42 protein-coding genes, 1 tRNA gene and 2 pseudogenes (2 of these 45 only partly in view) are annotated in these 57671 nt (G+C 70.9%); 14 read left to right on the top strand and 31 right to left on the bottom strand.

Translation table 11 applies throughout. From position 1 onward, the window contains the following. On the top strand, positions 1–413 hold the final stretch of the coding sequence (locus IEY56_RS06230) for a glycerol-3-phosphate dehydrogenase/oxidase (RefSeq protein ID WP_189036059.1). Its footprint begins 1204 nt before the window's first position; the window shows 413 of its 1617 coding nt (coding positions 1205–1617); its start codon lies off the left edge, out of view; it ends in the stop codon at positions 411–413. Positions 414–525: 112 nt separating this feature from the next. Here the strand turns inward: IEY56_RS06230 and IEY56_RS29195 are convergent. Both IEY56_RS29195 and IEY56_RS06220 read right to left on the bottom strand, forming a co-directional pair. Then, a pseudogene (locus tag IEY56_RS29195) lies at positions 526–1266 on the bottom strand (MerR family transcriptional regulator); the annotation flags it as partial. A gap of 168 nt (positions 1267–1434) precedes the next feature. Next, positions 1435–3102 carry a glycoside hydrolase family 13 protein gene (locus IEY56_RS06220; RefSeq protein ID WP_229711653.1) on the bottom strand — a complete coding sequence of 556 codons (1668 nt, stop codon included), beginning with the start codon at positions 3100–3102 and terminating at the stop codon, positions 1435–1437. A gap of 203 nt (positions 3103–3305) precedes the next feature. Between IEY56_RS06220 and IEY56_RS06215 the strand changes: the two genes are divergently transcribed. Both IEY56_RS06215 and IEY56_RS06210 read left to right on the top strand, forming a co-directional pair. Next, positions 3306–4352 carry a LacI family DNA-binding transcriptional regulator gene (locus tag IEY56_RS06215; protein ID WP_229711652.1) on the top strand — a complete coding sequence of 349 codons (1047 nt, stop codon included), beginning with the start codon at positions 3306–3308 and terminating at the stop codon, positions 4350–4352. A gap of 259 nt (positions 4353–4611) precedes the next feature. Further along, positions 4612–5787: pseudogene (locus IEY56_RS06210) on the top strand (PAC2 family protein); the annotation flags it as partial. Between the two features lie 644 nt (positions 5788–6431). On the opposite strand, the gene mshC reads toward IEY56_RS06210, so the two are convergent. The 4 genes from mshC to IEY56_RS06190 all read right to left on the bottom strand — a co-directional run bounded on the left by mshC (position 6432) and on the right by IEY56_RS06190 (position 10295). Continuing rightward, positions 6432–7661: a cysteine--1-D-myo-inosityl 2-amino-2-deoxy-alpha-D-glucopyranoside ligase gene (gene mshC, locus IEY56_RS06205; RefSeq protein ID WP_189036058.1), complete on the bottom strand. Its 1230-nt coding sequence runs from the start codon at positions 7659–7661 to the stop codon at positions 6432–6434. A gap of 178 nt (positions 7662–7839) precedes the next feature. After that, complete coding sequence (locus IEY56_RS06200; RefSeq protein WP_189036057.1) at positions 7840–8865, bottom strand: SCO1664 family protein; 1026 nt, start codon at positions 8863–8865, stop codon at positions 7840–7842. Continuing rightward, entirely contained in the window at positions 8862–9452 is a 591-nt protein-coding gene (locus IEY56_RS06195) for a DUF3090 domain-containing protein (RefSeq protein WP_189036056.1), read from the bottom strand. Before IEY56_RS06195 ends, IEY56_RS06200 begins: the two co-directional genes overlap by 4 nt. 69 nt (positions 9453–9521) lie before the next feature. Further along, the gene (locus IEY56_RS06190) at positions 9522–10295 is read right to left on the bottom strand and encodes a histidine phosphatase family protein (protein ID WP_189036055.1); all 774 of its coding nucleotides are present in this window, start codon (positions 10293–10295) and stop codon (positions 9522–9524) included. A 100-nt stretch (positions 10296–10395) separates the two neighbouring features. Here IEY56_RS06190 and corA point away from each other — a divergent pair, with 100 nt between their 5' ends. Further along, positions 10396–11379, top strand: a complete 984-nt coding sequence (corA, locus tag IEY56_RS06185; RefSeq protein WP_229711651.1) for a magnesium/cobalt transporter CorA — start codon at positions 10396–10398, stop codon at positions 11377–11379. A 223-nt stretch (positions 11380–11602) separates the two neighbouring features. On the opposite strand, the gene IEY56_RS06180 is transcribed toward corA, so the two are convergent. After that, positions 11603–12661: an LLM class F420-dependent oxidoreductase gene (locus tag IEY56_RS06180; protein ID WP_189036054.1), complete on the bottom strand. Its 1059-nt coding sequence runs from the start codon at positions 12659–12661 to the stop codon at positions 11603–11605. 74 nt (positions 12662–12735) lie between these two features. Here IEY56_RS06180 and IEY56_RS06175 point away from each other — a divergent pair, with 74 nt between their 5' ends. Then, positions 12736–13722, top strand: a complete 987-nt coding sequence (locus tag IEY56_RS06175; protein WP_189036053.1) for an aldo/keto reductase — start codon at positions 12736–12738, stop codon at positions 13720–13722. Next, positions 13653–15926: a helix-hairpin-helix domain-containing protein gene (locus IEY56_RS06170; protein WP_189036242.1), complete on the top strand. Its 2274-nt coding sequence runs from the start codon at positions 13653–13655 to the stop codon at positions 15924–15926. Before IEY56_RS06175 ends, IEY56_RS06170 begins: the two co-directional genes overlap by 70 nt. A 147-nt stretch (positions 15927–16073) precedes the next feature. On the opposite strand, the gene IEY56_RS06165 is transcribed toward IEY56_RS06170, so the two are convergent. Beyond that, positions 16074–16742, bottom strand: coding sequence for a hypothetical protein (locus IEY56_RS06165; RefSeq protein WP_189036052.1), 669 nt, complete (start codon positions 16740–16742; stop codon positions 16074–16076). Positions 16743–16789: 47 nt separating this feature from the next. On the opposite strand from IEY56_RS06165, the gene IEY56_RS06160 reads away from it, so the two are divergent. Continuing rightward, entirely contained in the window at positions 16790–16978 is a 189-nt protein-coding gene (locus IEY56_RS06160) for a DUF5703 family protein (protein ID WP_045865481.1), read from the top strand. Positions 16979–17060: 82 nt separating this feature from the next. Here IEY56_RS06160 and IEY56_RS06155 read toward each other — a convergent pair whose 3' ends face one another. The 3 genes from IEY56_RS06155 to IEY56_RS06145 all read right to left on the bottom strand — a co-directional run bounded on the left by IEY56_RS06155 (position 17061) and on the right by IEY56_RS06145 (position 19662). Next, a complete protein-coding gene (locus tag IEY56_RS06155) occupies positions 17061–17762 on the bottom strand; it encodes a chaplin (RefSeq protein WP_189036051.1) in 702 nt (233 codons plus the stop codon). Positions 17763–17914: 152 nt separating this feature from the next. Next, positions 17915–18127 carry a chaplin gene (locus IEY56_RS06150; RefSeq protein WP_189036050.1) on the bottom strand — a complete coding sequence of 71 codons (213 nt, stop codon included), beginning with the start codon at positions 18125–18127 and terminating at the stop codon, positions 17915–17917. Between the two features lie 200 nt (positions 18128–18327). Next, a complete protein-coding gene (locus tag IEY56_RS06145; RefSeq protein WP_189036049.1) occupies positions 18328–19662 on the bottom strand; it encodes a M20/M25/M40 family metallo-hydrolase in 1335 nt (444 codons plus the stop codon). 144 nt (positions 19663–19806) lie between these two features. Between IEY56_RS06145 and IEY56_RS06140 the strand changes: the two genes are divergently transcribed. Then, positions 19807–19891, top strand: a tRNA-Leu gene (locus IEY56_RS06140). Between the two features lie 207 nt (positions 19892–20098). Here the strand turns inward: IEY56_RS06140 and asnB are convergent. The 11 genes from asnB to IEY56_RS06085 all read right to left on the bottom strand — a co-directional run bounded on the left by asnB (position 20099) and on the right by IEY56_RS06085 (position 41116). Next, on the bottom strand, positions 20099–21943 hold the full coding sequence (gene asnB / locus IEY56_RS06135; RefSeq protein ID WP_189036048.1) for an asparagine synthase (glutamine-hydrolyzing): 1845 nt from the start codon (positions 21941–21943) through the stop codon (positions 20099–20101). A gap of 223 nt (positions 21944–22166) precedes the next feature. Next, positions 22167–23642, bottom strand: a complete 1476-nt coding sequence (locus tag IEY56_RS06130; RefSeq protein ID WP_189036047.1) for an ABC transporter ATP-binding protein — start codon at positions 23640–23642, stop codon at positions 22167–22169. Then, positions 23639–24406, bottom strand: coding sequence for an energy-coupling factor transporter transmembrane component T family protein (locus tag IEY56_RS06125; RefSeq protein ID WP_229711649.1), 768 nt, complete (start codon positions 24404–24406; stop codon positions 23639–23641). Before IEY56_RS06125 ends, IEY56_RS06130 begins: the two co-directional genes overlap by 4 nt. Further along, complete coding sequence (locus IEY56_RS06120; RefSeq protein WP_229711648.1) at positions 24403–25017, bottom strand: MptD family putative ECF transporter S component; 615 nt, start codon at positions 25015–25017, stop codon at positions 24403–24405. Before IEY56_RS06120 ends, IEY56_RS06125 begins: the two co-directional genes overlap by 4 nt. A gap of 42 nt (positions 25018–25059) precedes the next feature. Continuing rightward, on the bottom strand, positions 25060–25860 hold the full coding sequence (locus tag IEY56_RS06115) for a thioesterase II family protein (protein ID WP_189036046.1): 801 nt from the start codon (positions 25858–25860) through the stop codon (positions 25060–25062). A 6-nt stretch (positions 25861–25866) separates the two neighbouring features. Beyond that, a complete protein-coding gene (locus tag IEY56_RS06110; protein WP_189036045.1) occupies positions 25867–27582 on the bottom strand; it encodes an ABC transporter ATP-binding protein in 1716 nt (571 codons plus the stop codon). After that, positions 27579–29408, bottom strand: a complete 1830-nt coding sequence (locus IEY56_RS06105; protein ID WP_189036044.1) for an ABC transporter ATP-binding protein — start codon at positions 29406–29408, stop codon at positions 27579–27581. The genes IEY56_RS06110 and IEY56_RS06105 overlap by 4 nt, the downstream gene beginning before the upstream one ends. A gap of 93 nt (positions 29409–29501) precedes the next feature. Continuing rightward, the gene (locus IEY56_RS06100; protein WP_189036043.1) at positions 29502–30584 is read right to left on the bottom strand and encodes a Gfo/Idh/MocA family oxidoreductase; all 1083 of its coding nucleotides are present in this window, start codon (positions 30582–30584) and stop codon (positions 29502–29504) included. Continuing rightward, a complete protein-coding gene (locus IEY56_RS06095) occupies positions 30581–34639 on the bottom strand; it encodes a non-ribosomal peptide synthetase (protein ID WP_189036042.1) in 4059 nt (1352 codons plus the stop codon). Before IEY56_RS06095 ends, IEY56_RS06100 begins: the two co-directional genes overlap by 4 nt. Then, a complete protein-coding gene (locus IEY56_RS06090; protein WP_189036041.1) occupies positions 34636–39231 on the bottom strand; it encodes a non-ribosomal peptide synthetase in 4596 nt (1531 codons plus the stop codon). The genes IEY56_RS06095 and IEY56_RS06090 overlap by 4 nt, the downstream gene beginning before the upstream one ends. 115 nt (positions 39232–39346) lie before the next feature. Then, positions 39347–41116, bottom strand: coding sequence for a non-ribosomal peptide synthetase (locus IEY56_RS06085; RefSeq protein WP_189036040.1), 1770 nt, complete (start codon positions 41114–41116; stop codon positions 39347–39349). 311 nt (positions 41117–41427) lie between these two features. On the opposite strand from IEY56_RS06085, the gene IEY56_RS06080 reads away from it, so the two are divergent. Beyond that, positions 41428–42162 carry a tryptophan 2,3-dioxygenase family protein gene (locus IEY56_RS06080; protein WP_308424119.1) on the top strand — a complete coding sequence of 245 codons (735 nt, stop codon included), beginning with the start codon at positions 41428–41430 and terminating at the stop codon, positions 42160–42162. Here IEY56_RS06080 and IEY56_RS06075 read toward each other — a convergent pair. The 6 genes from IEY56_RS06075 to IEY56_RS06050 form a co-directional block, all read right to left on the bottom strand. Continuing rightward, on the bottom strand, positions 42159–42659 hold the full coding sequence (locus IEY56_RS06075) for a winged helix-turn-helix domain-containing protein (protein ID WP_189036039.1): 501 nt from the start codon (positions 42657–42659) through the stop codon (positions 42159–42161). The genes IEY56_RS06080 and IEY56_RS06075 overlap by 4 nt on opposite strands. Before the next feature lie 49 nt (positions 42660–42708). Then, a complete protein-coding gene (locus IEY56_RS06070) occupies positions 42709–42927 on the bottom strand; it encodes an MbtH family protein (RefSeq protein WP_308424118.1) in 219 nt (72 codons plus the stop codon). A gap of 462 nt (positions 42928–43389) precedes the next feature. After that, positions 43390–44958 carry a tryptophan halogenase family protein gene (locus IEY56_RS06065; protein WP_189036038.1) on the bottom strand — a complete coding sequence of 523 codons (1569 nt, stop codon included), beginning with the start codon at positions 44956–44958 and terminating at the stop codon, positions 43390–43392. A 55-nt stretch (positions 44959–45013) separates the two neighbouring features. Continuing rightward, positions 45014–46270, bottom strand: coding sequence for a pyridoxal phosphate-dependent aminotransferase (locus tag IEY56_RS06060; RefSeq protein WP_189036037.1), 1257 nt, complete (start codon positions 46268–46270; stop codon positions 45014–45016). Positions 46271–46319: 49 nt separating this feature from the next. Then, complete coding sequence (locus tag IEY56_RS06055; protein WP_189036036.1) at positions 46320–47066, bottom strand: SDR family NAD(P)-dependent oxidoreductase; 747 nt, start codon at positions 47064–47066, stop codon at positions 46320–46322. Then, positions 47063–47830, bottom strand: a complete 768-nt coding sequence (locus tag IEY56_RS06050; RefSeq protein ID WP_189036035.1) for a thioesterase II family protein — start codon at positions 47828–47830, stop codon at positions 47063–47065. The genes IEY56_RS06055 and IEY56_RS06050 overlap by 4 nt, the downstream gene beginning before the upstream one ends. Positions 47831–47949: 119 nt before the next feature. Between IEY56_RS06050 and IEY56_RS06045 the strand changes: the two genes are divergently transcribed. After that, positions 47950–49575, top strand: coding sequence for a (2,3-dihydroxybenzoyl)adenylate synthase (locus IEY56_RS06045; protein ID WP_189036034.1), 1626 nt, complete (start codon positions 47950–47952; stop codon positions 49573–49575). Positions 49576–50023: 448 nt separating this feature from the next. Here IEY56_RS06045 and IEY56_RS06040 read toward each other — a convergent pair whose 3' ends face one another. From IEY56_RS06040 to IEY56_RS06030, 3 genes are all read right to left on the bottom strand, one after another. Beyond that, the gene (locus tag IEY56_RS06040) at positions 50024–51592 is read right to left on the bottom strand and encodes a flavin-containing monooxygenase (protein ID WP_189036033.1); all 1569 of its coding nucleotides are present in this window, start codon (positions 51590–51592) and stop codon (positions 50024–50026) included. Between the two features lie 14 nt (positions 51593–51606). Then, positions 51607–52818: a cytochrome P450 gene (locus tag IEY56_RS06035; protein ID WP_189036032.1), complete on the bottom strand. Its 1212-nt coding sequence runs from the start codon at positions 52816–52818 to the stop codon at positions 51607–51609. Positions 52819–52992: 174 nt separating this feature from the next. Then, on the bottom strand, positions 52993–54384 hold the full coding sequence (locus IEY56_RS06030; protein WP_373292038.1) for an MFS transporter: 1392 nt from the start codon (positions 54382–54384) through the stop codon (positions 52993–52995). A gap of 256 nt (positions 54385–54640) precedes the next feature. On the opposite strand from IEY56_RS06030, the gene IEY56_RS06025 reads away from it, so the two are divergent. The 4 genes from IEY56_RS06025 to IEY56_RS06010 form a co-directional block, all read left to right on the top strand. Continuing rightward, a complete protein-coding gene (locus IEY56_RS06025; RefSeq protein ID WP_229711647.1) occupies positions 54641–55300 on the top strand; it encodes a TetR/AcrR family transcriptional regulator in 660 nt (219 codons plus the stop codon). A gap of 141 nt (positions 55301–55441) precedes the next feature. Beyond that, on the top strand, positions 55442–55984 hold the full coding sequence (locus IEY56_RS06020) for a winged helix-turn-helix transcriptional regulator (RefSeq protein ID WP_229711646.1): 543 nt from the start codon (positions 55442–55444) through the stop codon (positions 55982–55984). A 240-nt stretch (positions 55985–56224) separates the two neighbouring features. Further along, entirely contained in the window at positions 56225–57523 is a 1299-nt protein-coding gene (locus IEY56_RS06015) for a cation:proton antiporter (protein WP_189036029.1), read from the top strand. Beyond that, positions 57520–57671 carry the start of a flavin reductase family protein gene (locus IEY56_RS06010; protein WP_189036028.1) on the top strand. Its footprint extends 373 nt past the window's final position, so the window shows 152 of its 525 coding nt (coding positions 1–152); it begins with the start codon at positions 57520–57522; its stop codon lies beyond the right edge, outside the window. Before IEY56_RS06015 ends, IEY56_RS06010 begins: the two co-directional genes overlap by 4 nt.

Raw genomic sequence — 57671 nt, 5'->3', positions numbered from 1 at the left:
AGCTGCCCGGCGGTTCGCTCGCGCAGGACATGGAGCCCGTGCGGGAGCTGGTCAGGCGCACGCCGCTGCCCGGCATCAGCAACCCCAACGCCGTCGCCCACCGGCTGCTGGTCGACCGTGAGCGCGAACCCGGCCCGCGCATGGACCCGATGACGGCGCGTCATCTGGCCACTCATTACGGCTCGCTGGCATTCGACATCGCGCGTCTGGTCAACGAGGACCCGGCGCTGGGCGAGCGCATTCATCCGGACGGGCCGGAGATCTGGGCGCAGGTCGTCCACGCTCGCGACCACGAGTGGGCCGAGACCGTCGACGACGTGCTGCGGCGCCGCACGACCCTCACGATCCGGGGCCTGGACACCGACGAGGTGCGCGAGCGGGTCGGCATGCTGCTGGCGCAGCGTCCCGCCTGACGCGCCCGACGGCCTCTCGGCGCCGTGCGGCCGCCGCTCTCCCGGCGGCGGCACGGCGCCGAGTCCCCCGCGGTACCCGCCCCCGGGAGGGCGGAGACGGCAGGCTTCTCAGCCGGACGCGCCGTGCCTCGTCCGGGTAGACCAGCAGCTCCCGCGTCCGCTCTGCCGGCCACGGCAGGCGGCGGCCAGCCTCCTCGCTGTTCTCCTCCCACGCGCGCTGCGACGCGGTCTTCGTCTGCTCTCCGGCCCTGCCGGCGGCGTGGAACCGGTCGGCGAGCGCGTCCCAGCGGCGGGCCGGCTCCTGCACCTCCGGGTCGTCGGCGGGGGCGCCGTCCCGCATGCGCCGCAACAACTCCTCGACGGGGCCGGCTCATTCGGTCTCGGCCGTCTCGGCTCCTTACCGGCCGAGTTCGGCCCTCCTCGCGGCCGGCTGGTCCCGCTGCTCCTCGGTGAATGAGGTCTCGTACACGGAGATCATCTCCAGAGTCGTCATGAACAGGTCCGGACCGGGCATCGCGTCCTCGTCCAACTGGCGCAGCAGGTGGCCCAGTTGCTGCTCCAGCTCGACGAGGCGCGCGGCCTGCGAGCGCACCGCGCGCAGCTGTGCGCCGAGCAGGTCGCGCATGGCCGAGAGGTCGTCGCCGTCCCCGCCCAGCACGCCGGCGATCTCCTCCAGGGACAGCGCGAGGGAGCGCAGCGCACGCACGCTGCAGAGCCGCCGCAGGTCCCGCTCGGTGTACCGGCGGTGCCCCGGCCCCGTGCGTTCGCTCGCTCCCAGCAGGCCGACCTCGTCGTAGCGGTGCAGCGCACGCACCGTGATGCCGGCGGCCCGCGCCGTCTCGCCGATGCTCAGCGGCGGCCGTGCCCGTCCCTGTCGTCTCGCCCGGTCACGCCCGGCACGCCAGAACCTCCCGCCGCGGCGGGTTCAACCCCCATGAGGCCGCCGGTACGGAGGGAGGCCCGTTCCCGGGCGCGGCGCCGAGGCCCGCCTCCGGCCAAGTCCCCCTTCCTCGGCAGCGATTCACCGCGAGGGCCTGAGCCAGACCGCCGTGTCCGGTGCGAGCAGGCCGCCCGGCTCCGGAGCGTCGCTGGCCACCAGGACGTCGGCTCCCGGGGGCAACGGCACCGGCCGCCGGCCCAGGTTGACCCGGCAATCCAGCGCCCGTCCCCGTCGGAAGGCCAGTTCGTCCTGCTCCGACGGCAGCCACTCCAGGCCGCCGCTCCCCCGCACGTCCGCGCGCAGCCGCAGCGCCGTGCGGTACAGCTCCAGGAACGACTCCGGGTCCCCTGACTGCGACGCGGCCGAGTACCCGCCCCATCCCTTGGGCTGCGGCAGCCATCCGCCGCCGGGCCCGAAGCCGAACGAGGGGCCCTCCTCCTGCCAGGGCAGCGGTACGCGGCAGCCGTCGCGGCCCTTGAGGGTGCGGCCCGTACGCTCCCACATCGGGTCGCGCAGCGCCTCGGCCGGCAGATCCGCCACCTCCGGCAGGCCCAGCTCCTCGCCCTGGTAGAGGTACGCGGTGCCGGGCAGCGCCAGGGTCAGCAGCGCGGACGCGCGGGCCCGGCGGCGGCCGAGGTCCAGGTCTGCCGCGGGTTCCCTGCCGTCCGACATCAGCCAGGCGGCCAGGTCGGTGCCCTTCGGCAGGCCGTAGCGGGTGACGTGGCGTACGACGTCGTGGTTGGAGAGGACCCAGGTCGGCAGCGTCCCCACGGAGCGGGCGCCTTCGAGGGAGGTGTCGATGACGTCGCGGAAGGAGCGGGCGTCCCAGGGGCAGCGCAGGTGGAAGAAGTTGAACGCCTGGTGGAGCTCGTCGGGCCTGGTGTACAGGGGAAGCCGGGTGGCGCTGACTCCGGCCTCCGCCACCGCGATACGGGGCGGCTCGTAGGTGTCGAGGATCTCGCGCCAGGAGCGGTAGATCCCGTGCACCTCGTCGCGGTCCCAGAAGGGGTGGTCGTCGCCCTGGGGCGGGGAGTTGAGCGGTGCGGCGTCGTTGCCACGGGTGTGCCGCAGCGGGGGGTTCAGGTCCTTGCGCAGCCCGTGGGCGACGTCGACCCGGAAGCCGTCCACGCCGAGGTCGAGCCAGAACCGCAGGGTTCGCTCGAAGTCGGCCGCGACCTCGGGGTTCTCCCAGTTCAGGTCGGGCTGCTCGGCGGCGAAGATGTGCATGTACCACTGGCCGTCCGCGGTACGGGTCCAGGCTCCGCCGCCGAACTTGGACTGCCAGTCGGCGGGGGGTTCGCTGCCGTCGGGGCCCTCGCCGTCCCGGAAGTGGAAGCGGTCGCGGGCGGCGGAGCCGGGTGCGGCGGCGAGCGCCTCGGCGAACCAGGGGTGCTGGTCGGAGCAGTGGTTGGGGACGATGTCGACGATGATCTTCAGTCCGTGCCCGTGGGCGCGGTTCAGCAGTTCGCGGAAGTCGTCGAGCGTGCCGTGGCGCGGATCGACGTCGCGGTAGTCCGAGACGTCGTAACCGCCGTCGGCCCAGGGCGAGGGGTAGAAGGGCGTCAGCCACAGCGCGTCGACGCCGAGTGCCGCGAGATGGTCCATGCGCCCGCTGACACCGCGGAGGTCTCCCATGCCGTCGCCGTCGGAGTCGGCGAAGCTCGGCACGTACACCTGGTAGACGACGGCTTCACGCCACCAGTCCCCGGCCTCCTCCACGTCGCCCGGGCTGGACGGGTTCTCCTGCACTGCGGCCTCCTCCTGCGTCTCGCTCCGTTCTGGGCCGCCGGCCCGGAGCGTACGGCCGGAGCGCTCGTCCGCCGTCGCCGGGCGCGGCCGGGCCGGTTACTAAAACGCTTGCGCAATCCTGGACAGCGTTTTCTCCGAGGTCAAGGTGAGGGTGGTCTCCCACGTACTGAATCGGTTGCGTCACCGGCTGTTAATCTGCCGCGGTGAGCTCCGAGCAGCAGCACCCGGCGACGACGATGGCGGACGTCGCGCACGCCGTGGGCGTCTCCAGCGGCACCGTCTCGCGCGCGCTGCGCGGCCTGCCCGGTGTCTCCGACGCCCTGCGGCGGCGCATCCTGCGCGCGGCGGAGAACCTCGACTACGTCGTCTCGCCCGCCGCCTCGGGGCTCGTCACGGGCCGCACCGGATCGGTGGCCGTGCTCGTCCCTTTCATCGCCCGCTGGTTCCACGCGCAGGTGCTGGCCGCCGTGCACGAGGTGCTGCGCGGCGCCGGATTCGAGATCGTCCTGTACCACGTCGAAGGCACCGCGGAACGCCGCGAGTTCTTCGAGACGCTCCCGGTACGGCGCCGGGCCGACGGGCTGGTCGTGATCGCCCTCTCCCTCACCGAGCGGGAGGCACGGCGGCTCGACGGGCTGGGCATGCCCGTCGTGGGAGCCGGTACCTGCCTGCCCGGCGGCCTGCCCGAGGTCGGCATCGACGACAGCGAGGGCGCCGCCAAGGCGGTGCACCATCTGGCGAACCTCGGGCACGAGCGGATCGGCATGATCCGCACCACCGACGACGAGGGCGTCCACCAGGGCGTCTCCAGGCGCCGTCTCGCGGGCTTCCGTTCGGCCATGGGCGAACGCGGACTCGAGGTGGCCCCTGCCGCCGTCGTCTCCGCACCCTGGGGCGCGGACGGCGGCGCCAGGGCCATGGGCGAGCTGCTGTCGCTGCGCGAGCCGCCGACCGCCGTCTTCGCGGAGGCCGACGACGTGGCCGTCGGGGCGTTGCGCACGCTGCGGCGGTCCGGTGTGGACGTACCGGCGGACATGTCGGTGGTCGGCTTCGACGACAGTCCCGTCGCGGAGCTGCTGGACCTCACCACGGTCGGTCAGTCCGTCCGTGAACAGGGCCTGGTCGCGGGCCGGTTGCTGCTCGACGCCGTACAGCAGGTCGGCACCGGCGACTCGCGCGTCCGGCTCGGGACGCGGCTGGTCACCCGGGGGACTACGAGCAGGCCGGGCGGCGCATCGCACCCCCGATGAGCGGCACCGGACGGTGCTGCGGGGTCGCTTCCGCGTGCGCGGCGGCCCCGCTGCCACCTGGCGCGGTGGGGTCGCGTCCGCGTGAGGCGATGGGGCCGGAGCGCCGCGCGGCAGCTGCTCCACCGGCTCTGGTCAGGCAGTTGGGGCGGCCAAGGCTGCGGCAGTGGCCTGCACACGCCGTAGGCTGGTTGCCGCACGGAACTGGATCTGCTGCCGGGCATGGAGCGCGTGCTCCGTCCCGGCCGGAAGGAGGCGCTGGGTGATCGAGCTCGAGGGAGTTCCCGAGCTGGTCGACCCGGTCATGGTGGCCGCGTTCGAAGGCTGGAACGACGCCGGCGACGCCGCCTCCACCGCGGTCGGGCACCTGGAGAAGGAGTGGAAGGGCGAGGTCTTCGCCGCTCTCGACGCCGAGGACTACTACGACTTCCAGGTCAACAGGCCGCATGTGTGGCTCGACGGCGGCGTACGCAAGGTCACGTGGCCGACGACGCGGCTGTCCGTGGTTCGCGTCGACAACGCCGGCGGCAAGGGCGGCCCCCGTGACCTGGTGCTGGTACGCGGGATCGAGCCGAGTATGCGCTGGCGTTCCTTCTGCAACGAGATCCTGGGCTTCGCGCACGAGTTGGGCGTCGAGATGGTCGTCGTGCTGGGGGCGCTGCTCGGCGACACCCCGCACAGCCGTCCGGTGCCCGTGACCGGCATGACGTCCGATTCGGACCTGGCGCGGACGATGAACCTGGAGGAGTCCCGGTACGAGGGCCCGACCGGGATCGTCGGCATCCTTCAGGAGGCGTGCACTCACGCCGGGGTTCCGGCGGTGAGCCTGTGGGCGTCCGTCCCGCACTACGTCTCGCAGCCTCCCAACCCGAAGGCCACGCTGGCGCTGCTCAACCGGCTGGAGGACCTGCTGCAGCTGAGCGTGCCGCTCGGCGACCTGCCGGAGGACGCCCGTGCCTGGCAGCTGGGCGTGGACCAGCTGGCGGCGGAGGACAGCGAGGTCGCGGAGTACGTGCAGTCGCTGGAGGAGGCCCGCGACACCGCCGAACTGCCCGAGGCGTCCGGAGAAGCCATCGCCAAGGAGTTCGAGCGCTATCTGCGGCGCCGCGACGACGGACCTGCCGGAGGTGGCTCGGGCGACAGTGCCCGTGAGTCCGGGTCGAGTTCGTTCCGCCGCGGCACGGGTGGAACGTCGTGGCGGCGGCGGCCCTCGACCACGGAGGACAGGCCCGACGGCACGGAAAGCGGCGGCGGCCAAGACGTCGGCGAACAGGCAGACGGCGAACAGGCAGACGACGCCGGCACGGACGGCAAGACCCACGAGGCCCCGCAGGACGGCGGGGACGTCGGGCAGACGGGCGTCCCGGAGGGCGACGAGGGCCGCACGTCCGGGAAGCAGGACGGCAGCGGGGCGGGCGGCCGGAGCAGCGGCAAGGGCACCTCCGGCCGCAGCACCGGAGGATCGCGGAGCACCGGCGGCGGTGCGGCCGCCAAGGGCAGGAAGAGCACCGGGAGTTCGAAGAGCACCGGTGCCGCCAAGGGCGCGAAGGGCGGCAGTACGGCGGCGAAGAAGTCCGGAGACGGAGCGGAGTCAACCGAGGGCGAGGGGTCCGGCGGCGCGGCCGGCGAGAAGCCCAAGAAGCGGACGCCGAGGAAGCAGACGCAGAAGAAGCAGGCGCAGAAGAAGCCCGCGAAGCCCGCCGCCGAGAAGGAGACGCCCGCGAAGCGGGCGCAGAAGAAGCAGACCCCGAAGAAGCAGACGCCGCGGAAGCAGGCGCCCGGGAAGCAGTCGTCCGGACAGCAGTCGTCCGGACAGCAGTCGCCGGGTGAGCCGGAGCCTTCCCCGCAGGACGAGCCCGGCGAGGACCCCGGCGAGAAATGAGGCCCGCAGGCCGGGCGTACGGCATCGGGCGGTCCTGGCACCGCGGCGGTCGGACCGTACCGGCGGACCGCCACCGGCCGGACACCCCCGACGGCCCGGACCGAGCCGAAGGGCCGGGCCGCGCCACCCGGCGCGGTCCGGCCCTTCCGCCGTCTTCGGCACTGACTCCCGCGGGGCGCCCGGGAGTTGCCGCCGCTTCGCTACAACGCGACTCCCAGGAGCGCGTCGACCGTCCGCGAGACCAGACCGGGCGCGCCCGTGTCCGTGCCGCCCTCGGACTCCTGCGCCTGCGCCCACCGGTCGACGGCGGCCAAGGCGTCGGGCGTGTTCAGATCGTCGGCCAGCGCTGCCCGTACCTGGGCCACCACACTCTCGGCGGGCGGGCCGTCGGGCCGTGAGACGGCGGCACGCCACCGCGCGAGCCGTGAGCGGGCCTCGTCCAGCACTTCGCCGGCGTACTCCCAGTCGTCCCTGTAGTGGCGCGAGAGCAGCACGAGACGGATCGCGGCGGGGTCGACGCCCTCGCGCCGCAGCTGCGAGACGAAGACGAGGTTGCCCTTCGACTTGGACATCTTCTCGCCGTCCAGGGCGACCATGCCGGCGTGCACGTACGTCTGCGCGAAGGGGTGCTCGCCGGTGAGCGCCTGGGCGTGCGAGGCGCCCATCTCGTGGTGCGGGAAGGCCAGGTCCGAGCCTCCGCCCTGCACCTCGAAGCCCATCCCGAGGTGCTCCAGCGCGATGGCCACGCACTCGATGTGCCAGCCGGGACGCCCGAAGCCGAGGGAGGCGCCGTCCCACCGGGGTTCGCCGTCGCGCGCGCCGCGCCACAGCATGGGGTCCAGCGGGCTCTTCTTTCCGGGACGCTCGGGATCGCCGCCCCGCTCGGCCGAGAGCAGCCGCATCGTTTCAGCATCGAGTCGGGACACCTCGCCGAAGTGGGAGTCCGCGTCGACGGAGAAGTAGACGTCACCCTCCAGTTCGTACGCCGCGCCGAGCTCGAGGAGCCGTTCGACCATCGGCACGATGCGAGGAATCGATTCGACAGCCCCGACGAAGTGCCTCGGGGGCAGCATCCGCAGGGCCGTCATGTCCTCGCGGAACAGCGCGGTCTCACGCTCCGCGAGTGCCGTCCAGTCCTCGCCGGTGAGTTGGGCCCTCTCCAGCAGCGGGTCGTCGATATCGGTGACGTTCTGGATGTAGTGCACCTGCCGCTTGGTGTCGAGCCACACGCGCTGTACGAGGTCGAAGGCGTTGTACGTCGCCGCGTGCCCCAGGTGGGTGGCGTCGTAGGGCGTGATGCCGCAGACGTAGAGGCGGGCGACCGGACCTGGGACGAGGGTCACCCGTCCATCGGTCGCGGTGTCGTGGATCTCCAGATCGCGGCCCTGACCAGGCAGGGCGGGGACTTCGGGAGCGGGCCAGGCATGCATTCCACGAGCCTAACCCGGACGGCCGTTCGGCATCTCGGGCGAACGGGGCGAGAGATGGGCAAGTTGTGTGAATGGCCGGATACACGGCCTTGACGGGGCTCGGCTGCGGTTGAGGAGTATCGGCACGTCCGCCGGTGCGCGCACCCGCGGCCGCGGCCGCCGAGGCTCCGCAGGGCCCCTACAGGGGCGGCCAGGGAATAGCGGGCCAGTCGCCGCCGGGCATCGGGTGCCGTCCGGACGTGCGCAGCGCGTCGACGCGCTTGCGGAGTGCGTCGATCTCCTCGGGAGTGATCAGTTCGGACAGCCGGGCCGCGAGCGGAGTGCCGTCGGCCAGCCTCGCGGCCAGTTCACGCAGTGCGGCGCAGGCCTCCGCGGTGAGTTCCTCACCGGCCCACCCCCACAGGAGGGTCCGCAGCTTGCCGTCCGCGTGGAAGGTGACTCCGTGGTCGATGGCGTAGAGCCGTCCGCCGGGGGCCGGCAGGAGGTGGCCTCCTTTGCGGTCCGCGTTGTTGATCACGGCGTCGACGACGGCGAGCCGCCGGAGCCGGGCGTCGTCGGCGTGTACGAGCAGGGCGGGGCGCGCTCCGCCGGTGTCCACGTGTCCGACGGTCTTCCAGCCCGCGCCCGGCTCGTCGCCCTCGACCACGGCGAGCAGGTCTCCGAGCGCCTCACCCGGGGGCGGTCCGGCGGCCTCGTCCGCGCCGTCGACGCGCCCGTCGCCGTCCCGCACGTCCGCTTGCGCGGCCTCGTCCGCGGACTCTCCCGGACCGGTGCCGTCGCCGCCCGCCTCAGCGTCGCTGCCCGCTTCAGTGCCCGCTTCGTCGTCGTCCTCCGTGCCGGGCAGCGGCCCGACCCACGCCTGGCACATCCCGAGGCCGTAGGGGCCCTCGCGCAGGACCGTGGCGGGGATCAGGTCCCAGCCCAGCGCACGCGAGATCTCGTACGCCGCCACCTCGCGCTGCGCGAGCGTGCCGTCGGGGAAGTCCCACAGGGGACGCTCGCCCGCCACCGGCTTGTACACGCACGGCAAGCCGCGGCCCTCGTGCTCGACCCGCCCGAAGAGCACCGCGTTCGATGCCTCCCGGATCTGCCCCAGCACCGTCAGCGCGCCGCGCTCCAGGTGGAGGCGCGTCTCCTCGTCCGCCGGGGAGCCGGACGGAGGGCCCGGCCGCGGCGGCGAAGCTGACTCGGCCTGCTTGCTCATTCGCCCCGCCGGTAACCGTTCTGCCGCGGGCACACGTGCCCTTCCGGGTCGAGCGGCAGGCTGCACAGCGGGCACGGCGGACGTCCGGCGTTGACGACCTCCATGGCCCGCTTGGCGAACGCGCGGGCCATGGCCCCGTCGAGCCGCACCCGCAGCATCGGGGGGCCGTTCTCGTCGTCCTGGAGCAGCCGCTCCTCGGCGTCCGCGAGATCCTCGTCGGAGTCCGCCTCGAGCTCGACGATGGCCTGCGCCTCGACCACCATCCGCTCGCCGTCGCCGTCCCAGGCGAGGGCCATCGTCCCGACGCGGAACTCCTCCTCGACAGGCGTCTCCAGCGGCTCCTTGTCGTCGGTCTCGGAGGGCGCGACGGCGGGGACGGGGGCGTTGCCGCCGGAGCGGCGGACCACCTCGTCGAGCAGTTCGTCGATCCGCTCGGCCAGCGCCTCGACCTGAGCCTTCTCCAGCGCGACGCTCGTCGTACGGCCCGAAGCGGAGGCCTGGAGGTAGAAGGTGCGCCGTCCTGGCAGCCCGACCGTACCGGCGATGAATCGGTCCGGAGGGTCGTAGAGGAACACCTGACGGGACACGTCCTGCTCCGTTGTCGTCGACGTCTACTCGGTCAATGGGCACCCTACTGCGACTGCCGATCTTCGCGCTTAAGCGCCGCCTCCCACAGTGGCGTTGCTCCCCTGCTCGCGGCTTCTGTCTTCCCCGCCGGGCTTGCGCGAAGCGTCTGCCGCGCCATCCGCCGCGCCTTCTCCCTCAGCGGCCGTCTCCGCCTCCCCGGCGGGACGCTCCGGCGGTACGAGCGAGTCCAGTTCCCCGGTCTCCCCCAGCCGCAGCAGGAAGGGCCGCAGCGCCGTGTAGCGGATGACGGTCAGCGAGCACGGGGCGACGGAGATGCGCTGGAAGAGGTCCAGATGCATGCCGAGGGCGTCGGCCACGACGGACTTGATGATGTCCCCGTGCGAGCACATCGCGTACAGCGCTCCGGACCCGTGCTCCTCCTCGATGCGGCCGTTCCACTCGCGTACCGCCTCGACCGCCCTGGCCTGCATGTCCCGCATCGACTCCCCGCCGGGGAACGCCGCGGCGGAGGGATGCTGCTGGACCGTCGTCATCAGCGGCTCTTCGAGGAGCTCGGCCAGCTTGCGCCCGCTCCAGTCCCCGTAGTCGCACTCGGAGATCCGCTCGTCGGTGTGCACCGGCAGGCCGGGGCGGGCGCGGGCGAGCGGCGCCAGCGTCTCCTGGCAGCGCTGCATGGGGCTGCTGACGACGGCGGCGAGGGGCAGGGCGCCGAGCCGGTCCGGGAGCGATTCGGCCTGCGTCTGCCCATGCTCGTCGAGCGCCACCCCCGGAGTGCGGCCCGCGAGCAGTCCGGAGGTGTTGGCGGTGGAGCGGCCGTGCCGTACGAGGATCAGCGTGGGCATGCCTGCCAGCGTAAGCGAGCGGCCCGCGCCGCCGTCCCCCGCCGCCGGCCGGGGCGGCCGCGGTGGTTGGAGCTGCGGCGACGGGGCACAATGACCTGTCGTGATCGTGGACTGCGCCATCTACAGGGACGGACAGCGCATGGAGCGCCCGTCCGGCTTCTCCGACGCCCTGGCGGAGGCCAGGGAGGCGGGGGACGCTTTCCTGTGGATAGGCCTGCACGAGCCCACCGAAGCCGAATTCGACCACGTCGCCGAGGAGTTCGGGCTCCATCCGCTCGCCGTCGAGGACGCCCTCCACGCGCATCAGCGGCCCAAGCTGGAGGTCTACTCCGACTCCCTCTTCCTCGTCCTGAAGCCCGTCTCCTACGACCAGTCCACCGCGACGGTCTCCGCGGGCGAGGTCATGCTCTTCATCGGCGACTCCTTCGTCGTCACCGTGCGGCACGGCGAGGCCAATCCGCTCGGCGAGGTGCGGGAGCGGCTGGAGCAGGACCCGAAGGTGCTCCGGCACGGTCCGACGGCGGTGATGTACGTCGTCAGCGACGCCGTCGTCGACCAGTACATGGAGGTGGCGGCCGACCTCCAGGTGAGCCTGGAGGGCCTGGAGGAGGACGTCTTCGCCCCCGAGGGCCGGTCCGCCCGGGACACGGCGGGCCGCATCTACGGCTTCAAGCGGCAGGTGCTGGGCTTCCGGCGCGCGACGGGGCCGCTCGCCGAGCCCCTGGAGCGGCTGACGCGCTCAGGGGTGCCCTTCGTGCACGAGGAGTCCCGCCCGTTCTTCCGCGACGTCAGCGACCACTTGTCCCGCGTGCACGACCAGGTCGACAGCCTCGACCGGCTGCTGTCGGACATGCTGTCGGCGAACCTCGCGCAGATGAGCGTCCGGCAGAACGACAACATGCGCAAGATCTCCGCGTGGGCGGCCATGTTCGCCATTCCGACGGCCATCGCCGGGGTGTACGGCATGAACTTCGAGCACATGCCGGAGCTGGACTGGGTGTGGGCGTACCCGACTGTGATCGCGCTGATCGCGACGGCGTGCCTGATGCTCTTCCGCTTCTTCAAGCGTCGCGGGTGGATGTGACACGGCGCCCGGCGGCACGGGGCACCCTGCGACCGGCAGGCTGGTAGGGCGGATGCTCCGGTGAGGGGGCGTCCGCGGCCGGCGCGTAACCGTTTCCGCACGCGGGACGTTGAGTTGCGTGACGGCCGTGGCGGGGAAGACCCCGAGCCCCCACCACGGCCGTAGGCATGTCCGGGCGCGCAGCCCGGGACGGCGCTTCAGGAACGCCGTCCGGGCCGCCCTCTCAGGAGGCCGCCCCGGCGCGCTCCAGCGCCTCGACGCCAGCCCGCAGCCCGCTCAGCCGCTCCTCGAGACCGAAACCGGCCGGCGCGAGGGAGAGCGTCGTCACGCCCGCGTCCGCGTAGGCGCGCATGCGCTCGGCGATGCGCTCGACCGGGCCGACGAGGGTGGTGGAGTCGATGAGTTCGTGCGGCACGGCCGCCGCCGCGCCCTCCTTGTCGCCGGACAGGTACTTCTCCTGGATCTCGGCGGCCTCCTTCTCGTAACCCATGCGCTGCGCGAGGCGGTTGTAGAAGTTCTGCTTGCGGCTGCCCATGCCGCCGACGTACAGCGCGGTGTACGGACGGAACTGGTCGGCCAGCGCCCGCACGTCATCGCCCACCGCCATGGGCACCGTCGGGCAGACGTCGAAGCCCGTGAGCCCCGGCCCCTTGCCCGCCTTCTCGCGGCCGGCGCGCAGGTGCTGCAGCGTGGTCTCCTCCGCGTGCTCCGGGGAGAAGAAGATCAGCAGCGCACCGTCGGCGATCTCCCCGGTCTGCTCCAGGTTCTTCGGGCCGATGGCCGCGATGTAGAGCGGGATCTCCTCGCGTACGGGGTGGACGGTGAGCTTGATGGGCTTGCCCGGGCCGCCGGGCAGCGGAAGCGTCCAGTGCTCGCCCTCGTGGCTGAGGCGCTCGCGGGACATGGCCATGCGGATGATCTCCACGTACTCGCGGGTGCGCGAGAGGGGCTTGTCGAACTTCACGCCGTACCAGCCTTCGGAGACCTGCGGGCCGGAGACGCCGAGGCCGAGCCGGAAGCGCCCGCCCGAAAGGGAGTCGAGGGTGGCGGCGGTCATCGCCGTCATCGCGGGCGTACGGGCGGGGATCTGGAAGATGCCGGAGCCGACGTCGATGTTCTCCGTCTGCGCGGCCACCCAGGAGAGGACCGTGGGGGCGTCCGATCCGTACGCCTCGGCGGCCCAGCACACGTCGTAGCCGAGGCGGTCGGCCTCCTTGGCGACGGCGAGATTGTCCGCGTCCATCCCCGCGCCCCAGTAGCCGAGGTTGATACCGAGCCGCATATGGTCCCCTTACTGATCAGTAACGTCTCTGTCCGAGGGACTGTAACGTGCGGCCGCAAGTAACCTCAACGCCCATGGAGGCAAGGCATCTGGGCCGCACCGGCCTGCGCGTATCCCGACTCGGCCTCGGCACCCTCACCTGGGCCCGGGACACCGGGGAGCGGGACGCCGCGGATCAGCTCAAGACGTTCTGGGAGGCGGGGGGCTCGCTCGTCGACACGGCGGACGTCTACGCGGACGGCGGCGCCGAGTACCTCCTGGGCAGACTCGTGGAGGGTCTGGTGCCGCGCCGCGACCTCGTCATCGCCACCAAGGCGGGCAGCGTCCCCGATCCCGACCGGCGGTTCGACTGCTCACGCGGCCACTTGCTCGCCGCGCTCGACGCCTCCCTGGAACGGCTGCGCACCGACTACGTCGATCTGTGGCAGGTGCACGCCTTCGACCCGGACACACCACTCGAAGAGACGCTGCAGGCACTGGACATCGCGGTCAGCAGCGGGCGCGCACGCTACGTGGGCGTCTCGAACTTCAGCGGCTGGCAGCTCGCGAAGGCCGCCACCTGGCAGCTCGCCGCCCCCGGAACCCGCACGACGCTGGCCAGCACGCAGATGGAGTACTCCCTGCTGCAGCGCGGCGTGGAACGTGAACTCCTGCCCGCCGCCGCGGACTTGGGCCTGGGGTTGCTGCCCTCCTCCCCGCTGGGCCGCGGAGTGCTGACGGGCAAGTACCGCAGTGCCGACCCGCCGCCCGGGTCCCGCGGCGCCTCGGAGCAGCTGGCGGCGTTCGTCGCCCCGTACCTCGACGAGACCGCCGACCGCATCGTCGACGCCGTCTCCACGGCCGCCGACGGGCTGGCGGTCTCCCCGCTGCAGGTCGCGCTCGCCTGGGTGCGGGACCGTCCCGGGGTCACGGCGCCGATCGTCGGCGCACGCACGTCGCAGCAGCTCACGGAGGCCTTGTCAGTGGAAGGGCTTAGCCTTCCCGACGAGATCTGCCGAGCGCTCGACGACGTGTCGGCGCCGGTGCACCGCTACCCCGACCAGGACTGGAGCGAGCTGTGACGGACGCCAAGACAGGGGACGCCAAGGCAGCCGAACTCCTCGCGGCCGTAAGGGCGGTGGAGAGCGGCGAGCGCTCCGCCGCGTCCTTCTTCGCCGAACCCGCGCCGCAGGCCGCGCCAGGCCCGCGCCCGCCCCGCCCGGCACCGGGCCCCTCCCCCGCCGGAGGCCCCGGCGCGGGCGGGCGCGCGAGCGGTCCGGTGACCGTGCCGGAGGAGCTGCGCGCGGTCCTCGCGGAAGGCGGGGCGCCGGAAGGGCTGGCGGCACCCGCCGCCGAGGCACTGGGCGAGTCGGCGGCGGAGCTGCTGCGCGCCGACCCGTGGCAGCTCCTGGCGGCACCGGGCGTCCGTCCGGAGCAGGCGGACGGTTTCGCCCGCGCTCTCCTGGGCGGCGAGTGCGGCCCGGAGGACGAGCGCCGTGCCCAGGCGCTCGTCGTCTGGCTGCTGGAGCGTGCCGCGCTCGCGGGGCACACGGCGCTGGAGCCGGCGGCGCTCGCCAAGGGCCTCTCGCAGCACGGGGTTCCCGAGCCGGACGAGGCGGTCCGCGCCGCGGTCGACTCGGGCGCCGTCCTCGTCTTCGAGGACTCGCTCGACGCCATGCCCGGCGGCGGCACCGCCCCCGCGGAGGCCGCCGGGGCGGGCGGAGATTCCGGGGACGAGGGTGCGGAGCGCCCCGTCGAGCTGCTGCTCGGGCTCGACCGCTACGCCCTCGCGGAGGAAAGCCTCGCGGACGGCCTGGCCCGGGTGATCGGGGCCCAGCAGCAGACCCCGGGCGGCGCGGGCGGCGGCGAGCCCGCCGGGGACGAACCTCCCGGTGACGGGCCCTCCGGGGCCCGGCCCGGCAGTCCGGAGGCCTGGGAGGCCGCGGCAGCCTCCGCTCCCTCCCCGTCGGCCGCCGAACTGATCCGCGCGGTCGCCGGGCACGGGCTGACGGTCCACACCGGCGGCGACGCCGCGCGTGCCGAACCCGCCGCGCTCCTGGCCGCCGCACGGCACGCGGGGCTGCGGGCGTACGCGGCGGCGCACAGCCTCGACGGGCGGGCCCGGCTGGCAGGCCTCGTGGCCGCTTGCGAGGGCGGCGGCCCGGGAGACGGAGACGGCGGCCCGGAGGACGCAGACCGCGGCCCGGGGGACGGAGACGGCACCCCGGACGGAGAGCTCTCCGGCGCCGAGGGCGCGGCGTCCTGCGTCGTCACCGTCGCCGGGCTCCTCGAAGGCCGCGAGGGCCCCGCGAGGGACGAGGACGGAGCATGGTCACTCGATCTGCTGATCGTCTGCGACGCTCCCCAACTGGACGCCGAGACGGCGGCCGCTCTCGTGGAGTCCCTGCCCGACGGGGCGCGCCTGGTGCTCAGCGGCGATCCGCACGTACTCGGTTCCGCGGGCCCGGGCCAGGTCTTCGCGGACGTGCTGTCCTCCGGCGCGTGCCCCCGCGTGGCCTCCCGCACGCCGGACCCGGGCCCCGTGGGCGAGCTCGTCTCGGGCATCGGGATCGGAGAGCTGACCCAGGTCGAGGCCCCCGGGAAGGAGGTCGTGATCGTCCCGGTGCGGGACGCTCCCGAGGCCGTGCACCGCACCGTCCAGCTCGTCGCCGACTCGGTTCCCCGCGCGCTGGGCGTGCCCGCGGACGACACGCAGGTCATCACTCCCGGGCACGGCGGCGCGGCCGGCACCCGGGCGCTGAACGCCGCCCTGAAGGAGCGGCTGCACCCCGGCCCGGGGCGCTTCGGCGGCTTCGACCCGGGTGACCGGGTGGTCCATACCCCCGCTCCCGGGCGGACGGCGCCCGCGACCGTCGTCTCCGGCGACGACGAGGGGCTGCGCCTGGAGTACACGGGCACCGGTGAGAGCGTCCTCGTGGCGCGCGAGCGGGTAGCGGGCACCGTCCGCCACGGCTGGGCGGTCACGGCCCACCAGGCGGTCGGGATGCGCTGGCCCGCAGCGGTGGTGGTGCTCCCGGGTGACGCCACGGGAGCGCTGACGCGCGAGTGGGTCTACACGGCCTTCGGCCGGGGTGAACGGCACCTCTCCGTGGTCCACGGCGCCGAGGACGCCCTGCCGCGGGCTGTCGCCTCGGTCACGGCCCCCGACCGGACGACACGGCTGCGGAAGCTGCTCAAGCAGTCCGCACAGCAGGCGGCCGCCGCGGCGGCGTCCCCAGAGGCGCCGGCTCCGGAGGGCGACGGGGGCGCAGGGCCAGGCGCCTGAATGCCCCGCAAAAGCTCCGCACCGGCGGCTCCGTGCTGCGAGACGGTGCCGCGCGATCCGGCCCGTCACCCGGCCGGGTCCCGCGGCTCCGGTCACTGATGCGACGGGCCGGTGCGGGGCCTTCGGCCGCCGCCTCGCGCCGCCGGGTCAGTCCTCGTCGAACGCCTCGAAGTCCGCCTCGTCGAAGACGGAGCTGACGTCGAACCGGCAGACGACACGCTCGGGGTCCGCCTGGTCGAACGGCGCGCTGAGCCACTCCCCCGGCTCGCTCGGTTCGTCGGCCGCCGAGACCCACAGCGTCGAGTCGCCCTCGTCCAGGCCGAACTCCTTGTGCCGTGTGGCGATCTCGTCCGCCTCGTACTCCCCGAAGAGCACGCCGAGCGCCGCGTGGACACTGCTGCCCGCGGACGACCCCGCCGTGTCGTCGTCGGCCGAGTCCGGATCGAGGTCGGTGACGCGCTGCGCCTGGGCGAGCAGCCGGTGCGGCTCCACGACGGTGTAGTCCCGGCGGATCAGCACCGTCAGGGCGCTGGGCACCTCGGGGCCGGTGTAGGCCGGCATCGCGTCTCCGCCCGGGATCTCGAACGGAGTGACTTCGTCGTACTTCTCGTACAGCAACTCGTCGTAGGCCTCGCCGGCAGCGGCGAGCTCGTCGAAGGCCGCGTAGACGGCGGTGTCGAGGGCGCCTTCCTCACCGCCGTCCGTGGCACCTTCCGCGCGTCGCTCGACCGCCTCCAGATGCCGGTCGAGAGCGGCTTTCACTGCATCGGCGGCGGCACGTACGTCGGCAGCGGTGGGCTGCGCAGCATCAGACATAGTGCAGACGCTATCCGCATCCGTCCTCTGCCCGCACAATAGATGGGATGCCGGAATACGAATTTCGTGACGTGTACGTTCCTCGCGGGGTCTCCCGCAAGGCGGCGACCAGACTGCTGACCGAGCATGCCGAGTACGGGCACTGGGAGTTGGCCCGTACGCGGCTCTACCCCGACGGCAGCCGCAGGGTGCGGCTGCGCCGCCGGATCATCCGCCAGCTCCGCGCCACCTGGTGAGCGCGGGAGCGGACAAGAGAACAAGCAGCGGAGCGGGCACCACCCGTGGGGTGCCCGCTCCGCCTTGTCCGGACCTTCGGGATCAGCGCCGGGACGCGACCCGGGCCCGCCGGTAGAGGACGAATCCGCCGATCAGCAGACCCGCGCTCGCCGACGCGGCGATGCCGAGGTTGTCAGACCCCGTCTCCGCCAGCTCTCCGACCGGCTCCGACTGCGCACGGATGTCCGTCTCGGCGTCCGGCGTGATGCCGCCCTCGTCGCCGGGCCCTTCGGGCGTGCCCGGCTCATTCGGGGTGTTCGGCTCCTCCGGCGTACCCGGCACGTCCGGGTTCCCGGGGACGTCCGGGTTCCCGGGGACATCCGGAACCTCCGGCGGGTCCACGGGGACCTCGCCCGAGCCGCCGCCGCAGTCCCCGCCGGCGTTGCCGCTGCCGACAGCCGTGACGGTGTTGCCGCAGACCTCCACCGGCACACTGATCGGGGCCTGCACGTTGTTGCCGGAGGCGACGCCGGTACCGCTGCCGGAGTCGCTCACCTGCCCGGAGCCGCTGCCACCGCCGCCGGCGCATCCGGCCGACGAGTTGAGGGCGCCGAGAACGGTGATCGTGTTGCCGCACACCTTCACGGGGACGTCGACGGGGACCTGCACGTTGTTGCCGGAGGCGACCCCCGAGCCGGAGGCCGCCTGACTGCCGTCCGCGTAAGCCGTACCGCCTGAGAACGCGGCGAGCACTCCGCCCGCCGCGGCCACGGTGATCAGGCCTTTCCTTGTGACCTGTCGCATGTCTTTCTTCCCTGCCTTGCTTTCTGCCAGTGGGTGTTCGAGGACGCTCAACGGGGGCGGCTGCTCAGTACGCCGCCGGAAAAAGCCTTCATGCCGGAGGTGCGCACACGCTCCGGCCCTGCGGCTTCTTTCTCCCGCGTTGAGGAATCGGTTCAGACGCAGGCCGACTGATTCATGTGCCCGAGCACCGTGATCGTGTTGCCACACAGTCCGACCGGGACGTCCACGGGGACCTGCACGTTGTTGCCGCTGGCCACACCGCCGCCCCCGCTTGCGACCTGGGCGCCGTCCGCTACGGCCACACCTGCTCCGGCGAGCACCAGACCCCCGGCGGCAGCCGCGACTGCGGCGACCTTCTTGATCATGATTCCTCCTCGTTGGCATCGCGGTTCAAGCCGCGAACCGCATCACTTGTAACGAGGACGGAGTAACGCGGGTACGAGTGGACGCAGCCATTCACTCGTTCCGGTCACTTACGCACGGGCGCGCGAATACTCCACGGAAAGACGGAACGGCACGCCCAACACAGGGCGTGCCGTTCAACTTCCTTATCGGCAGGCGTATTTCAGCACTGGTCCAGGAATCGGTCCAGCACGCGCACACCGAACTTCAGTCCGTCCACGGGCACCCGCTCGTCAACACCGTGGAACATTCCCGCGAAGTCGAGCTCCGGCGGCAGCTTCAGGGGAGCGAACCCGAAGCAGCGGATTCCGAGGTCGTCGAAGGACTTGGCGTCCGTGCCGCCGGAGAGCATGTACGGCACGGCGCGCGCGGCGGGGTCCTCTGCCTTGAGGGACGTCTGCATCGCGTCGACGAGGGCACCGTCGAAGCTCGTCTCCAGGGCCTTGTCCGCGTGCACGTCCTCACGCCGCACCCGTGGACCGAGGACGCGGTCGAGGTCGGCGAGGAACTCCTCCTCATGTCCGGGGAGGAACCGTCCGTCGACGTGCGCGGTGGCCTGGCCGGGGATCACGTTGACCTTGTAGCCGGCGCCGAGCTGCGTGGGCGCCGCCGTGTTCTGCAGCGTCGCGCCGATGATCTTCGCGATGCCGCCGAGCTTCGCGAGGGTCTCCTCCATGTCCTCGGGGTCGAGCTCGGTCCCGAGTGCGTCGGAGAGTTCGTCGAGGAAGGACCGGACGGTCTTCGTCACGCGCACCGGGAACTTGTGGCGGCCCAGCCGTCCCACCGCCTCGCAGAGCTCGGTGATGGCGTTGTCGTTGTTCGTCATCGAACCGTGGCCCGCGGTGCCGTCCACGGTCAGACGCATCCAGTGCATGCCCTTCTGGGCGGTCTCCACCAGGTAAAGCCGCAGGTTCTCGTTGACCGTGAACGAGAAGCCCCCGACCTCGCCGATCGCCTCGGTCACGCCCTCGAAGAGGTCGCGGTGGTTGTCCACGAGGTGCCGGGCCCCGTAGAGGCCGCCGGCCTCCTCGTCCGCGAGGAAGGCCAGCACCACGTCGCGAGGGGGACGGCGGCCGCTGCGCAGTCGGTCGCGCACGACCGCGAGCGTCATCGCGTCCATGTCCTTCATGTCGACGGCACCGCGGCCCCAGACGCAGCCGTCGGCGATCTCGCCGGAGAAGGGGTGGTGCGTCCAGTCGTCCGCGTTGGCGGGCACGACGTCGGTGTGGCCGTGGATCAGGAGGGCGGGGCGCGAGGAGTCCTCCCCGGCGATACGCGCGACCGTCGAGGCGCGCCCCGGGCTGGACTCGAAGATCTCCGGCTCCAGACCCACCTCGGCGAGCTTCTCGGCGACGTACTCGGCGGCGGCACGTTCGCCCGGGCCCTCGTTTCCGCCGTAGTTGCTGGTGTCGATCCTGATGAGATCGCGGCAGAGGTCGACGACCTCGCTCTCCGCGTTCCCACCGCCACCGGTCGGGGAAGGGCTCGACTGGTTCACACTGCCTCCTCGTAGCACGGGTCCGCTCCCCATACTCCCGCTTCCCGGGCGGGGTCCCAAGAGGCGGGAGGGCAGCGTGATCGGCAGGCTCCGATCGGGTGTTAAAGTTGTGGTCGCCGCACGCCGAGCCGGGCGGTGCACCTTGTCGGGGTGGCGGAATGGCAGACGCGCTAGCTTGAGGTGCTAGTGCCCTTTACAGGGCGTGGGGGTTCAAGTCCCCCTCCCGACACACATATCGCAGACCGTGCCGGCCGAGTTTTCGGCCGGCACGGTCTGCGTTTTCGGGTCGGCACGGCGGAGCGCGGAGCAGGCTGCCGATGGCGTCGTGCACACCGTGATCCCCAGCCTCCCGGCGGCGCCCCGGGGGGTAGGGCGCCGCCGAGGGCGATGAGGGCCGCTCGGAAGAGGTGGGGGCTTCGCGAGCGGCTCGGCACGGTCAGTCCAGAATCAGTTCGGGCGTATGCAGCTCCAGCCAGGTGTGCAGGTCGAGCACCCGCTCCAGACCGGCCCTGACGGCGACCGACATACGCGCCGGGTCCTGAGACACCACGTCCTGCGCCCAGGCGCGGTCGACCAGCGCGAACACCTGCGCGTCCGGTTCCCCTACGACCTCCTTGACCTGTCGCTGCAGGTTCGTCGCGTAGTCGGGGTTCTGCGGTGACGGATAGGGGCTCTTCACCCGCTCCACCACCGACTGCGGCATCACATGAGCCGTAGCCTGCCGCAGCAGGCTCTTCTCGCGGCCGTCGAACGTCTTCATCGCCCAGGGGGTGTTGTAGACGTACTCGACGAGTTCGTGATTGCAGAACGGCACCCGCACTTCGAGCCCGACCGCCATCGAGAGGCGGTCCTTGCGGTCGAGGAGCGTACGCACGAAGCGCGTCAGATGCAGGTGGCACATGGTGCGCATGAGCCTGTCCCGCTCGGACTCCCCGTCGAGGTATTCGACCTCGGCGAGCGCCGCCGCGTACTGGTCGGCGGTGTAGGTCTCCACGTCGAGCTGCTTGCGCAGCCCCGGCTCGATGTGATCGGTCCGGGCCGCCAGGCTCATCGGGGGGATGACCGTCATCCACGGGAAAGTCCCGGCACGCAGGGCCGCTTCGCTGTGGAACCAGGGGTATCCGCCGAACACCTCGTCGGCCGACTCCCCGGACAGGGCCACCGTCGACTGCTCCCTGATCGCCTTGAAGAGCAGGTACAGCGAGTTGTCGAGGTCTCCGAAACCGTTGGGTATGTCGCGGGCGCCGACGGCCGCGCGGCGCACCGCGGGGTCCGAGATGTCCGCCGGGTCGAGCACCACGTTCTTGTGCGCGGACCGCACGTGCGCGGCGACGTCACGGACGAAAGGCGAGTCGGGGGTGTCGCGCATCTCGTCCGGGACGAAGTTCTCCTCCTGGCCGGCGAAGTCCACGGAGAACGTGCGCACTTGCTCGCCCCGCAGACCGAGGCGCTCGGCCGCGAGACCGGTGATCGCACTGGAGTCGAGGCCGCCCGAGAGCAGAACACCCTGCGGCACGTCCGAGATCAGCTGCCGGTCGACGATGCCCGTGAGCATCTCCCGCACCCGCGCCACCGTGTCGTCCTGGCTCTCGGCGTGCTCGGTCGCACGGAGGCGCCAGTAGGTGCGCTCCCTCAGCCCCTGCCGGTCCACGGTGATCAGCGTGCCCGGCACCATCTCGCGCATGCCCTTCCACAGCGCCCAGCCGGGGGTCTTGGTCTGCGCGAACAGCTCGCGCAGCCCGTCCGTGTCGACCGCTTTGGGCACCGACGGGTTCGCCAGGATCGCCTTCGGCTCGGAGCCGAACAGCACACCGTCGCGCGTCGGGTAGTAGTAGAGCGGCTTGATCCCCATGCGGTCGCGCACGAGCAGCAGCTTCTCGTCGCGCTCGTCCCAGATCGCGAAGGCGTACATGCCGTCGAGGTGGTCGACGAGGCTCTCGCCCCACTCCAGGTAGGAGCGGAGCACCACTTCGGTGTCGCTGTCCGTGCGGAAGGCGTGTCCGCCGGCCTTGAGGCGCTCTCGCAGCTCCTGGAAGTTGTAGACCTCACCGGAGTACACCAGAGCGACCTCGCCGGCCGGGGTGTTCGCGCTCATCGGCTGCGTTCCGCCGGGCAGATCGATGATGGAGAGGCGCCTGTGTCCGAGACCGGCGTGAGTACGCACATACACACCGCGGTCGTCCGGTCCCCGGCAGGCCATCGTCTCGGTCATGGAGTCCAGCGCGTGACTGCAGCGCGTCAGATCGCTGTCGAAGGACACCCATCCCGCAATGCCGCACATCTCACGACCTCATTTCTTTTCCAGAGCCAGCAGAATACTCAATACTCATCGGCGGATTTCTCGCAGAACGGACTGCCGGATTCGTCGACCGGAAGAATGCATGAAAGAGCAGAAAAAGCAGAAGCATGTAACTGCACGAATCGAGTCAGGCTAGCAATCGATTCCGCCGCACTACAATGTTCCTTTCACCTTCCCTCCCGTGCATTCTTCACGGGAGGGGCCTTCAGCAGGCGGGACGCAGACGCAGCTCCCGGTCGGCGGCGAGTTCGAGAAGGTCGGCGTCGTGGCTGATGAGGACGACCACCGCACCGCCCTCGGCGACCTCGCGCATGGTGCGTGTCATCGACCGCAGATGGCGGCGGTCCACGCCGGAGCTCGGCTCGTCGAAGATGACGACACGGCGCCCGCTCAGCCGGGCGGCGGCCACGACCAGGCGCTGCTGCTGCCCGCCGGAGAGCGCCAGGGGATGCCGGTCCCCGAGACCGTCCAGGCCCAGCTCGTCGAGGACGGTGGCGGCGCGTTCGGCCTGTTCGGGGACGGCCCCCAGGCGCAGTTCGCTCCTGACGCTGTCGGTGAACAACTGCCGCTGCACGTCCTGCATGACGATCGCGGTCTCCCGCTGCCTGCGTGAGCGGTGCAGCGGGCGCCCGTCGAGGAGCACCCGTCCCGAATGGCGCTGCAGCCCCGCGAGGACGCGGGCCAGGGTGGTCTTCCCCACGCCGTTCGGGCCGGTGACCGCGGTGATGGCGCCGCTGGGCAGATGTGCCTCCGCGATGTCGAGGATCGTGCGCCCCCGCATGACGCAGCGGAGGCCGCGCAGAGCGACGCCGGAACCCTCCGCCGAGGGTGTGTCCGCTGCCCCGCCTGCCGCTTTCCCGCCGGCGACGCCCACCCCGCCTTCCGCCGGGTTTTCTCCCGGTGCCACGCTCGGGCCGTGCGCGGAAATCGGCGGTGCCCCGGTTCTTTCGGGTGCGTTCAGGCTGCGCAGCCCCTCCCGGCGCAGAATTTCGTCGGTCAGTCCCGGGAATTCGGCGCTGGTCCATTCTCTTTCCGCACGGCCGCTGTGGAGGACCACGATGCGGTCGGCCACGGTGCGCAGATAGTGCAGGCGGTGTTCGGCGATGACGAGAGTCGCGCCCAGTTCCTTGAGGTGCCGCAGGATCCCGGTGAGGTCCGCGATGCCCTGGGGCGACAAGTTCGCGGTGGGCTCGTCGAGCAGAACCAGCGGCGGCTCATGGGTGACGGCCGCGGCGCAGGCCACCCGCTGCTGCTGGCCACCCGACAACTCCCGCAGCCTGCCGGAGAGTTCAGAGAGTCCGAAGTCCGCGACGACCTCGCCCACCCTGTCGCGGATCTGCTGTGACGGCGTACCGAAGTTCTCCAGGGCGAAGGCCAGTTCGGTGTCGACGGCGTCGGTGAAGAACTGGCGGCGCGGGTGCTGAAGGACCGTGCCGGTCACCCGCCCGACCTGCGCGAGCTCTGTGACCGGCTCCCCCACTACGCGGACTTCTCCGTCCAGCTTGCCGTCGTGGAAGTGCGGGATGAGGCCGTTCATCAGCCGCAGCGCCGAGCTCTTGCCGGAGCCGCTCGGGCCGCAGAGGACCACGGTCTCACCGCGGCGGACATGCAGGTCGAGACCGTCGACGGCCGGGGTCCCGCTTTCCTGGTAGCTCCAGCGGACGTCTTTCAGGAGTATCAACGCGCCGACCTCCACAGCACCGTCGCCGCCGCGAGCAGCATCACCACCGACCCGGCCACCGCGTCGGCGAGGCCGAACCGGGGCGGATGCATCGCCGTCGGCCGCGTCTGCGAGCCGAGACCGCGCAGCAGCGCCGAGGCCGAGAGGTCCTCGGCCGCCCGCAGGCTCGACGCCATCAGCGGCACCGTGAAGTACTCGATGCTCTGCACGGGATGCCGCAGCATCGCGGCCACGCCGCCCAGTCCGCGCAGCCGCATGGCGTCGCGTACGGCCTGCGCTTCGGCGACGATCGTGGGCACGAAGCGCAGCATCACCGCGCCCGACACCGTGAACACCGAGGGGATCCGTGCGGCCCGCAGCGCGGCGGTGAGCCGGGGCGGCGAGATGGTGTTGATCAGGTGCGCGGCGATGCCGCCCACGGCGACGAGACGCAGCGTGAACCCGGCCATGACCGCGAACAGGCCGACCACCGGCGACCGGACGGCCAGCGGCAGCAGGTAGGTCACGGCGGCGGCCAGGCCCGCGGCCAGCGGCAGTCCGAGAGCCCGTCGGTACGCCCCCTCGGACAGGGCGAGCAGCAGGCCGACCACCAGCGCCGCGGGAACGAACCACACGCCGCCGGGCGCCATGATGGTGATGCTCGCTGCCAGCAGGATCACCACCGCGGTGCGCGGGTCGAGCGTCCGCCGCGCGAGGGGCCTCTGCGGAACAGAGGCCCTCGCCGGCAGGACGGACGTGCCCGGTCGCGGATCGATGCTCGTCACACCAGGCCGGCCTTCCGGAAGTGCTTGTCGAGGAGCCGCAGCCCGAGCAGACCGCCGAGCAGGCCGAACACCAGCGTGGAAACGTCGAACCCGATCAGCACGGCCGGGGAGAGCAGCGAGTCCAGCTCGGAGACGTACTCCGGCCCCATCTCTTTCATGTAGGGGCTGGACAGGAAGTCCGCACGCGCGTAGAGCATCGGCATCATCAGTCCGGCGAACCAGGTGCTGAACACGGCATAGGCGACGACGCTCAGCTTCCGCGACCGGTACTGGCCGACGAACAGCACCGCTTCGGCGGCCAGCGCCGCCACGACCCCTACGAGAAGGGTGACGGGTGGGCTGCCGATGAGGAGCATGAACCCGGTGACGAGGACGGCGAACACGGTGACCATGCCGCCGTGCCGGACCTTGCAGAGGAACAGCATGAACGGCACACCCGCCGCGACGATGCTGATCGCGCTGGAGACCAGCGTCATCACCGGGTTGATGAATTCGAGCAGGTTGAATACGCCCACCGTCACGATGTAGAGGGCGGCGAAGATACCGATGTTGATGACGTCCTTCGGAGTCATCCGCACATCGATGCGGTGTTCCATGGTCTCGGCGGTCACGATTCACTACCCTCGTGTCGACTTGTCGGTTGTATGGACTGTTCAAGGAGCCGACGGCCACGGCACCGGCGACGCGTCGGAGGCGGTGCGCGCGTGCGCCGTGAGGAGTTCCACGACCGGGGCGCGGTGCTCCTCCAGATAGAAGTGGCCGCCTTCGAAGACGCGCTGGCGGCAGACGCCGTCGGTGACCTCGCGCCACCCCTCTGCCTCCCAGGAGTGGATCTCGGGGTCCCGGTCTCCGTACAGGACGGTGACCGGCGTGCGCAGGCGCTCACCGGGGGACGGCCGGTAGGTCTCACTCAGCCGGTAGTCGCCCCGGATGATGGGCAGGAACGCCTGGACGAGCGTGGGGTTGTCGAGGAGGTCGCGGTGCGTCGCCTCGGTGCGGCGCAGTTCCTCGATCAACTCGTCCTCGTCGCTGAGGTGGACACGGCCCGGACGGGTCAGCTGCGGGGCGGGGTGCCCCGAAACGACAAGTCCTGCAGGGGACTCACCTGCCGCCGTGAGCCGGCGGGCCACCTCGTAGGCGACGAGAGCACCCATGCTGTGCCCGAACAGGACGGTGGGAATCGGCTGCACGCGGCTCGGCACGTCGTCCGCCAACTCGGCGGCCATGCCCTGGATGTCCGCCGGCACCGGTTCGCCGTAGCGCTCCTCACGGCCCGGATACTGGACCGTGAGGAACTCGACGTCCCAGGGTGCCGCGTCCGCCCACGGCCTGTAGTAGCTGGCGCTGCCGCCGCCGTGGGGGAAGAGCAGGACCCGGGCCCGGGCGTACGGCCGGGGGGCAAGGGGGCGCACGGCTCCGCCGCGGGGGCCGTGCGGCTCGGGAACGACAGACATCTCAGCTCATTCCCCCGCCACCGGTGCCATGGAGATGTTCCAGAAGTCGGCGTAGCGACCCTCCTGCCGCAGCAGTTCGTCGTGGCTGCCTTCCTCCGCGATCTTGCCGCCGTCGAGGAAGACGACACGGTCGGCCCGTCGTACGGTCCGCATCCGGTGCGCCACCATCACCACGGTCCGGCCCGCCATCAGACGTTCGATGCCCTCCTGGACGGCCGCCTCGTTCACCGGGTCCAGCGCGGAGGTCACCTCGTCGAGGAGCACGATCGGCGCGTCCTTCAGGAGGGCGCGCGCGATCGATACGCGCTGGCGCTCACCGCCCGAAAGGAGTGCGCCGCCCTCCCCCACGTTGGTCTCCCAGCCGCCGGGCAGCCGCTCGATCACCTCGTCGAGGCGCGCTACGGCGGCCGCCTCCCGCACCTCGGCGTCGGAGGCGTCAGGACGGCCCAGTCGCACGTTCTCCTCGATCGTGCCGTCGAAGAGGTAGACGTTCTGGAAGACGATGGCGATCTGCGCCATCAGCACTTCCGGGTCGACGGCGCGCACGTCCACGCCGCCCACGCGGACCGCCCCCGCCTCCACGTCGTAGAACCGCGCGAGCAGTTGCAGCATGGTGCTCTTGCCCGCGCCCGACGGCCCGACGACGGCGAGACGCTGGCCTTCGGGCACCGCGAGAGTCACGCCGTCGAGCACTGTGCGGTCGCCGTGCCGGAAGGTGGCGGCGTCGAACTCCAGGTCGTGGGCGGTCGGTTGCACCGGGTCCGGGGCCACGGGCAGCGGTTCGGTGCGCAGCACCGTGTCGAGCTTCGCCAGGACGGAACGCGCGCCGCGGAGTTTGCCGCCGATGTCGGTCAGCGACAGCAGCGGATCGGCGCAGCGCGCGGCGAGCACCAGGATCGTCAGGGTCTCCGCCACACCGATGTCGTTGCCGAGTGCCAGGTAGGCGCCCAGGGCGAGCAGGCCGGTGAACATCGCCTGCACCGTGAGGCCCAGACCCACCGCACCGGGCAGCGCCGACAGCGTGGAACGGCGGGAGGCCAGCTGGACTTCCTGCAACGAGTCGTCGAGCATCCCGAAGCGTTCAGCGGTCCGGCCGCCGGCCCGGAGGACGGGCTGGGCCTGGAGGTACTCGATGACCCGCCCGGCGGCCTCCTCGTCGCGCCGGTCACGCTCCTCGTCGTTCGCGGCCGTCGTCCGTCCCGTCCAGACCTGGATCAACGCGACGACCGGCACGGCGACCAGCGCGGCCAGGCCCATCTGCCAGTTGAAGACGAGCATCACGGCGACGATGGTCAGCGGTGTGACGCTGGCCGAGATGAAGGGCGCGAGCAGATGCGCGATCACGGCCATCGCCTGGAGCACGCCACGGCTGGCCATGACGGACACCTCGCCCAGGCGTCCCGAGTTGTACCAGCCGAGCGGCAGCCGGGCCAGGTGGTCTCCGAGGCGGTGGTACATGCCGCGCAACAGCGCGCTGCCGACGTGGAATCCGGACAGGTCGCTGAGGTAGCGCAGTGCGGCGTACACCGCGATGGCGCCGCCGAAGGCCGTCACCCAGGGCCAGGCGTCCTCGGGGGTGTCCCCGAGCAGCTCCCGCAGCACGGGGACCACCAGTGCGTAGGACAGGCCCTCGACCGCCGCGGTCAGGGTCATCAGAGTCACGGTACGGCGCAGGGGCGGGGCGTACTCGCTCCCCAGGACGCGCAGCAGTACTCGGATCATCGGGACTCGTCTCCTCGCAGGTCGCCGTCGGCGGCGACGGCCGAGCGGTGGGTTTGCCAGAACGCCGCGAACTTGCCGTCCGCCGCAAGGAGTTCGGACGGCCTGCCGCGCTCCACGACCTGACCGCTCTCCAGCATGACGACGGTGTCGGCGTCGGCGATCGTCTCCAGGCGGTGGGCGATGACCAGGACGGTCCGGTCGCTCCCCAGAGTCGCCAGGGCCTGGCGCACGGCCTGCTCGGTCTGCGGGTCGGCGAACGCGGTCGCCTCGTCGAGCACCAGGACCGGTGCGTCGGCGAGCAGGGCACGCGCGATCGCGATCCGCTGGGCCTCTCCGCCGGAGAGACCGGCGTCCTCACCGATCACCGAGTCGTATCCGCGGGGCAGTTCGAGGATGCGCTCGTGGATGTTGGCCAGCTTGGCGGCGCGTACCACGTCCTCCAGTTCGGCTTGCGGGACCGCGAGCGCGATGTTCTCCGCGACGCTCGCGCGCAGCAGCCGGACGTCCTGGAAGACGAAGGAGACCTTCCGGTACAGGTCCCGGCCGGCCAGCTCGCGCAGATCGACCCCGCCGAGGGTGACCGAGCCATGGGTCGGGTCGAAGAACCGCGGCAGCAGCTGGACCAGAGTGGACTTGCCACTGCCCGAGGGCCCCACCACGGCGGTGACCGTCCCCGGTTCGAGCACCAGGTCGATGCCGCGCAGCACCTCGTGGTCCTCGTCGTAGGCGAAGCGGACGTCGCGCAGCTCCACCCGGTGCCCCTGAGGTTCGGCGGGGTGCGGTGACTGGGGCAGCGGATCCACTTCGAGGACTTCCCGGATCCGGCCGACCGCGCGCCCGGCGGCCTGCATCTCGTCGAAGCCGTGGCCGAGGGCCGCGACCGGGGCGGTCAGACCGAGGCCGAGCAGCAGGAAGGGCAGCAGGTCGGCCGGGGCCAGGCTGCCGCCGGTGATCAGGGTGGTTCCGCCGATCAGCACAACGAGGAGCACGAAGGGGGGCGACAGGGCGAGCTGCATCCCCGCGGCGATCCTGGAGATGCCGTGCACCCACCGGTTGAAGATGGTGACGAAACCGTCCGCCGCCGTGAGGAACTTCCGGTGGGCGCGCTGCGACCCGCCGAACGCCTTGACCACCGAGATGCCCTCCACGAACTCGACGACGGAGTTGGAGATCCGCCCCATGGCCGTGTCGAACTCCTCCTGCTCGCGCAGCCGCTTCGGCGTCATCATCAGGGGGACGAGCGCGACGGCGAGGAACACGGGGATCAGCGTGATCAGCGTGAGCCGCCAGTCGATCGTGAACAGGTAGATCAGCGAGGCCAGCGGCACCACGAACGCGGAGACGAGCTCACCGGGGGTGTGGGCGATGAACGGGTGCACGGCGCTGACGTCCTCGCCCACCACTTTCGCCAGCTCGCCGGTCCTGCGGCGGGAGAACCAGCCGATCGGTACACGTCCCAGCTGTGCGGCGAGTTGACGGCGGAACGTCAGCTGCACCTTGCCGTCCAGGACATGCCCGATGCCGGACGAAGCGGCCGTGAACAGCAGCCGGAGGAACAGGCCCGCCGCGCCCGCGATCACGACGTTCCAGACGTGGCCTTCGTCGACCGGGCCGGGCGCCAGCATCGTGCGCGCCAGCTCGACGACCGCGAGGAGCGGGGCGAGGCCCGCGAGAGCGCCGACGACCTGCAGGATCACGACGGCCGCGAAGCTCCACACGTGCGAGCGCAGGATCTTCACCATGCTCGGCTTCGCCGCGGGCGCGGGATCGTCCCCCGATAACGGCTCGGACCGCTCCCTCAGTTCAGCAGGGTCGATCGTGGTCATCGGTCTCCCATCTCCTTTTAGAAACGCGTTCCGATATCAATGTACCGCTCCGGGACCCGCGAGACCACCGGCAATATCGGCACGCCGGACGCGCTACAGATCAGCAGCTGACAGCGGCTCCCCGGGGTCGGGCCGAACCACCTCCGGATACCCCAGGGCCTGCGTCAGCTCCGTCCAGGCGCGGGCCACGGCGAGAGGGCGCTGACTGCCGTGCAGAGGGTCCGCGCCGGTGTCGACGCGCTCGCAGAGTTCGTCCAGGGCAGCGAGCACCCCGCGCCCCCACACCTCGTCCACTGCGGTCAGCCAGGTCGGCGTCTCGGCGGCGCCGACGTACTCGCCGGTGATCCCGAGACCGGCCGGCCACCGCTCCTGAGCGTCCGCTCCCGTCGGGAAGAGCTGACCCGTCGTGTCCGGCGGGGTGTTGAGCGTCGGGCTCCAGATCACCGGGCCGTGGGTGTTGGCCAGCATCAGGTTGCCCGCGTCGGTGCCGACCGTGATCCGGTGCAGCAGCAGGCTGCTGCTGTCGTCCCCCGCCTGCATCCGGTTCTCCACACGCAGCGTCAGCGGTACGCCCGCGACCTGCCCGTCCACACTGACCAGCGGACGGCCGGCGCCGCCGGCGGGCGGCGACAGCGACCAGGGCCGCAGTCCGTCGAAGATCCCGGCCAGGACGTCGAGCAGGTCGAAGGAGACCTGCACCGCGCACATCGCGTCGACGAACACCGGCCGGCGCTGCTCCACGAGGCGGCGCGCGGCCGTGATGAACCGCTGGACCGGCTCGAGGTACGGATAGAAGGTGTTCACGCGGTACTGGACCCCGGCGCGGCGCGCCGCGCGCAGACAGTCCGCCATCTCGTCGGCGTGCAGCGGGTGTTCCTGCAGCACGTGGATGCCCCGCGCGAGCAGGGCCCGCGCCAGCTCGGCGCCCGGCCCTCCGCCGACCGCGGTCGACACCACGACGCATGCCACGTCGATGTCGTCGGGGAGTTCCTCCACCCCGGCGTACAACGGGACGCCGTACTCCTTGGCGAGCGACACCGACCGGTCGCTGCCCCGGGCCACGATGCCGGCGAGCCGGTAGCGCTCAGGTGCGCGGGCGAGAGCCGACAGGTAGATCTGCCCGAAGCGCGTACCGCACACGACGACGCGCTTCGGACCCGGCGTCACGCCGCTCACGAGCGGCCTCCCCGCGGCTGCGCGATCTCCTCGGCCAGCCCCGTGACGTGGGGCGGCTGGAGACAGCTGACGTGATCGCCCGGAATGTCGAGCACCGTCACCTCGCCCAGGCACACCTCGTGCCAGAAGCGGACCAGGTCGTCCTGCGGCTGCGCGGCGTCCGCCGGGCGCAGGAACGTGATGTCCCCCGCGTACGGCTGAGGCTCGTACTTCGCCACGGCGTCGGCGACACGCGCGAAGGCGTCGCCCGCCAGGAGGGCGTCGTGTGCCGGGCAGGGAGCACGGTGGCCCGAGATCAGAGTGACCTGGCGTACCGCCACGTTCGCCTCGTCCAGGGCCCTGGCCAGCTCCAGGGCGACCGGGCCGCCGAGGCAGTAGCCGATGAGTTCCACCTCATCGTGTCCGGCATCCCGCACGTCGCGCGCGTAGCCGGCGGCGAGGTCCTCGACGAGGTCCTGTCCGGAGAGCCCCGGAGTGAGGTCCCCCTCGGGCAGCGCGATCCCGAACAGCGGTGCGTCCGTGGCGAGTTCGCCGGTCAGCGCGCCGTACGCGGCCGGAGTTCCCGTCACGTCGTGCACGAACAGCCGCACCGGGCCCTGCCCCTGGCCGCCCAGCGGGGTCAGCGACGACCGCCGGACGGCCGCACTCGCCTCCGGCTCGCCCGCCGACGCGGCGTCGGAGCTCAGCCACTCGGCGAGCGCCGCGACCGTCGGCGTGCTCAGCAGCGCACGCAGCAGTACGTCGAAGGTGATCTGAGCGGCCGACGGGACGCGCTCACGCACCTGCCCTACGAACCGCGCCGCGAGCAGCGAGTTGCCCCCCGCATCGAAGAACCCCAGCTCACGTCCGGGCAGCCCGCCGCCGAGCACCTCGGCCCACAGCTCCGCGAGCTCGCGCTCCACACCCGGCCGCGGCGGCTCGGTGCTCCGGGCCGGCCCGGCCTGGGCTGCGGGTGCCGACGCGAGCAGGCGCTTGCGGTCGACCTTTCCGTTGGGTGTCAGCGGCAGTGCCTCGATGAGCTGCACCCGCGCGGGAACCATGTGCGCGGGCAGGCGGTCGGCCACCCAGCTGACGAACTGCGCGGGATCAGGGGATGCGGACGGCTCGCTCGGGATCACGAAGGCGATCAGCGCCCGCTCGAACACGTTGTCGCCCGCCGCGAGGACCACACAGGTGCCCACCTCGGGGTGTTCCCCGAGTACCGCCTCGATCTCGCCGAGTTCGATCCGGTGACCGCGGATCTTGATCTGCTGGTCCGCCCGCCCGATGAACTCGATCTCGCCGTCCGGCAGATAGCGGCCGAGGTCGCCGGTGCGATAGAGCCGCTCCCCCGTCTCCGGGTGGTCGAAGAACCGCTCCGCGGTGCGCTCGGCGTCGTTGATGTATCCCTCCGCCAGGCCTGTCCCCGCGATGTACAGCTCACCGGCCACCAGGTCCGGGCGGTCGCGCAGTGCGCCGTCGAGCACGTGGAAGCGCTGGTTCGCCAGCGGTACGCCGTAGGGGATGCTGCGCCAGTGCGGTTCGACGGTCCCGATCCGGTGGTGGATCGACCAGATCGCCGCCTCCGTCGCTCCGCCCAGGCTGACCAGCTCGCAGAAGGGCAGATGCCGTCCCGCGTGACCGGGCAGCGACAGCGGGATCCAGTCGCCCGACAGCAGCGCGAGCCGCAGGGTGGCGAGCTCGGCGGGTTCCACGTCGAGGTAGTGCATGAGCATCTGCAGCTGCGCGGGGACCGAGTTCCACAGCGTCACGCCGTGCTCGGCCACCATCGCCGCCCAGTGCGCGGGGTTGCCCCGGTGCGCCGGGTCGGGCAGCACCAGCGTGGCACCTACGGCCGGCGGGCCGAACAGGTCGTAGACGGAGAGGTCGAAGCTGAGCGCCGCCAGGCCCAGAACCCGGTCGTCCTCGGCCACGACGAAGCGCTTGTTGATGTCGTCCACCGTGTTGGCGGCCGCGAGGTGACTGATCATCACCCCCTTCGGCACGCCGGTCGAACCCGATGTGTGCATGACGTACGCGAGGTCCTCGGGAGCCGCCGGGGATCCCTCGGGGACCTCGGACAACGGCACCGACCGCACGCCCGTCACGTCGACCGCCTGGACGCCGGACGGCGGCGCCTCGCCGGAGGCGCCGGCGGCGACGACGAACCGGGCACCGCAGCCGGTGAGGATCCGGTCCCGGCGGACCGTGGGCTGACCGAGGTCGACCGGTACGTACACGCCGCCCGCGAGCAGCACGCCGAGCACCCCTACGGCCTGGTCCCGGCACTTGTCGATGAGGACGCCGACGAGGTCGCCGGGGCGGCAGCCTCCGGCCTTCAGCTGCTCGGCCACGCCGGCCGCGCGCCCGAGCCACTCCCCGTAGGAGAGCGATCCGGCGGCGTCGACGACCGCGACCCGGTCGGGGTGGGCACGCGCATAGGCCACGAGCGGTTCGTGCAGGAGGCACTGCGGGACAGGTGCCGCGGTCGCGTTGGACGAGGCGCGCACGCTCTGCTGACGCTCCGGCAGCGGCTGCGGGTCCACGGCCTCCCACGCCTCGTCGCGTCCGGCGAGGCGGTCGAGGAGTCCGGTGAAGGCGGCGAACATGGCGTCGACCATGCCGTCGGGGAAGATCCCTTCCCGCACGTCCCAGTTGATGTCCAGACCGCCGAAGGGGTCGCCCACCTGGCAGTCGATCCACACCTGCGGTGTCTGGCTGATGCCGTAGACCGGGCGCGGGTCGCGGCCCGCGGCCGACACGGTCTCGCTCCCGACGCCGATGCTGCCGGTGAACACCACGGGCAGCACCGCCGCTTCGCGCCCGCGGCGCCGGGCGAGCTCGCGCAGCACCTCGACGCCGCTGAACAGCCGATGGTCGAGATCGTCGAACATGCGCTCCCCGAGAGCCCTGGCCCGTTCGGCGAAGCCCGTCCTGTCACCGCCCTCGACGGCCAGCAGGCTCAGCGAGGTGAAGTCGCCGAGAAGCCGGTCGACTCGGGGGTGCAGCGGCATGCGGTTGAGCACGGGCAGCCCGAGACAGAAGCGCTCGGTGCTGCTCCAGCGGCCGATCGTCTCCGCGTACGCCGCCACCACCGCGGCGGCAGGGGTGATTCCGTGCTCGGCGGCCCGCTTCTTCAGCGTCTGCCACACGCGGCTGTCCAGTTGCGCCGTGAGCCTGCGGAAGCGGGGCGGAGCGGTCGCCGGGTCGTGGTCGTCGCGCAGCGGCAGCGCCGGCGCGCCGGGCAGTTCGTCGATACGGTCCCACCAGTACGCACGGTCGCGCGCGTACTGGTCCGTGTCCCGCAGCCTGCGCTCGGCGAGCACGTAGTCGCGGAACGTCGCGTCCAGCGGGGCCAGTTCGCAGTCCGGCTGCTGGTAGCGGCAGTCGAGCTCGGTCAGCACCTGCTGCATGCTGAGCCAGTCGAGGGCCATGAAGTCGACCGACACGTGCAGCACGCTGCGCTGCGGGGTCAGAGTCAGGCGCAGGGCGTACATGGGGCGCTCGCCCGCGGGGTGCACCTTGTGGGAGAGCTCGTCGCGGACGGCGGTGATCGTCTTGTCGATCGTCTCGTCGGCCGCCGAGCGGAGGTCGGTGACCGCGATGCCCGTGTCCTCGAGTGCGGGCAGCACACGCTGGGTACCGTCCTCGCTGATGACGGTGCGCAAGGTGTCGTGGCGCCGCACCAGACCGTCCCACGCGTCCTGCAGCCGCTCCGCGTCGAGACCGGCCGGATAGTCGAACTCCAAGTAGACGTGGCAGGAGACCCCGCCGTAGTCGAAACCCGCGTTGCGGCCGAACAGGTAGGCCGACTGGATGTCGGTGAGCGGGAAGGGCTGTTCACGCTCCTCGGGCCGGTCCTGCCAGACCGGGTCGTGGTGCTGCGGCCGCTTCGGCCGGGGGCCCGTGTCGGCATCGGCCACGAGGGGCAGCAGATCCGCCTTGAGGCGCTTCAGCTCTGCCAGGCGCCGCTCGTCCATCGCGCCGCGGGGGCCGCGGAAACGCAGTGCGTCCCCCTCACGCCACAGGCGGATGCCGGCCTCGCGGAACTCCTCGAGCAGTTCGTTGGCGTTCACACCGCACCTTCTTCGCAGTCGTCGCCGTCGAGCTCGTCTTCGGCGGACACAAGCTGGTCGATCAGCACGCCGAGTCCCGCGACGGTCGGTGTGCGCATCACCTCGCGCATGGGCAGTACGACGCCCCACGCCTCGCGTACCTCGGCGACGAAGCGCGTCGCGAGCAGGCTGTCGCCGCCGAGCCGGAAGAAGTTCTCGTCCCGGCTCACCGAGTCGAGCCCGAGCAGCTTCATCCACCGTTCGGCGACGAAGAGTTCGGTGTCCCCTGCCGGCGGGGCGCCCGCGTCCCGGGGCCGCTCGACGAAGTGGTCGAGCAACGTGCGGATCTGCCGGCGGTCGACCTTTCCGTTGGCGCTGAGCGGCAGCGCGGGCAGCACGGTCAGATGGGCGGGCACCATGTGCTCGGGCAGCCGGTCCGCCGCCCAGCGGCGGAGCTCGTCCGCGTCGACTCCGCGCGCCGCCTCGGGCCGGTCCGCGCGCAGCAGGATCTCGCCGGTGGCCTCGGCGCGCACCACCGTCACCTCGCACAGTCCGGCCGCGGCGCACGCCTCCGCCCAGCGCTCGCTCCCGTAGAGCCAGCCGGAGCGTGAACCGCCCTCCTCGAACCGGCCCGCACGCGCTTCGAGCGGCAGTGCGGTCACCAGCGCGAGCGGGGTCGGGTGGCCGCGTTCGAGCAGGTAGAGGCGGCCGCCCGGGGCGAGCAGCAGGGACATGGTGGCCAGGGCCGCCTCGGGGTCGGACATCCGGTGCAGGACGTTGTTCGCCACGACGGCGTCGAAGGCGTGCACGTGCTGGGCAGCGATGGCGGCGCCGCCCTGCACCGCCGTGTGCGGGTCATGCCCGCGCTCCCGCAGCAGCGTCCCCGCCTTGGCCAGCGTCGGCCCGGCGGCGCCGAGGAGGGTGAACTCGATGGCGTCCGACGGGAGTTGGTCGAGCAACCGGGCGGCGCCCCGGCCGCCGGCCACGTCCCACTCCGCGACGGACGGCGCGGTGCCGCCGCCACGGGCCTGCAGATCGTCCGCGACGGACCGGAGGCAGTCGGCCGTCGCCGGCATCAGGTCGTTGAGGGCCTCGGGCGCGAGCACGGGGTCGTCGAGAAGCGCCGTGGCGTCGGCGTCGCCCGACATGATCGCCGCGAAGAGCGGGACGGCCCACTCCAGCGCGGTGGCGACCGACTCGAAGGGCGTCCCGTGCGTGGTGGCGCGCACCTGCTTGATCCAGGCGTCGTCGGTCACCTCGGCCCACCGCGGGCCGGGCTCGCACGTCCCGTCGGCGTGACGTGCCAGGACGGAGCGTTCGGCCAGGTAGTCGAGCCAGACGTCCACGACGGGCTGCTGCTCGGCGCAGACCCGCCCCCCGACGCCCGAGGCCCCCTGCCCGACAAGCGGTTCGACGACACCGGCGAGAAGCGCCTCCACCAGGTGGTGCTCGTGCAGGTGCGGGCCGTCCTCGGCCGTGGCGTCGGCCGGGGGCGGCAGGAACACGTTCCGCTGCGCCGTGCCGCCGTCCGTGTCAGCCGCGTCCGGCAGCGGCCGCTCCGGCGTGCGTTCGACCACTGCGGCGACGAGCGCGCTGCGTCCTTCGGTGAACGCGACGGCGACCGACTGCGCGACCGCGGGATGCGCCTGCAGGCAGGCCTCGATCTCACCCAGCTCCACGCGGAATCCGTTGATCTTCACCTGCTGGTCCTGGCGCCCGAGGAACTCCAGATTCCCGTCGGGCCAGTACCGGCCGAGGTCGCCCGTGCGGTACCAGCGCTCCCCGTCGTGCTCGGGGAAGCGCTCCGCGGTCAGGACGGGGTCGTTCCGGTAGCCGAGAGCGACGCCGGTACCGCCGATCCACAGCTCCCCGGGCACCCAGTCGGGACAGTCCCGGCCACGCCCGTCCACCACACGGAACTTCTGGTTCCGCAGCGGTTTTCCGTACGGGACGGAGCGCCAGCCGTCCGGGACTTCGGTGACCTCGTACGCGTTCGACCAGATGGCGGCCTCGGTGGCGCCGCCGAGGGCGACCAGTCGGCACCGGCCGTCGGCGGCACGGGCCAGCCTCCCGGGCAGGTCGAGGCCGATCCAGTCGCCGGAGAGCAGCGCGAGGCGCAGCGCGTCGGGGAACGGCTCGTCGCCGTTCGCGCTCAGCGCCATGTCGAGCAGGGCCGGCACCGTGTTCCATACGGTCACCCCGTGCCGCCGGCACAGCGCCAGCCACTCGGCGGCGTCGCGGCGGCCGGACTCCGGCACCAGGACGGCGGCACCGCCGACCGCGAGAAACCCGAAGATGTCCCACACCGAGAGGTCGAAGTCGAGCGCGGACACCGCGAGGACCCGGTCGTCGGCACCGACGGCGAACCGCTCGTTGATGTCCTCGACCGTGTTGACGGCGGCGCGATGGCTGACCTCGACCCCCTTGGGCAGGCCCGTCGAGCCCGAGGTGAAGATCACGTAGGCGGTGTCGCCGGGGTCGGCGTCCACCGGTGCGGCCAGCGGGCGCGCCCGCAGCGCCGTGTCGATCGGCAGAACGCCGGCGCCGGAGTGCCCGCAGTGACCGGCGGAGTCCGGAAGTCCGCTGCCGTCGAGCACTACGCTGGCGCCGCTGAGCTCCAGGATGCGATCGCGCCGCTCGGCCGGCTGGTCGACGCCGACCGGCACGTACGCGGCGCCCGCGGCCAGCACCCCGAGCGTGGCCACGATCTGCTGCGCGCCCTTAGGAGCGGTCACGGCGACGTACGAGCCGCGGCCCACGCCGCGCTCTGCCAGGGCTCCGGCGACGCACAGGGCCTGCCGCGCCAGCTCTCCGTGCGTCATCGCCTCGTCCTCGCCCCACAGCAGGGCGGGGGTTCCGGAGCGCTCCCTGGCACCGGCGAAGAACTGCGTGTGCAGAAGATTGTCCGTGACCGTGCGGGTGCTCGAGTTGACCTCCGCGCGGCGCTCCCACTGCGCGGAAGGCAGGGGGACCTGCGGCGCCGTGGCGTCCCAGCTCGCGGTCAGCAGGCCGCGGACCAGGGCCTCGTAGGCCGACATCATCGCGTCCAGCACACCGCTCGGGAAGAGCTCCTCGACGGCGTCCCAGACCAGGAGGACGCCGCCGTCGCGATTGCGGTAGACCTGATGGTCGAGCCAGATCTGCGGGGTCTGGGAGATCATCCACGCGGCCTCGCCGAAGCGGTCCGCGAAAGCGTCCGGAACGAGCGGCGCGGACAGGTCGCAGGCGAAGACGACCGGCGCCGTCCGGGGCGTCTCGGCATCGGCGCGGATGAAGTCGCGCAGCACGTCGACGCCGGAGTAGGCGGCGTTGCCGATGTCCTCGTGCATCTGCCTCTGCACGGCGCGGGCGCGTCCGGCGAAGCCGTCACCGTCGGCGAGGTCGACTTCGAGCAGCACGAGGCCGGTGAAGTCGGCCACGACGCGGTGGATCTGCGGGTGCGCGTCGACGTTGCGGTCGAACAGCGGCAGGTTGAGCAGGAAGCGCTCATCCCCGCTCCAGCGTCCGAGTATCAGGGCGAACGCCGTGGCGAGCACCGCCGACGGCGTCAGGCCCGCCTCGCGCGCCCGGCGCTCCATGACCCCCCACTCGTCCGCGGTGAGCCCGCACGAGCGGCGGACGAACCTGGGGGCGAAGACCGTCTCGGGGTCGACCGCGAGCGGCAGCTTCGGCCCGTTGGGCAGCGACGGCAGCCTCTCCTGCCAGTAGGCACGCGCCCGTTCGCGTTCCGGGCCGCGTGCCGCTTCCTGGTCCGCGAGGTAACGGCCGAAGGTGTAGGTGAGGGTGTCGAGGCCCTCGGGGTGGTCCGGTTCGTCGTACAGGAGGGCCAGGTCGGCCAGGAGCACGCGGATGCTGGCCAGGTCGGAGGCGAGCAGGTCGACGTTGAAGTGGAGCCGGTCCACGCCCTGGGGCAGCCGGGTCACCTGGACGTCGATGACCTCCCCGCGCGTGACCTCCAGGCGTCGGTGCGACAGCCGCTCCCGCAGGGCGAGCGCCGCCGCCTGCGCCTCCTCGGTCGTGACTTCGCGCATGTCGTGCACTGTGACGCCAGGCCATACGGACTGCGCCATGATGTGCTGCGTCGCGTCGGCGGCGAACTCCACGCGGAGCATGGGATGCCGCTCGATCAGGGCGCGCACCGCCCTCTCCAGACGGTCCAGATCCACGTGGGACGCGTCGAACTCCATGTAGGCGTGGCAGCTGACACCGCCGAGCGGCTGCTCGTCGCCGCGGCCGATCAGATACGCCTGCTGCACCGGCGTGAGCGGGAAGGGCGTCTCCACCCGCTCGCCGGGGTCCTCGTCGGGAACGGGAGCTTGCGCCGCCGGTGCCTCGACAGCGCCGGGCGTGAGCAGCTCGAACCAGGCCGCGAGACGCGGATCGTCGGACAGCTGCGTGAAGCCGACCTCGGCGCCGCCTCCGCTGAGCTGGTTGGCCAGGCGCATCAACTCCAGTGACTGCAGGCCGAGTTCGAACAGGTTGCTGTCGTCGTCCGACACGGTCAGCTCGATGCCCAGCAGTTCGGAGACCACACGACGCAGGGCGTCCCGGCCCTCCTCGGACTGCGCGGCGGCAAGCGTCTCCGCGCCCCCTTCAACGTGCTCCGATGACATTTCCAAGCCCCCTAGATGCATGACGTTTCGGCCGACCTGGGAACGCATCGTGGAGTCGCCCGACGGGAGAGTGATCGATGGTTTGCGGGAAGCGGGGATCTACGACGTCGCGGCCTCAGGCCTGACGGGCCTCCTCCACGGCCAGCGCCAGTTCTGCCAGGTCGCGCGCCGCGAACATCGAGCGCATCGGCACGCTCACGCCGAGATCCTTGCGTATCCGGCCGGCCAGCTTCGCGGCGAGCACCGAATGGCCGCCCAGGCCGAAGAAGTTGTCCTGCGGAGTCACCGGGCCGATCTTGAGTGTCTCGCTGACCATGGCGCACAGGATCTGCTCGTACGAGTCCGCCTCCGGATCGACGGACACGGCGGTCCGCTCGGGAGCGGGCGTGCCGGCCCCGGACCGCGAGGCCGTCCCGGCGAGAGCCTTGCGGTCGAGCTTCCCGTTCGGCGTGGTCGGGAACTCCTCGACCACGACGACGCGTGAGGGAACCATGTGCTCGGGCAGGGTGCCGCGCGCGTGCTCGCGCAACTGCTCCTCTGAAACGGTCTGCCCCGCCGGTTCTTTGACGTGCGCGACGATGTACTCGGTGGCCACCTCGTCGCCCTCTACGGTGGCGACGGCCATCTCGACCGAGGGGTGGCTCTCCAACCGGGCCTCGATCTCGCCGAGTTCGATCCGGAAGCCACGGACCTTGACCTGGTGGTCGGCCCGTCCGGTGAAGAAGAGCTCACCGTCCGGCTCGCGCCGTCCGCGGTCTCCCGACCGGTACATCCGGCTTCCGGGCGGGCCGTAGGGGTCGGCGACGAAGCGTGCGGCCGTCAGGCCCGGGCGGTTGAGGTAGCCGCGGGCGACTCCGCTTCCCGCCAGATACAGTTCGCCCTCCTGGCCGTCGCGGAGGTCTCGCAGTTTCTCGTCGAGCACGTGAACCGCGCCGCCGATCCACGGCGTCCCGATGGTGACCTCCTCCTGGACGCGCTCGACCGGTCCGCCGATCGAAGCGCCCACGGTCACCTCGGTCGGACCGTAGGCGTTGAACAGACGCCGGCCTTTGGACCACTCCGCGGCCAGGGACCGGGTGCACACGTCCCCTGTGGAGGTGATCGTGCCGCCCGGCAGCAGGCCCTCGCTGTCGGTGGCGCCGAGCGCGACGGGCGGCAGGACCGCGTGGTTGACGTCGTGCTTCAGCATGGTCTCGCGCAGCGACTCCCCCGGCATCAGGTCGTCCTGCGACGCCATCACGAGAGTCGCACCGTGCAGCAGCGCCAGCGTGAAGTCCCAGAACCAGGCGTCGAAACTGAAGGACGCCCACTGCAGCACCCGGTCGCCGGGGCCGACGGCATAGAGCTTCGCCTGGGTCGCGACCAGATCCGTGACGCCTTCGTGGCTGACCGCGACGCCCTTGGGGGCACCGGTCGAGCCGGAGGTATAGATGACGTACATCAAATGGGAAGGGCTCAGCGGCGCGAGCCGCTCGTCCGCGGCGATGTCGGCATCGTTCCCCTGGCCGCAGGCCTCCTCGTCGAGCACGAGCTCCGGCACGTCCAGGCGCAGTGACGTGACGTCCTCCGTGCGCAGCAGCAGGACGGGCCGCGCGTCCACGACCATGTGGGTAAGCCGCTCGGCCGGATATTGCGGGTCGAGCGGCAGGTAGGCGCCGCCGGCCTTCAGCACGGCGAGCACCGCGACGATCAACTGGGGCGACCGTGGTATCGCGACCGCGACCAGGCAGTCAGGCCCCACGCCGGCCGCGATCAGTCGCCTGGCGAGGCGGTTCGCGCTCGCGTTCAACTCCGCATAACCGACGACAGTGTCCTCGAAAGCGATCGCCGGAGCCTCACCCGACCGGGCAACCGTGGACTCGAACAGATCCGAAACAGTATCCATCTTCACTCCCTCCGACACGGTTCGCACACCAACAACAACCACCATGGTTCGGCGCCCCAGCGGCCCGGGACATTCTCGCCGGACCTTCTATACGTCTTCTGTGCCGATTCTTAGGTATTGCGCACCGGCCTCTATGTTCTCTGCATGCGCCGCGATCAGAAAGCCACGATGTCACGCGGCTTCATACGTCACCGAAGCCGTGAAAGAACTCTTTCTCCGCTTGGGCAGGGGCGGGCTGATCGCCCATGATGAGTCTTCGCCTGACGGCGCTCGCGCCACCGTCTGAACCTGCACACCGCACGCTTGCGTTCGTGACGAAGAGAGGGATCGAAGTGACCGAAGAACCGAACTATCGGGACTATCTAGAGCTCGACACTTTGCTGTCTCTCCAGAAACCCCGCAGCGCAGCGTCGGCGGCCACGAAGTCCACAGTGCTTTCAGAGCAGTTCTTCATCATCGCGCACCAGACGAGCGAACTGTGGCTCACACAGGTCATCGCCGATCTGGAGGCCGTCATCGACACTTTCACGACGACCGATGACATGTCCCGCGCGGAATGGGTCATCGATCTCTTGCAGCGTGCCGCCGAACTGGTCCGTCTGCTGCACAGTCAGCTGACGGCGCTCGACCGGCTGTCCCTGTCCGACTTCGCCGCCTTCCGTCCGCTGCTCGGGACCGCCAGCGGCGCGCAGTCACAGCAGTTCCGCCGGCTTGCCCAGCTCATCGGGGACGCCAAGCACGACGGGCCCCTGTACGAGTCGTTCACCGCATGGGTGGCCAGGTCAGGGCAGTCCGTCACCGAACTCGCCCTGAAGGGCACCGAAGCGAACGCCTACTACCGGATCATCGACGTGATGCTGGACATCGGCAACGCCTACTGGCGCTGGCAGGTGTGCCATATCGGCCTCGTCTCGAGGATCATGGGCAGCCAGCCCGGCACCGGCGGCACCTCGGGGGCCGGCTACCTGCTCGACCGCTGCACGCTGCCGTTCTCCGAGCTGCGTGAGCTGCGCGGCAAGGCACACGTCGGGCTCAGCGTCGCCTAGACGGGCTCGAGGACGAAACCACGTCCCCATACGTTGCGCACGGCGAGTCCGACCATCTGCAGGCGCCGGCGCAACCGCATCACATGCAGGTCGAGCGCGTTGCTGGACGAGCTGGCCCCGGAGCGTTCGAGGATGTCCCGCAGTTCGGCCCGATAGATGATCTGTCCGTATCGGGCCACCAGCGGCGCCAGCATCTCGCACTGCGTCAGCGAGAGCGTGACCGACGAGTCCTTGAAGCAGAGGATGCCCGCCGGGTCCAGTACGGGCTTCGACTTGAGCACCCCCCGGGCCGCCAGCTGCCGGACCCGGGCCTGGAGGTCCTCCCTGACTATCGGGGGCCGCACCCAGTCCTCGTGGAAGCTCAGGTGCTCGGGGGGCGCCGCGCCGTGCTCGACGACCAGAAGGCACAGATGCCCGCGGACTTTGCACTGCTCACGTTTGTCGCTCTCGGCCGGCCATCGGACGAACTTGACCCGGTTCTTCGTGTCAATCTTCACAGGTATCCCCCAATAAACCTTGTTCCGTTGAATACAGGAAGCGGGCTGTTCAGGCCTGTCGAGCGTCCATTGCATCCCGCAGGCTCTTGGGCCGCATATCGGTCCAGGCCTGCTCGATGAATTCGACCGTCTCGCCCCGGGGTGCCGGCCCGTACGAAATTCGCCAGCCATCGGGAACGGCTATTCCACTCGGCCACAGCGAGTATTGCTCTTCGTCGTTGCACAATGCCAGGAAGTCTTGACTGTCATCCTCGAACAGATCAGGCATGATTGATGATCCCCTAGGCTGATCGGAGTCCTTCTAGGAATCGAGGCGGTGCAGAGCCAGAACACCGAAAGTGACATCCACTCTGCGGATGTCACTGCGCCCTGCAATCCAGTCTCTGGAATTGAATGAACTTTAACCATCGACGTCTCGCCACGAAAGTGTCACTCCACATTCGCCCCTGTGTATTTTTCATACGGGGAAATGGGGAGGTCAGAAGCCGGCCGTGCGCGGCCTGGTCGGGCGCGCTCGGGCAGCGCCGCACCGGCCGGCGGCGGCCTCGTCGGTGGGCCTCGCCTCTGCCACCCCGGCGAAGAGGCGTACGCGTCGTCGGAGGAGGCCGTACGCGTGCCGGAGGAAGCGGTATCCGCCTGCGGTCATACGAAGGGCTCCCGCTCGTCCGCCTCCGCTGATGTCGGATCGTCAGGGCGGACGAAACGGGAGCCTGCCGTCACCGGCTTGCCGTCAGGAACGCGCGGCCTTCGAGTTGAGGACGTGCTCCAGGTAGTCCCAGTGGCTCGGCAGCTGTTCGACCTGCGTCTTCGCCTGGTCCCTGATGAGCCGCAGCTCCTTCGTCGCGGCGACGTCGTCCATCATCGCCAGACCGGGCAGCGACTGCACGTCAAGACCGCCCAGGCCCAGGATCATCGCGGTGTACGAGTACGGTTCGAATCCGTGGTAGTAGGGGTAGACCGTGTTCTCGTCGGGGAGCTTGGCCTTCCACTGCTCCAGCCGTCCGGCGAGGCCGTCGGGCTTGGCCCGGGTCTTGGCGTCCCGCCAGTAGTCGTTGTCGTTGCGCTTGGCGGCCACGTAGTGCAGGACGAGGAACTCCCGTACGCCGTCCATCACGTGGGCGACCTGCCGGTTGTAGGACTTGCGCAGCTGATCGTCGTCCCGGCCGCCCGGGAAGTGCTTCACCAGCTGCTCGATCCCGTTCTGGATGAAGAAGATCCCCGTCGACTCGAGCGGCTCGACGAACCCGCTGGACAGCCCGATCGCCACGCAGTTGTTCACCCACGAGTTCTCGCTGCGGCCGATGCGCATCCGGATGTGGTTGGCCTCCAGATCGTCCGCGGCGGGGCCCCAGAACTCCCGGAGCGTGCGCTCGGCCTCGTCCGGGGTGCAGTAGTCGCTCGCGTAGACGTAGCCGGTACCGATCCGCCCGATGAGCGGAATGGTCCAGATCCAGCCCGCCTCCTTCGCGGTCGACCTGGTGTACGGGCCCATGCCCTGGTCGGCCATCTCCATGGGCACGCGGAGCGCGACCGCGCTGTCGTTCGGCAGGGTGTCCTGGTAGGAGACGAAGGGCACGCCGAGCTTCTTGTTGAGCAGCATGCCCCGGAACCCGGTGCAGTCGATGAAGAGATCGCCCTCGAGGTCGCCGCTCTCCTTGGTGCGCACGTGCGTGATGGAGCCGCTCTCGTCCACTTCGGTGGCGACGACGTCGTCGAGGACGTGCCGGACGCCGCGATCGGTGCCGTAGCGGGTGAGCAGCTTCGCCAGCAGAGTCGCGTCGAACTGGTACGCGTAGGGGAACTGGGTGGTCTGCTCGGCCATCGTGGACCGGGTCATCGGACCTGAATCGTGCTCGCCGAACTCGGGCCCCAGCCACCGCCCGTCCAGCCCGCGGGGCGAGCGCTTGGCGTCGCACAGCGCGGCGATCACCGTGCAGTCCCGGTCGTAGTCCGCGCTGGGCTTCTTGTGCAGCCACCAGTCGGCGAGGGAGACGCCCTCCACGACCCGCGGCCGCTCGAAGGGGTGGTAGAAGTGATGCCCCTCGGCCCGCCAGTCGTCGTAGCGGATCGCCAGCTTGTACGTGGCGTGACACTCCGGCATCCAGTCGCGCTCCTCGAGTCCGAGATACGCGAAGAAGTGCCGGATCGTGCTGAACGAGGCCTCACCGACACCGATGGTGGGCACGTTCTTGGACTCGACGAGAGTGACCGCGAGCCGGTCGCCGAACGACGCCTTCAGATACGACGCGGTCATCCAGCCGGCGGTCCCGCCGCCGACGATCACAACACTCTTGGCCATCGTTTCCTCAACCCCTTTTGCCCGAACTGACTTTGAACCTCTCACCGGCCTCGTCTCAGTCGGCTGACGTCGGGCCCCCGTCACCGCACTCGTCGACGAACTCCACGATCTTGCGCACCCCTGTCTCCAGCGCTGACTGGTCCACGCAGAACGCGATCCGGATCAGCTGCCGTGCCCAGGGCGCGAAGTCGTGGGAGCGGACGCGGCCCTCGGCGTCCAGCTCGGGGCGCATGGCGAACCCCTCGCCCGGAACGACCGCGACCCCCTTGCTCTCCAGCAGCCGGGCCGCGAACGTCTCGGCGTCCAGGCCGGTGCGGCCCACGTCCAACATCGCGTACCACCCGCCGGCAGGGAGCTCGTGCAGCAGCCCGGCCCGGATCAGCGGCGGCAGCGCCACGTCCCGGTTGCGCTGAACCAGCTTGCGGTTGGCCGCCGTCGACTCGTGGCGGCTGTCCAGCGCGGCGATGCCCGCGTACTGGACCGGGGTCGAGGTGCCGATGATGTTGGCCTCCTGGGCGACCTTCATGACATCGGCGGCGCGGTCGTTCGCCAGCGCGACGTAACCCAGTCGGTAGCCGGTCATCGCGAAGCTCTTGGAGAAGCTGAAGACGCTGTGCACGATGCGCTCTTCGACGGGGAGGTCCCGTTCGAACGACGCGACCGAGACGTGCTCGCGCTCGTAGACGAAGTGCTCGTAGGCCTCGTCGCTGATGACCTGCCAGTTCCGGCTGCGCGCCAGGTCCAGCAGGGCGCCGATCTCCGAGCGGTCCAGGACCACACCGGTCGGATTCGCCGGCGAGTTGATCAGCAGGACCCGGGTGCGCGGCGTCGCCGCGGCCGCGATCGTCTCGGGGTCGGGCCGGAGGTCCGCGCCCAGCGGGTAGAGCACGGGCCGGAACCCCGCGAGCACGGCCTGCTGCAAGTGGACCGGCCAGTGCAGCTCAGGCAGCAGGATCTCCGCGCCGGGCTCCGCCAGCGACTGCAGCAGCGCGGCCAGGCCCTGACAGGAGCCCGGGGAGATCAGCAGCCGGGAGACCTCGCTGTCCACGCCGTTGTCGGCGCGGAGCTTGTCCACCACCGCCGCCCGGAGTTCAGGCAGGCCCTCCACCCCGGTGTACTTGGTCTCGCCGCGCCGCACGGCGTCGATGAAGGCCTCGGCGACGTTGTCCGCCGGGTTGAAGTAGGGGTCGCCCACATGCAGCTTGACCACATCGACGCCGGCCTCCTTCTCTCTGAGCTCCGCAGCCCGGAAGATGCGGTGCAGGCAGGAGGAAGGAATGGATCCGGCGGCGGACAACGTCTCGGATTTCATGCTCGTGCCACCTCTGTCCCGTTGGAAACCGTCAGATTCATCAGGTGTGTCATGCGGTCCGGCCGCCGTCGACGGGGATCAGCGCGCCGGTGATCCAGCCCGACAGTTGCGGGTCGAGCAGCAGGCAGACCCACTGGCCGATCTCGGTGGCCTCGCCGAACCGGCCCATCGGGGTCGACGCGAGGAGGTCGAGGCGCATCTGCTGGGTGGCCTGTTCGCCCAGGCCGGTCTCGTTCCACATCGGGGTGTCCACCGGGCCCGGAAGGATCGCGTTCACGCGTACGTCCGGCGCCAGTTCCCTGGCCAGGGAGCGTGTGAGGCTGTTGACCGCCGCCTTCGTCGCGCCGTAGAAGGAACGCCCCGGCATGGACAGCGCACCGCCCACGGACGAGATGTTGACGACGCTGCCGCCGCGGGCCCGCAGCTGCGGAAGTGCGTGGCGGATGAGCTGGGCCGGCGCGGCGACGTTGACGGCGAACATGGCGTCGAACTCCGCGGGATCCGTCTCCTCCAGGCGGCCGAACCGGGCCCGCCCCGCGTTGTTGACCACCGCGTCGAGCGCGCCGAAGCTCTCGGTCGCCGCCGTGACGATCCGTTCGGCGGCACCGGACGCACCGACGTCCTGGGACACCACCGTGACAGCGTCCCCGTAGCGCTCCGCCAGCTCCCCGAGCGGTTCCGGGTTGCGCCCGACGGCCGTGACGCTCGCGCCCGACTTCAGCAGGGACTCCGTGATCCCCCGGCCGATTCCGGTGGCCGCGCCGGTGACCACGACCGACTTTCCGGCAAGCGTCATCCCACGACCTCGCTCTCCGCGAGGACCGAGAGGATGTCGCGAATCAGCTCCTCCGGGTCGGACAGGAACCGGAAGTGCCCTCCCGGCAAGGCCCGCACGCTGAAAGGACCGGTGCCGGACCTGGCCCAGGCCTCCAGCCCTGCCGCGTCGACCAGCGGGTCCTCGGTGTTGAAGTAGCCGCGGACCCTGCAGTTCAGCGACTCGTCGGGCGGCTTCGGCCGGTAGGTCTCGTGGAGCGCGATGTCCGACCGGAGCACCGGCAGGAGCAGCTCCCTGAGCTCGACGTCGTCCGCCACGTCCGGATCGATGCCGCCCATGTTCCGCAGCAGGGACCAGAGTTCGTCGTCGGAAAGCAGATGTGTGGTCCCGCCGGCGGTCAGCCACGGGGCGGGTGCGCCGGAGACGAACAGGCAGTCCACGGGTGTGCCGCTCTCCTGCAGCACGCGCGCGGTCTCGTACGCGACCAGGGCGCCCATGCTGTGCCCGAACAGGGCGCAGGGGGCGGGGTCGAGGCGCTGCAGCTCCGCCGCGACGGAGGTGGCCATCTCGGCGATGCTGCTCGCGGGGGCTTCGGCGATCCGGTCGGCGTGCCCCGGGTACTGGACGGCGAGCAGCTGGGAGTGCGCGGGCATCGCCGACGACCAGGCGCGGTAGGTCGCCACCGAACCGCCGGAGTGGGGGAAGCAGACCAGCCGGTCAGCGGGGCGCTCCACGCCGTTGAGGGACCGCACCCAACCTCGATCAGGCGTTCGTCTGAAGGTCACACCGTCGAGCTTCACCGAACGCGTGACCCGCCCACGACAATCTGTCAAAGCTCTGTCGAATCTTCCGTCACTCCTGTGCGGCTGCCCGAACCTGATGCCGTCGCAACCAAGGAGGAAGCATGCTGGACGGGTTCGTGCCTTGGCCGCCCGAGTTCGCCGACCGCTACCGCCGGGCCGGCTACTGGAACGGGGTCTCCCTGCGGCAGCTACTCGCAGACAGCGCGGGAAGCCGCCCCGACAAGATCGCCGCGGTGGACGTGCAGCGCCGGGTCACGTACCGCGAGTTGCTCGCGGAGGCCGACCGGATAGCGTCCGGTCTGCTCGATCTCGGCGTCGGCGCCCGGGACCGGGTGGTCGTGCATCTGCCGAACCGGATCGACTTCCTGACCACCGTCATCGCCCTGTTCGGCATCGGCGCGATACCGGTTCTCGCCCTGCCCGGTCACCGCCGGGAGGAGATCCTCCACCTCACGCGCGCTTCGGGTGCGGTCGCCTACGTCGGACCGGACCGGCTTCAGGGGTTCGACTTCCGGGCGCTGGCCCGCGACGTCCGCCGGGAGGCGAGCAGCCTGCGGCACGTCGTGATCGCGGGCGACGCCGAGGAGTTCACACCGCTGTCCGAGCTCGCTGAGACCGCCGCACGGGAACTGCCGCCGGTCGACGCGTCCGAGGTGGCGCTGCTGCTGCTGTCGGGCGGCACCACCGGTGTGCCGAAGCTGATTCCGCGGACCCACGACGACTACGCGTACAACATCCGCGCCTGCGCCGAGGTCGTGGAGTTCGACGACAGCGGTGTCTACCTCGCGGCGAACCCCGTGCCGCACAACGCCGCACTCGGCTGCCCCGGAGCGCTGGGTGCCCTGCTCCTCGGCGGGAAGGCCGTCCTCGCCGCCAACCCCAGTCCCGATCACGTCTTCCCGCTGATCCAGCGGGAGGGTGTCACGCTGACCACGCTCGTACCCGCCCTGGCGCTGCTGTGGGCGGACTCGGTGGCGGCCAAGCCGGTCGACATGAGCCGCATGACCATCCAGGTGGGCAGTTCCAAGTTCGGGCCCGCGGCGGCGGACCGGGTGAGCAAGAACCTGGGCTGCCGGATCATGAACGTCTACGGCATCGGTGAGGGCCTGATCACCCACACGCGCATCGGCGACCCGCCGGAGGTCGTCTTCGGCACCGAGGGCAGGCCCGTGTGCCCGGACGACGAGATCAAGATCGTCGACGCGGACGACCGCGAGGTCGGCCCGGACGTGACCGGCGAGCTGCTCACCCGGGGTCCGTACACGATCCGGGGGTACTTCGCCGCACCGGAGGTCAACCGCCGGTCGTTCACCGCTGACGGCTTCTACCGCAGCGGCGACCTCGCCCGGATGACCGGGGACGGGAACGTCGTCATCGAGGGCCGCTTGAAGGACATCATCCACCACCTGGGCGAGAAGGTCTCGGCGGAGGAGGTCGAGGGCCATGTCCTGACCCATCCTCTGGTCCGGGACACCGCCGTGATCGGCGTGCCGGACGACGAACTCGACGAACGTCTCTGCGTCTTCGTCGTCCTCGGAAGCGGTGCGAGCGCGTCGACGCCGGACATCACCCTGCGCACGCTCCGGGAGCACATCCGCCAACGCGGCCTGGCGTCCTACAAGTTCCCGGACGAGCTGATCGTGGTGCCGGACCTGCCGCGCACTCCGGTTGGCAAGATCGACAAGCAGGCGCTGAAGGCCCAGCTGAAGGAGCACCAGACGGTCTAGACGAGTGGGCCGGAGCTTCGGCCCGCGCATGAAGAGGGTCTCGCCGGTCCTTGCGTGACGACAGGACAGCGAGGCCCTCGCCATGCGCTCCTGCCCCAACGAGCAGCCGCGCTGCAGCAGGCGTCTCCGCCGTACCGGGACGCTGATCACGCTCCGCTGCGGGGCAGAGGAACGAGGCTGCGCCACCGTGACGAAGCCGCTCAGCGCGGCGCTTCTCCTCAAGGAGCACGTCGCCCCGTCCGCGCGGGAGCCCCGGACACGGCACGAGCGACACCGGACGCGGTCACCCGTGCCGCGTTCGATGTCGCTCCCGCCGCAAGCCGGCCTCGAACGGCTGCCGCAGCTCACGGACTTGATCCCGCGAAACCTCGGCCTACCGGTTCCGTGCCGGGTGACCCGGCCGTCGGCGGCCGCCGGACGGATCAGACGACGGCCGGCGCCGGACGGATCAGTACCGGGGGTCCGCCTTCATCAGGCCCATGGCGATCAGCACCCGCGAGACGACGCTGACCGCCGTGAAGGCGAGGACCTGCGGGAGCTTGAACGCCGACGGCATTCTCATGACCGTCCTCCGCGCGGTCCTGTGATCACTGTGCGGGCCGTACAGCCGGTAGATGTGCGGCATCTGGGATCCGCACCACAGCTTCCAGGCCAGCCGCGGGTTCAGGAAGACCTCCGGGCGCCACGGAGAGCACCCGATCACCTTCGAGAAGTCGATCATGAAGTGGTTGTAGTGCACCAGCGTCCGGATGTCGGGGTTCCCGTGGAAGACCTCGTCCTCGTACGACGCCTGACGCTCGATGAGGCCCTGGAGCCGGACACGGTCGGGCAGCTTCCTCTTTCCGCTGCACAGCAGGGCGAAGTACCGGCTCTGCATCTCGGAGCAGGCGGGGACACCGCCGGCGGTCGGCCTCGCCCAGCCGATGAAGACGACGCCGGCGCCGATCTCCGGGTGGATCATGTGCTTGTAGAGCTTCCGCACATCGTCGATGTCGACGTCCTTCAGGATGCTGAAGTCCTCGACGTACCCGGTGTTCAGCATGATCGTGTCGATCTTCACCTGCCTGCCGTCCTTGAACCGGACGAAGTCCTTGCCGAGGCTCTCGATACCCGACGCGTTGACGGTGAGCGAGCCGTCGACGACCCGGTAGATGAACGCCTCGTTCTTGGTCAGGAAGTGATTGAAGAAGTTCCTGTTCTTCGCGTTCCAGTCGCCCAGGGCCCGTGCGGCGGCCGTCCTGCCCCGGCGCTTGTTCCGCTTCATCCCCAGTCGCATGCCCGCGCCTGCGGCCGCCAGCGGCACCGAGTGGAGCAGGTGCGAGGTGTAGGTGTCGTTCGTGTGCTCCTTGCCGCCCGGGTACCGCTCGACTATCGGCTGGTGGCGGCGCACGGAGAGCGTGCAGCTGGTCGCCGTCTGGGCGATCTCGTTCACGACGTCCGCTGCCGTCTCCCCGATCCCGACGCAGAGGACCCTCTTCCCACGGAACCGTTCGGCGTTGCGGTAATGGGCGGAGTGAACGATCTCGCCCTCGAATTCGGCCTGCCCGGGCAGGCTGATGTAGTTCGGGACCCGGTGGGTGCCCGTGGAGACGACCACCGCGTCGAACTGATGGGACTCGCGTGCTGCCGGGTCGCCCACCGGTGCGACCTCGACGGTGTAGCCCCCGCTGTCGTTCTTCGACACGCTCAGCACATCGGTCCCGCACTTGATCGAGGACGCGAGACCGAACTTGTCGACGAAGTCGAGCAGATACCGGCGGTACTCGTCCGCGGACCAGTACCGGCGCTCCTGGTTCTGGGGCGGAGGGAAGCTGGAGAACGTCATCATGTAGTTGGAGATCGTCAGCATCGTCGAGTCGTAGGCCCCCGCCTCGCCGGACGCGACCCCCGCGCGGAACACGCCGCCTATTCCGGCACCGTGCTCGAAGCAGGTGACTGAATGCTCTTCGTCGAGCAGCTCCTTTATCGCAACCAGACCCGACGGGCCGGCACCGATGACGCAGATGTTCTTTTTCACCTTTGGCTCACCTTCTAGCGGCGTGCGAAATGAACCGGCAGGGTTTCGTAACCGGTGAGGAAGTTCGAGTAGATGGGGCTCGGCGTCCCCCGCAGTTCCATCCGCCCTACGGCGGCGGCCAAGGCGTCCAGCAGAGCCCGCAGTTCCGCCCTGCCGAGGAATGCGCCCAGGCAGTAGTGCGGGCCGTGGCCGAACGAGAGGTGCTTGTTGGGCGAGCGGGACAGCGTGAACCGGCGCGGCTCGTCGAAGACCGCCTCGTCGTTGTTTGCCGAGACGTTCCACAACGTGACGATGTCGCCCCGGCGCACCTTGCTGCCGCGTATCTCCAGATCCTGAGCGGCGGTGCGCGCCAGGTGGATCCCGGGCGTCGCCCAGCGGATGACTTCCTCCACCGCCGAGTCCAGGGAGACCTCGCCCGCCTGCAGCGCGCGCCACTGCTCAGGGTTCTCGATCAGTGCGAGCACGGCGCAGATCGCCGAGATCCGCGACGTCTCGTCGCCTCCGAGAATGAGGCTGTAGCAGTTCACGGCGATCTCGTCGACTTCGAGCGAACGCCCTTCGACCGTCGAGGTCGCCAGCATGCTGATGACGTCGTCGCCCGGCTTGTCCCGCCGTTCCTGCGCCAACTCCATGAAATAGAACACGATTTCATTGCGGGCGCTGAGCGCGTCGAGCTCCGTGCTGTCGGCCTCCCCGGACGACAGCGCCATCTTGTTCCACTTCAACAGCTGGGCGCGGTCCGCGAACGGAATGGAGAGCAGATCACAGATGGTGTTCATCGGGATCTGCTCGGCGACGTCGGCGGCGAAGTCGAACGCGTCGCGGCCGATCACTGTCGAGACCAGCTCGGTCGTGCGTTCCTTGACCTGCTCCACGACCTTGCCGAGAACGCGCGGGGTGAAAGCCCGGAACATGAGGCTGCGCAGCTTGCGGTGGTGCGGCGCGTCAGTGACCGCGAGCATGCTCCCGCCCGCGGAGTCGTCCCCGCGCAGCACCACGTCGAGGACGTTCCCCCGGGCGGAGCTCAGGCTCGGGTCCTGATACAGCGACTGGATGTCGGCATAGCGCGAGACCACCCAGAACCCGGGATTCCGGTCGGTGGCTTCGTGCCAGTACACGGGATACTCGGCACGCACCTCGCGCCAGAACTCATGGATGTCGTTCTCGACGAAAGTGGCCGGATCGGAGAGGTCCAGAGACCGAACTCTGAGAGCAGGCTGACTCATTGCGCGAGAGTGACAGGTCACGCTCGGCCGATGTCCGAATTCTGACGTGTTTCTTTCTGGCCTGGGACAGAAAGACTTCCCGGCCGACCGGTCGATGCCGGCCTGCCGGGAAGCCCCTGCACGTATCGGTCAGGCTGGGCGGCGGCCTCCGTCCGAGGCCCGCTCAGCCGTCCGTCAGTCCCCCTCGGGGACGAGGCCCCGGTCGGCCTCGACCGGCGCGGGCGCCGCCGTGCTCGTGCGGGGCAGCACGGTGAGCGCGATCAGGACGGCCCCCACCAGGAGCACGGCACCGACGGTCATGCCGAGCCCGTAACCGTCGGCGATCGCAGCGGGATCGGCGTTCTCGCCGGCGCGCTGGTGGGCGACCGTGCTCAAGGAGGCCAGACCGAGGGCCGCGCCGAGCTGGCGGGTGCTGTTCAGCATGCCGGAGGCCGTGCCGGTCTCGTGGGGCGCGACGCCCACGGTGGCCGTTGAGACCACCGGGGCGAGGCAGAACCCGAATCCGACGCTGGTGACGATCGACGGCCCCAGGACGTCGACTGTGAACGAGCCGTCGGCGCTGATCATGCCGAACCAGGTGAAGCCGGCCGCGGTCAGCAGCCCGCCGCCGATCAGCAGGCTCCGGGCCGGGAACTTGTATCCGAGCTTGATGGCGGCCACGGAGCCGACCACCACACCGAGCGCGAACGGCAGGAACTGGATCCCGGCCAGGGCCGGTCCGGCTCCCAGCACGCCCTGCAGGTAGAGGGAGACGAAGTAGAAGGCCGAGGCCATCGCGGCGCCCAGGAGGAGGTTGTACGAGTTGGCGCCGGCGACCGAGCGGTTGCTGAACAGGCCGAGCCTGATCAGCGGGTCACGGCTGGTGGTCTTCTCGACGTACAGGAACGCGGCGAGGAGCACGACGGCCGCCGCCAGGACGGACAGTGTGACAGTCGAGGTCCAGGCGTACTCGTCGGTGCGCACGACGCCGAACACCAGCAGGCTCATGCCCGCCGTGGCGAGGACCGCGCCGAGCACGTCCGGGCGTCCGCGGCGCTCGACGGGCTCGTCGGGAGCGATGCCGCGCAAGGCCAGCGCCAGCGCCACCGCGACCATCGGGACGTTGATGAACATCACCCATTCCCAGCCCGCGTACTGGGTGAGCAGGCCGCCGATCAGAACGCCGAGGGCACCGCCCGCGGCGTTCATCGCGCTCCACACGCCGAACGCCTTCACACGGGCCTTACCGGTGGGGAAGGTCCGTGTCAGCAGCGCCAGGGCGGCCGGGGCCAGCGCGGCGGCCCCGACACCCTGCGCGGCACGTGCGGCGACGAGCTGACCGGGCTCCTGTGCGAAGCCGCCGAGCAGGCAGGCGAGGCCGAAGACGGGGAGACCGATCGTCAGGATCCGCTTGTGCCCGTAGCGGTCGGCGATCTTCCCGCCGAGCAGAAGGAGCCCGCCGAAGGTGAGGGCATAGGCGTGGATGACCCAGGTCAGGCCCGCTTCGCCGAAGCCGAGACCGGAGGCGATCTCCGGCAGTCCGACGTTCACGACCGACAGGTCGAGGGACACCATGAACTGCACCACGGCGACCGCGGCGAGGGTGAGCTCAGGCCGAGCAACCCCCTCGCGGCCCCGTTCTCCGCTTGCTGATTCCGTGTTAGTCACCGCGACTCAGTCCCTCTGTGATCTCGGGCAGTAGTTTCCGAACGCGTTCTGAAATTACCTCGGGATCGGTAGACTGTCGAGCGCAGACGGCGGGGGCCATGAGTTGTTCACGGAAAGGCATGATGGGGCGGTGTCCCGAGCCAAATCAGCGCACGGCCGCGTCGGCCGGCCTCCCGTGACATCCCGGTCGCAGATCCTGACCGCGGCCCGTCACCTCATCGACCACATCGGCTGGGAGAAGCTGACCATCCGCCGCCTGGCCGCCGAGATCGGCATCGGCGCGACGACCCTCTACCACCACGTACGGGACAAGGAAGACCTGCTCTTCCTCCTGATCCACGAATACGCGGACCAGATCCCGCACCCCGATCTGCCCAGCGAGCCGCGGGACCGCATCATCGCGTGCGCCACCGCGATCCACGACGGCCTAGCTGCCTGGCCGTGGGCCGCCGAGGTTCTCACCACCGACGGGTTCATCGCGCGGCTCAGCGACTCGGCTCTGCTGCTGGTGGAGACCATCGTGGCCGCGGCGATCGAGTACGGATGCACGCCCGAACAGGCCGTCCATGTCTTCCGCAACATCTGGTACTACACGGTCGGCGAGATCCTCGTCCGCGCGCACTCCCCCGGCCGCCGCCCGGACGACGAACGCCCCGACCAGCCCGTCGCCCTCTTCGACGGCCTCGACGCATCCCGGCTGCCGCACCTGGCCGCCCTCGGCGACCAGTGGGCGACGCTGTCCTGGCGCGACACCTACCCCCAGGCGCTGAGCGCCTTCGTCGACGGGCTGCTCTCCCAGGCCACCGAGCGGCCCGGGCAACGCGCCGACGGTTGACCGAACACCGGCGGTTCCCGGCGGACTGCCGAACGGGACGTGGTGCTCGCAGTCTTGCCGTTTTCTTTCCGTGCTCCGTTCCGACGGCCCGCGGTACCGCAGGCTTTGCCCGAGAAGATTCCGACCTCTTGGGAGCCGACGGTGAGCAGCGATCTCTTGAGAAGCCAGAACGGCGAGCGCGCGCAACCGAGTACGCCGGCCCCGAAGGCACGGATCCCGGACTGCCCGCTGGCCCGCACGGTCGAAGTGATCGGCCACTGGTGGACCTTGGAGATCCTGCACGAGGTCTGCGAAGGCCACACCCGGTTCGAGACGATCCGCCGGAATCTGGATACGCCCGCCGCCGTACTGCGGGACCGGCTCGCCGACCTGGCGGCGAAGGGCCTGGTCGAGACCGGGGACGGTACCGCGGATGCCGCTGACCGTGAGTACCGGCCGACCGAGCGCGGGCGCGCGCTGCGCCCGCTCATCCTCGCCATGGCGGCGTGGGGGAATCGTGAACTCGCCCCGCAGGACCGCAGTCTCGTCGTGGTCGACGCCAGGACGGGCGTTCCGGTGGACCCGGTCGTCGTCGACCGCCTCACGGGCCGGCGGATCGACACCACCGACTACGTCTTCGCCCGCGGCCCCCAGGCAAGCGAGTCGATCAGCGCTCGCTATCCGGAGATCCCGGAACGGGCGTGACCCGCGCGTGAGCGGCGGCCGCCCAGAGCTGCCGGACCCGCGCCATAAGCCACGGCCCCGTCCCCGACTCCGCGTTCGCCGCTCCTCGTAGCCGTTCGCCGGGTGCGGCGCGGACCGCGCGGGACCGAGGCACTCGCTCGCCCTCCAACTGTCCACCCAGCGGCACGGGAACTCGCCAGGATCCGCTCTTCTCGGGTCGGGCGACCGCGTCGGCACGGATACGAAGGATTTTCCACCGCCATGGATTCATGGGAGAACCTGCCCCTTCCCGTGCACGTGACCGCCGCGCTCTGCGTCGTGCTGCTCCTTGCCCTCGCGGGACGGACCGCTGCCCGGTGGCTCCGCCAGCCCGAAGTCGTCGGGGAGGTCCTCGTGGGCCTGCTCGTCGGCCCCGTGGTGCTCGTGCTGTCCGACCGTGCCGCCTTCGACGCCCTGCTCCCGGCCGACGTGCTCGACGTCCTCGAACTGATCGGCCAGACAGGGCTCGTGCTCTATCTCGTCGGCCTCGCGCACCGGTTACGGCCGGAACCGGGCTCACTTCCGCGGCGGCGACTGGCCGCCGTGGTCACCGGCGCCTTCGGAGTACCCCTGATCTCCGGGCTGCTTCTGGTGTGGTTCATCGCGGCCACCGGCGACTCCGCGGCCCGGGGCGACGTTCCGCTCCCGTCCTTCGTCCTCATGGTCGCGGTGGCCATGTCCATCACCGCGGTCCCGGTCCTGTCCCGGATCCTCGGGGACCGGGGGCTGAGCGACTCCACCGAGGGAAAGCTCGCTCTGGCCACGGGCATCGTCATGGACAGCCTGGGATGGTTCATGCTCATGGTCGCCATCGGTCTGAGCGCCGGGGACCTGTCCGGCCTGTGGCGCTCCGCGCTCGCGCTCCTCGCGGGCGGCGGCTGCGCGCTGCTGGTGCACTTCGGGCTGAGGTCCGGTCCCGCGCGCCGGCTGTGCCGGCGGGCGCCGGGGACGACCGCGGTCCTCATCGGCGGCGCCGCGCTGGGCACCGCGCTGCTGACCGAGCGCCTGGGCATGACCGCCATCGTCGGCGCCGCGCTGGTGGGTCTCGCCATCCCCCACGAGGCCCTGGCCCCCTGGCACGGGCCGGTCGCCGCCGTATCGCGCGCCGGACGGGCGCTCACGCCGGTCTTCTTCGTGGTCACCGGAGTCAGCGTGCTCATCAGGGCCTTCGCGTCGGCTCCCTGGACGCTGATCGCGGCCACCTTCGCACTGGGCTGCGTGAGCAAGCTGCTCGGCGGCTGGGCCGGAGCCCGGCTCGGCGGCATGCGCCCGGACGCGGCCCGCCGGATCGGGGTCCTGATGAACACCCGTGGGCTGACCGAACTGATCGTGCTGGAGGTGGGACACCGCGCAGGCATCCTGCCGGGTCCCCTGGTCCTCGCCCTGGTGGTGATGGCTCTGGCGACCACGGCCATGACCGGCCCGATGCTCAGCCTGCTCGACCGCGCCGAGCGCCGCAGCACCACTCCGATCCCGTCGGAAGTTCCCCGCCCTGTAGCGACGGAAGGTAGTACCTCATGACCGAGTCCCCTGCCACAGCCGCATCGTCCCTGCCCACGGCGACCCCTGACGCGTTCCGCACCATGATGAGCGGCTTCCCCACCGGCGTGTGCGTGGTCACCAGCGTCGACGGAGCGGGAACCCCGTGGGGGATGACCTGCTCCTCGGT

Source organism: Streptomyces daqingensis, assembly GCF_014645895.1.
Taxonomy (GTDB): domain Bacteria; phylum Actinomycetota; class Actinomycetes; order Streptomycetales; family Streptomycetaceae; genus Streptomyces; species Streptomyces daqingensis.
The sequence above is the reverse complement of the archived record's forward strand: the minus strand, read 5'-3'. Positions and strand labels throughout refer to the sequence as shown.

What these genes read in the sequence shown, in the direction of transcription:
- mshC (WP_189036058.1), bottom strand. Translation starts at nt 7,661, where the DNA reads ATGCATGCCTGGCCCGCTCCCGAAGTCCCCGCCCTGCCTGGTCAGGGC.
- IEY56_RS06200 (WP_189036057.1), bottom strand. Translation starts at nt 8,865, where the DNA reads ATGAGCAAGCAGGCCGAGTCAGCTTCGCCGCCGCGGCCGGGCCCTCCG.
- IEY56_RS06190 (WP_189036055.1), bottom strand. Translation starts at nt 10,295, where the DNA reads ATGCCCACGCTGATCCTCGTACGGCACGGCCGCTCCACCGCCAACACC.
- IEY56_RS06180 (WP_189036054.1), bottom strand. Translation starts at nt 12,661, where the DNA reads ATGCGGCTCGGTATCAACCTCGGCTACTGGGGCGCGGGGATGGACGCG.
- IEY56_RS06175 (WP_189036053.1), top strand. Translation starts at nt 12,736, where the DNA reads ATGGAGGCAAGGCATCTGGGCCGCACCGGCCTGCGCGTATCCCGACTC.
- IEY56_RS06165 (WP_189036052.1), bottom strand. Translation starts at nt 16,742, where the DNA reads ATGTCTGATGCTGCGCAGCCCACCGCTGCCGACGTACGTGCCGCCGCC.
- IEY56_RS06160 (WP_045865481.1), top strand. Translation starts at nt 16,790, where the DNA reads ATGCCGGAATACGAATTTCGTGACGTGTACGTTCCTCGCGGGGTCTCC.
- IEY56_RS06155 (WP_189036051.1), bottom strand. Translation starts at nt 17,762, where the DNA reads ATGCGACAGGTCACAAGGAAAGGCCTGATCACCGTGGCCGCGGCGGGC.
- IEY56_RS06150 (WP_189036050.1), bottom strand. Translation starts at nt 18,127, where the DNA reads ATGATCAAGAAGGTCGCCGCAGTCGCGGCTGCCGCCGGGGGTCTGGTG.
- asnB (WP_189036048.1), bottom strand. Translation starts at nt 21,943, where the DNA reads ATGTGCGGCATTGCGGGATGGGTGTCCTTCGACAGCGATCTGACGCGC.
- IEY56_RS06115 (WP_189036046.1), bottom strand. Translation starts at nt 25,860, where the DNA reads ATGTCTGTCGTTCCCGAGCCGCACGGCCCCCGCGGCGGAGCCGTGCGC.
- IEY56_RS06110 (WP_189036045.1), bottom strand. Translation starts at nt 27,582, where the DNA reads ATGATCCGAGTACTGCTGCGCGTCCTGGGGAGCGAGTACGCCCCGCCC.
- IEY56_RS06105 (WP_189036044.1), bottom strand. Translation starts at nt 29,408, where the DNA reads ATGACCACGATCGACCCTGCTGAACTGAGGGAGCGGTCCGAGCCGTTA.
- IEY56_RS06090 (WP_189036041.1), bottom strand. Translation starts at nt 39,231, where the DNA reads ATGTCATCGGAGCACGTTGAAGGGGGCGCGGAGACGCTTGCCGCCGCG.
- IEY56_RS06085 (WP_189036040.1), bottom strand. Translation starts at nt 41,116, where the DNA reads ATGGATACTGTTTCGGATCTGTTCGAGTCCACGGTTGCCCGGTCGGGT.
- IEY56_RS06070 (WP_308424118.1), bottom strand. Translation starts at nt 42,927, where the DNA reads ATGCCTGATCTGTTCGAGGATGACAGTCAAGACTTCCTGGCATTGTGC.
- IEY56_RS06065 (WP_189036038.1), bottom strand. Translation starts at nt 44,958, where the DNA reads ATGGCCAAGAGTGTTGTGATCGTCGGCGGCGGGACCGCCGGCTGGATG.
- IEY56_RS06060 (WP_189036037.1), bottom strand. Translation starts at nt 46,270, where the DNA reads ATGAAATCCGAGACGTTGTCCGCCGCCGGATCCATTCCTTCCTCCTGC.
- IEY56_RS06055 (WP_189036036.1), bottom strand. Translation starts at nt 47,066, where the DNA reads ATGACGCTTGCCGGAAAGTCGGTCGTGGTCACCGGCGCGGCCACCGGA.
- IEY56_RS06045 (WP_189036034.1), top strand. Translation starts at nt 47,950, where the DNA reads ATGCTGGACGGGTTCGTGCCTTGGCCGCCCGAGTTCGCCGACCGCTAC.
- IEY56_RS06035 (WP_189036032.1), bottom strand. Translation starts at nt 52,818, where the DNA reads ATGAGTCAGCCTGCTCTCAGAGTTCGGTCTCTGGACCTCTCCGATCCG.
- IEY56_RS06015 (WP_189036029.1), top strand. Translation starts at nt 56,225, where the DNA reads ATGGATTCATGGGAGAACCTGCCCCTTCCCGTGCACGTGACCGCCGCG.